We start from the raw sequence: 54,952 nt of genomic DNA on the forward strand, positions 1-54,952 counted from the left end.
CCCGGCTTCCGCCTAGTTCCTACCACAAGCCCCATCCAAGGACTCGCAGGAAAGAGGGTGCACTAGTGACCGAGCTGCCTGACCTGACCGCCGTCGAGCTCGTCGCGCAGTACCGCGCGAAGACGCTCTCGCCGGTCGAGGTGACCGAAGCCGTTCTCGCGCGCATCGAAGCGCGAGAGCCTGAGCTGCACGCGTTGTACGCGTACGACCCTTCAGGCGCTCGCGACGAAGCGAAGGCGTCCGAAGCACGCTGGGCGTCCGGTGAACCGCTGGGCCCGATCGACGGCGTCCCGCTGACGCTCAAGGAGAACATCGCGACCCGCGGCACGCCGGTGCCGCTGGGCACGGCGGCGACCGCGCTGGTCCCGGCCGCCGAGGACGCCCCGGCGGCCGCGCGGGTCCGGGAATCCGGCGCCGTCCTGCTGGCCAAGACGACCATGCCGGACTACGGGATGCTGACGTCCGGCTTGTCGAGCTTCCACACCACGGCCCGCAACCCGTGGCAGCTCTCGGCCACCCCCGGCGGCTCCAGCGCGGGCGCCGGGGCCGCGGCCGCCGCGGGGTACGGCCCGCTGCACGTCGGGACCGACATCGGCGGCTCGATCCGGCTGCCCGCGGGCTGGTGCGGCCTGACCGGGCTGAAGCCGAGCTTCGGCCGGGTGCCGGTCGACCCGCCGTTCCTCGGCCGCGTCGCCGGCCCGATGACCCGCACGGTCGCCGACACGGCGTTGCTGATGAGCGTGCTCTCGCGCCCCGACCCGCGTGACCACCTGTGCCTGCCGCCGTCGGAGCTCGACTGGTCCGCGCCGGCTTTCCCGGTGGGCGGCCTGCGCGTCGGCCTGCAGCTCGAGTCCGGCCCCGGGCTCCCGGTGGACCCGGCGATCCGCGACGCCGTCACCGCGGCGGCCCGGGCCTTCGAAGCCGCGGGCGCCGTCGTCGAGCCGGTCGAGCCGTTCCTCACCCGCGAAATGCTCGACGGCCTCGACGTCTTCTGGCGCACGCGGGCCTGGTCGGACCTGGTGGCCCTGCCGCCGGACCGCCGCGCGAAGGTCCTGCCGTACATCGCCGAGTGGGCGGCGGGCGGTGCGGAGGTGTCCGGAGTGGACGTCTACCGCGGCTTCGCCCAGATCGACGTGATGAGCGTGGCGGCCCTGCGGGCGACCTCGGCGTTCGACGTCGTGCTGTCTCCGGTCTGCCCGGTCGCGGCGCCGCCGGCGGAGTGGGCGTCGCCGACGAACGACCCGGCCCGGCCGTTCGAGCACATCGCGTTCACCGTGCCGTACAACATGTCCGGCCAGCCCGCGGTCTCGCTGAACTGCGGTTACACCGACGACGGCCGGCCGATCGGCCTTCAGATCGCCGGCCGCCGCTTCGACGACCCCGGCGTCCTCCGCGCCGCGGCGGCGTACGAAGGGCTCCGGCCGCCGCAGCGGCCCTGGCCGGTGGGGTAGGGAAGAAGTTCCGGACCTTCGGCGAAGTGGGGGTGAAGCTGTCGCCGACGGGAAGGAACCCCATGACAGAGGCAGCCCCATGACGGCGGCCCCGGTGCTGGACAGCGAGCACTTCACGGAAGTGCACGACCGCTATTTCGCGGACATCCACCGGTACGTCGCCGGGCGCCTCGGTGCCCAGGTCGCGGAGGACGTCGCCGCCGAGACGTTCCTCGTCGCCTTCGACCGCCGGAAGTCGTTCGACGCCGCCCGAGGTGACCTGCGGGCCTGGCTGTTCGGCATCGCGACGAACCTGGTCTCGCGGCACCGCCGCAAAGAGGCCCGTCACTACCGCGCGCTGTCGCGGCTCGACCCGCGCGAGGCCGCCGAAGGGCACGAAAGCCGCGTTGTCGCTTCGGTGACGGTTGCGCGGCTGGGAAAGGCGTTGGCCCGGCTCTCCGCCGGGGAACGCGATGTCCTGCTGCTCGTCGCGCTCGGCGACCTCGGCTACGCCGAAGTGGCCGAAGCACTCGGCATCTCCTCAGGCACGGTCGGCTCCCGCCTGACGCGCGCCCGCAAGAAGCTCGCCCCCGTTCTCGCCCAGGAGGCTTTCGATGAATGACCTGCAGACCCTGCGAGCCGCGCTGGCGCCCCGCGAAGTTCCCCAGGACGTCGTGGACCGGAGCCGGCACCGGCTGCAGAACCGGATGCTCACCGGCCCCCGCCGCCGGGTGCGTCCGCTGGCGCTCGGCGCCGGTTTCGTGGCGACGGCGGCCGCGGCCGCCGTCGTGGTGGTGACCCTGCCCGGCGCCCCGGCGCCCACTCCGGTGCCCGCTCCGCAGCCCCAGGCCGTGGCCCCGGTCGTCACCGGCACGCAGGTCCTGCTGGCGGCGGCCACCGTGGCCGAGCACTCCCCGGACGGCACCGGGAAGTACTGGCACATCAAGACCACCTCGGACAAGCAGACCTACGAGGACTGGTACACCGCCGACGGCCACCTGTTCTTCCGCGGAGCGAAATCCGGCGGCAAGGTCATGGCGCTGGGGCGGTACTCGTTGCGGCTGGCGGCCACCGAGGTGACCTTCGAGCAGCTCCGGACCCTGCCCACCGACCCGGCGGCCCTGCGGGACTGGCTCGTGAACGCGATCGCGCACAGCGGCGCCCGGACGAGCGCCGGCCCCTTCACCGCGGAGGACCGGGAACGGGAGCTGCTGCTGTCGATGGTTTCGCTGGTGTCGACCTTGCCCGCGTCGCCGGCCGTGCGAGCGGCGGCCTTCCGCTCGATCGCGGCGTACCCCGGCGTCCAGGACCTCGGCCCCGTCCCGGGCGGCCACGGGTTCCGGCTGCCCGGCGAGTACCGCCTGGTCGTCGACCCCTCGACCGGCCGCATCAACCGCACGTCGATGTACGTGACCGCGGACGGCGCCATCTCCCAGTTCGCCGACCCGCAGGGTGCCGAGGTCAGTTCCGAGTGGACGGACTCGCTGCCGGGGTGAACCGCACCGGTGGCCGGGCGATCCGCCCGGCCACCGGGGTTCAGTTCTTGACGGCCTCGGCCAGTGCCAGCACCCGCCGCGCGTTGTCGACGTGCAGGTTCTCGATCATCCGGCCGTCCACGGTCACGACCCCGCGGCCTTCCTTCTGCGCTTCCTCGAAGGCCTCGATGATCCGCCGCGACTTGTCGACCTCCGCTTCGGACGGTGCGAAGATCCGGTTGCACGGCTCCACCTGCGCCGGGTGGATCAGCGTCTTGCCGTCGAAGCCGTACTGACGGCCCTGCTCGCACTCGGCCTCGAAGCCCTCGAGGTCCTTCACGTCGTTGTAGACGCCGTCGAGGATCACCTTGCCGGTCGCCCGGGCGGCCAGCAGGCACAGCGAGAGCCCGCCCAGCAACGGCCCGCGGCCCGGGACGAACTCCGCGTGCAGCTCCTTGGCCAGGTCGTTCGTGCCCATCACCAGCACGGTCAGCCGCTCCGACGCCGCCGCGATCTCCTCCGCGTGCAGCATCGCGACCGGCGTCTCGACCATCGCCCAGATCTTCGTGTGGTCCGGCGCCCCGCCGAGCTCCAGCGCGCGCTCGATGTTGTGCACCTCGGCGGCGGAGTTCACCTTCGGCACGACCACCGCGGCCGGCCCGGCCGAGGCGGCCGCGCGCAGGTCGGCGTCGTGCCACTCGGTGTCGAGGCCGTTGACCCGGATGGTCACTTCGCGCTCGCCGTAGTTGCCCACCGCCGCGCACACGCGTTCCCGCGCGGCTTCCTTGGCGTCCGGCGCGACGGCGTCCTCGAGGTCGAGGATCAGCGCGTCCGCGGGGATCGTCTTGGCCTTCTCCAGCGCGCGTTCGTTCGCGCCGGGCATGTAGAGAACAGAGCGTCTCGGCTTCAGCTCGGTCATCCGAGGGCCTCCTTGGTGGCGGCGTCGTAGGCGGCCGCGAGTTCGGGGTCGTCCGCCGCGAGGGCGTCGGCCAGTTCGGCGACCACGCGGCACTGCTTCACCGACGCGTCGTCCTGCATCTTCCCGTCGATCATCACCGCGCCCGTGCCGTCACCCATCTCGGCGATCACCCGGCGCGCCCAGGCCACATCGGACGGCGACGGCGAGAACACCTTCTTCGCGATGTCGATCTGCACCGGGTGCAGGCTCCACGCGCCGACGCAGCCGAGCAGGAACGCGTTGCGGAACTGGTCCTCGCACGCGACGACGTCGCGGATGTCCCCGAACGGCCCGTAGTACGGCAGGATCCCGTGCATCGCGCAGGCGTCGACCATCCGCGCCACCGTGTAGTGCCACAGGTCCTGCTGGTAGGTCGTCCGGCCTTCGGTCAAGTCGTCGCCGGTCGGGTCGGTGCGCACCAGGTAGCCGGGGTGCCCGCCGCCGACGCGGGTGGTCTTCATGCGACGACTCGCGGCCAGGTCGGCCGGGCCGAGCGAGATGCCCTGCATGCGGGGGCTCGCGCCGGCGATCTCCTCCACGTTGGCCACGCCGCTCGCCGTCTCGAGGATGGCGTGCACCAGCAGCGGCTTCGTCAGCCCGGCGCGCGCCTCGAGCTGGGCCAGCAGCCGGTCGACGTAGTGGATGTCCTGCGCGCCCTCGACCTTCGGCACCATGATGACGTCGAGCTTGTCGCCGATCTCGGTGACCAGCGTGACCAGGTCGTCGAGCACCCACGGCGAGTCCAGGCTGTTGACCCGCGTCCACAGCTGTGTCTTCCCGAAGTCGTTAGCCTTGGCGATCGCGACCAGGCCGGCGCGTGCGGCCTCCTTGCGGTCGGCGCGGACAGCGTCCTCGAGGTTCCCGAGCAGGACGTCGACCTTCTTCGCGATGTCCGGCACCTTCGCCGCCATCTTCTCGTTGCCCGGGTCGAAGAAGTGGATCATCCGGGACGGCGTCACCGGGATCTCCCGCACGGGCGCGGGTGCGCCCAGGGCGAGCGGGGCGAAGAAGTCCTTCGGGGAGCGCATCGGTCCTCCACGGCGGGGGCTAAGTGACTGGTGGGTAACTTTAGTCCCGCGCGCCCGGAACCGCTGCGGTCCAAGTCACCGCCATGTGGGTGACGGCGGACATCCGCAGCTCAGGGGCCCGCGTCCACTGTGGATTTGCCGCGGTTGCGCCGAACGGCCCAGCCTGACCGGGTTTGGCCGATCCTGCCCCGGGTAATCGCCCGTAGCCGGACCGTAATGCCACTCACCCCCGCGATCACTCGGTTGGCCGCACCGTTCGACCGAAGTCCGATGACCGCCTACCGACCGGTCATCGACCGCTGGGCGCCGCCGATCGCAGCCACTCGCACTACCCGGCGACGCCGCGCCGCCGCGCTGTTAGACAAGTGAGGTGCCGGTTTCCCCCGGTCACGAAGCGGTGCAGGTTAGAAGGAGGCGGACTCGTGGCGGCTACACCTCAGAACACCGAGCGCTCGACGGTCGCCGGTGGCGCGAAGCGCAGCCGGTCGATGCCGAGCCGCGTGGTGCCGCCGATCGAGCTCCCCGCGAGCGTCGACGAGCTCGCCCGCGCTGCCGCCGCCCAGCTGGGCTGGAACGGCGTCGTCCTCCCCGAGACCACGATCCTCGGCCGCAAGGTCTGCGTGGTCGCCAAGCTCCGCACCGACGTGCACGCCGAACGCATCGCGATGGGTGCCGGCCCGGTGGCCGACCGCGCCACCGTCGACACCTGGACCTGGCCGGAGCTGGCCGGAACCGCCCCCGCCCCGGCCGCCGAGATCGTCGGCGTCCTGGCCGTCGCGCGCCACTGGCGCACCGCGATGGCCTCCGCGGTTCCGTTCGCCCGCTACGGCGAGGCCGCGATGGTCCTCCCGTCCCCGGTCGTGCTGACCGAGGACTACGTCGGCAACTGCCTGCCGCGCGCCCGCGCGTACGGCCTCGCCGTCGTGACCGCCGACCCGAACGCGGTCGTCGACCTCGACCTCGAGGGCCGCACCGAGCGCGTCGTGCTGGCCGAGGACCCGGTCTCCCGCCTGGTCAACGAGCTGGTCTACGACCACCTGCTCCGCACCGCAGAGGCGCCCGCTTCGCACTAGGCTCGGCTCCATGCGAGTCGTCATTGCTGGTGGACACGGTCAGATCGCGCTGCGGCTCGAGCGGCTGCTCGCCGCGCGAGGTGACGAAGCGATCGGCATCATCCGGAACCCGGCCCACGCGGCGGACCTCGAGGCCGCCGGCGCCCAAGGCGTCGTACTGGACCTCGAGAACTCCGATGTGGACGCCGTCGCCGAAGTCCTGAAGGGAGCCGACGCCGCGGTGTTCTCCGCCGGCGCCGGCCCGGGCAGCGGCACCGCCCGCAAGGACACTGTGGACCGTGGTGCGGCGGCGTTGTTCGCCGAAGCGGCCGAGCGCGCGGGCGTCCGGCGGCACATCCAGGTGGGCTCGATCGGGGCCGACAACCCGGACAACCCCGCCGTCACCGAGGAATTCCGGCACTACCTGCGTGCCAAGCGCGCGGCGGAAGACGACCTCAAGGCCCGTGACCTCGACTGGACGATCCTCCGGCTGGGCCAGTTGACCAACGACCCCGGCACTGGCCTGGTCCTGCTGGCCGAGAACACCGGACGCGGCCCGATCCCGCGCGACGACGTCGCCGCGGTGCTCGTCGCCCTGCTCGGGGCGCCCGCTTCGGTGCACCGCACCCTGACGCTGATCTCGGGCGAGACCCCCATCGACGAGGCGATTTCGGCACTGTGATCACCCAGGCATCAAGAGAAATCGCCGTCTTCAGCGGCAGCGCTCACCCCGAGCTGGCCGAAGAGATCTGCAAACACCTGGGCGTGCCGTTGCGGCCGGTCGAGATCCAGCGGTTCGCCAACGACTGCCTCGAAGTGCAGCTGCAGGCGAACTGCCGCGAGCGGGACGTCTTCATCATCCAGCCGCTGGTGAAGCCGGTGCAGGAGCACCTCGTCGAGCTGCTGCTGATGCTCGACGCGGCCCGCGGCGCCTCGGCGTCCCGCATCACCGCCGTGATGCCGCACTATTCGTACGCGCGCTCGGACAAGAAGGACGCGCCGCGCATTTCCATCGGCGGCCGGCTGGTCGCCGACCTGCTGGTGACCGCGGGAGCGAGCCGCGTGCTCGCGATGACCCTGCACTCACCGCAGGTCCACGGCTTCTTCAGCGTCCCGGTGGATCACCTGCACGCGCTGCAGGAGCTGGCCAAGCACTTCCGCCAGTACGACCTTTCGCGCACCACTGTCGTCTCGCCCGACCTGGGCAACGCGAAGGAGGCGTCGCACTTCGCGCGGCTTCTCGGCGTCCAGGTCGCCGCTGGGGCGAAGGAACGCTTCCCCGACGACCGCGTCCAGATCACTTCGGTGATCGGCGAGGTCACCGGCCGGGACGTGATCGTGCTCGACGACGAGATCGCCAAGGGCAGCACGGTGCTCGAACTGCTGGACAAGCTGGCCGAGCTGGAGCCCCGCTCGATCCGCGTCGCCTGCACGCACGGGCTGTTCGCGGCAAAGGCCATCGAGCGCATCGGCAGCCGGCCGGAGGTGCTGGAGATCGTCTGCACCAACACCGTCCCGGTGCCGGAGGAAGAACGCACCGAGAAGCTGAAGATCCTCTCGATCGCGCCGGCGATGGCCGAAGCGATCCGCCGAATCCACAACGGCGAATCGGTGTCGGCTCTGTTTTAGGCGGGGCCCAGCACCCGGTCCAGATAGGTGTTGGTGAAGACGCCGTTCGGGTCGGTTTCCTTGCGCACGCGCAGGAAGTCGTCGAAGTGCGGGTAGCGCGTCCGGAGGACGCCGGCGTCGAGGTCGTGCATCTTGCCCCAGTGCGGGCGGCCGCCGACCGCGCCGGCGATCTTCTCGAACGCGCTGAAGTACTCGCGGTAAGGCATGCCGGCGAACTGGTGGATGGCGATGTAGGCGGAGTCGCGGCCCTGCGCGGTCGACAGCCAGATGTCGTCGGCGGCGGCGACCCGGACCTCGACCGGGAACATCACCGGGTCCTTCAGCGTCGGCACCACGGCGCGTAGTTCGGCGAGCACGTCGAGCGCTGATTCACGTGGAACAGCGTATTCCGTTTCGGTGAAACGGACGTTGCGCGCGGTGACGAAGACGCGGTGCGAGAGGTCGCTGTAGTCGCGCGCGCTCAGGACGTTGGAGGCGAAGCTGCCGAGCGACGGCACGAGCTTCGGCATCAGCCGCCCGGTCCGGCACAGCCCGCCGAACGCGACGTTCTCCATGATCCGGTAGTCGACGAACTCGCGGACCTTGCCGAGCGGCTGCGGCGTCTCGGTCCGGTTGTTGCGCTTGACCAGGGCGTTCTTGCCGTAGGGGAACCAGTAGAACTCGAAGTGCTCGTTTTCGTCGGCGAAGTCGTGGAAGCCCTCGAGGACCTGCTCCAGGGGCTCCGGCCGTTCCTGCGCGCGCAGCACGAACGACGGTTCGCACGCGAGCGTCACCGTGGTGATCACGCCGAGCGCGCCGAGCCCGACGCGGGCGGCGGCGAAGAGGTCGGGCCTTTCCCCGGCCGAGCAGGTGACGACCGAGCCGTCCGCGAGGACGAGTTCGAGCGCGACGATCTGGGTGGCGAGGCCGCCGATCTTCGCGCCGGTGCCGTGGGTGCCGGTGGAAATCGCGCCGGCGATGGTCTGCGCGTCGATGTCACCGAGGTTGGTCATGGCCAGCCCGAGCGTGTCGAGGGCGGCGTTGAGCTCCCGGAGCGTGGTGCCGGAGCGGACGGTGACGTGCCCGGTCGCCAGGTCGACCCGGTCGATGCCGGTCCATTGGCGCAGGTCGAGCGCATCGGAGTCGGCGGCGGCGATGGCGGTGAAGGAGTGCCCGCTGCCCCAGGGGCGCACGGTGCGGCCGGCCGCGGCGATGCTCGCGACCGTCGCCGCGATCTCCGCCGTGTTGCGCGGCTGGTGAACGTGTTGCGGCGAGGCGGAAACCGTGCCCGCCCAGTTGGTCCACCGGGTCATGCGCGTGCACCCTTCATCCAGGAGTGCCCGAAACAGTAAGTGAATAGTATTCGCGTTTCAAGGCTTGTTGTCGTACTTTAGACCTCGTGACCAGTGCGACGGTGTACGACTTGGCGACCAAGGACCTCGATGCGCCCTTGGCCGTGGTCGACTTGGCGGCGTTCGACGCGAACGCGGCCGACCTCCGCCGCCGCGCGGCCGGCAAGCCGATCCGCGTCGTCAGCAAGTCGGTCCGCTGCCGCGCGCTGCTGGAGCGGGCGCTGACGATGCCGGGTTTCGAGGGCCTGATGTGCTACTCGCTGGCGGAAGCGGTCTGGCACATCGAGCAGGGCACGACCGATGACATCGTCGTCGCGTACCCGACGGCGGACCACGAAGCCCTTCGCCGCCTGGCCGCGTCCGAGCGCGCCCGCGCGGCGATCGCGATCATGGTGGATTCCCCCGAGCACCTGGACCTGGTGGACGCGGCCCTCGGCCACGGCCACCCGGAGATCCGGGTGTGCCTGGAACTGGACGCGTCCTGGCGCCCGTTCCCGGGCATCCACGTCGGCACGCGGCGTTCGCCGGTGTTCACCCCGAAGCAGGCCTCGACGTTCGCCCGCCAGATCGCCGCCCGCCCGGGCTTCCGCCTGGTGGGAATGATGGCGTACGAAGGCCAGATCGCCGGTCTCGGCGACGCGGCCGGCCACCGCCTGAACCGGGCAGTGGTGGGCTGGATGCAACGCCGGTCGGCGGCCGAGCTGGCCCGCCGACGCGGCGAAGCGGTCCGAGCGGTCCAGGCGGTGACGCCCCTGGAGTTCGTCAACGGAGGCGGCACGGGCAGCCTCGAGTCGACGGGCGCCGACGCGGTGGTCACGGAAATAGCGGCGGGCTCGGGCTTGATCGGCCCCACCCTCTTCGACGGTTACACCCGCTTCAAGCCCCGCCCGGCAGCGCTGTTCGCGCTGCCAGTGGTCCGCCGCCCCACGCGCAAAATTGCGACGCTCTTCTCGGGCGGCTACATCGCTTCGGGCCCGACAGGCCCTTCCCGCCAGCCGAAGCCGTATTTGCCGAAGGGCTTGAAGTTCCTCGGCTTCGAGGGAGCGGGCGAGGTCCAGACACCGGTGACGGGCCGAGCCGCCCGAACGTTGAACCTGGGCGACCGGGTCTGGCTGCGCCACGCCAAGGCGGGCGAGCTGGCCGAGCGGTTCACGCACTACCACCTGGTACTCGGCGACCGGGTGGAACGAACGGTCCCGACGTACCGGGGAGAAAACCAGAACTTCGGCTGACGGCGGCCTATCGGACGGGCAGCTGACGACCGACCGCCGTCCAACCCCGCCAGGCGACCGACCAGTTTGTGAGGGCCGTCCCCGCCCTCACAAACTCCCCCACCCTCCCGGGGGGCGTGCCCAAGTCCAGTCTATCGGCCCCCACCGACAACCCACCCCGAAACCGCCACGTTGTCCACAGCTGTGCATACCTGTGGACAACTTCTGTGGACAGCTACGACCGCTCCCCGAACCGGGCCGCCAAGTACCCCTTCACCACGTACTTGGCCTCGGCGACGATCTTCTCGTCCCCGCTGGGCTCCTTCCGGAACGCCAGCTTCAGCAGCGCATCCGCCACCTCGTTCGCGATCCCGATCGCGAACCGCAGGTCCTCCACCGGCCGGTCCACCTGGGTGGAAACCACCTCGGTCAGCGAATCCACGAGCACCGCGTTGTTGTCGCGCGTCTCGTCGAGCAGCTGGCGGTCGATGATGTCGCCGAAGTGGACCTTCGAAAAGCCCGGGACCGTCCGGTGCATCTCGAGGTAGATGTCGAGGATCGAGTCCACGACGTCCCACCAGTGCTCCGGCCCCAGCTGCTTCAGCCGCTCGTTCACCGCGCCCACGAAACGTTCCAGATTCCGCGCGGTGAGCGCTTGGACGACCGCGCGTTTGTCCGGGAAGAACTGGTACAGCGAACCGACCGCCACCCCCGCTCGCTTGGCGATCAACGTCGTCGTCAGCGCGTCGTAGCCGAGCTCGTCGATCAACGCCGCGCTCGCGTCGAGCATCTGCTCGACCCGTTTGGCGCTTCGCTGCTGGACCGGCTGGCGGCGTAAGGGGGTGGCTTCTGCCGGCACCTTCGCGGCCTGGATGTCGGACACGGCACTCCTCCTCGTCTGATCTGGGACTTTATCGTGCCGACGGGCTTCCCCACGGACGAGTGAAGACCTAGTATATGAGAACTTTTCATGTTCACCCTTGTGGGTGCCCTGACGAAGGGGTCAGCAGCCGGTGCAGAACCCGATCTTCCCGCCCGACTTCCTCTGGGGTGTTTCGACATCGGCGTTCCAGATCGAAGGTGCCACCAGCGAAGGTGGGCGTGGACCGTCCATCTGGGACACGTTCACCGCGACCGAGGGCAAGATCGCCCGCGGTGAACAAGCCAACGTAGCCGCCGACCACTACCACCGCTACCCCGAAGACATCGCGCTGATGGCGGAACTCGGCGTCGGCGCCTACCGGATGTCCATCGCCTGGCCCCGCATCCAGCCCGACGGCAAGGGCGCACCCAACCCCGAAGGCCTCGGCTTCTACGACAAGCTCATCGACGCCGTCTGCGAGGCGGGCATCGCTCCCGCCGTCACGCTCTACCACTGGGACACCCCCCAAACCATCGAAGACGAGGGCGGCTGGCTCTCGCGGGCGACCGCTGAGCGCTTCGCCGAGTACGCCCAAATCCTCGGAGACCGCTTCGCCGATCGGGTGAAGCTGTGGATTCCGCTCAACGAACCGATGGTCATGTCCATCTTCGGGTACGGCATCGGGGAGTACGCGCCCGGCAAGGTGCTGCTGCTCGACGCCATCCCGACCGCGCACCACCAGAACCTCGCGCACGGGCTCGCCGTCCAAGCCCTCCGCGCGGCCGGCGCCACGAACATCGGCACGGCCAACAACCACTCGCCCATCTGGCCCGCGGACGACGACGCCCAAGACGCCGCTGAATACCTCGACGCGCTGCTCAACCGGCTCTACGCCGACCCGATGCTGCTCGGCAGCTACCCCGAGCAGCTCCACCCGCACCTCCCCGCCGGGTTCGCCGACGACCTGCCCACCATCGCGCAGCCCCTCGACTTCTACGGCGTCAACTACTACGAGCCGCAGGGGGTCGCGATGCCCGGGCCGGGCAACCCGCTGCCCTTCGAGCTGCGCGACATCGAGGGCTACCCGATGACGACCAACGACTCGCCGATCGTCCCGCACGCCCTGCGCGAGCTGCTGCTGGACTTCCACCACCGCTACCAGGACAAGCTCCCCCCGATCCAGATCACCGAAAACGGCTGCAGCTTCGCCGACGAAGTCGCCGAAGACGGTGGTGTGCACGACCCCGAACGCATCGACTTCCTGCACAGTCACCTCGTCGCGCTGCGCGAGGCGATGGATGCCGGTGTCGACGTCCGTGGCTACTTCTGCTGGTCCCTGATGGACAATTTCGAGTGGTCCAAGGGTTACGCGCCGCGCTTCGGCCTGGTGCACGTCGACTACGAGAGCCTGCGGCGGACGCCGAAGGACTCGTTCCACTGGTACCGGAAGCTGGTGCGGAATGAGTAGTGTGACGACCGCGGCCACCGGCGTGCCGGAAGCGCTCGCCGAGCCCGTCGTGCGGGTGCGGCCCGGCTGGATGAGCCTGCTGTTCTTCGCGAACATCGCGCTCTGGCTGGGCGTGTACGCGCCGATCCAGGTGCTGCTGCCTAAGCAGGCCGAACTGCTCGACCAAGTGAGCAAAGAGAGCGTTCTCGGGTTGGTGATGGGCTTCGGCGCGGCGGTCGCGCTGGTGGCCAACCCCACGATCGGGCTGCTGTCCGACCGCACCTGCTCCCGGTTCGGCCGGCGGCACCCGTGGACCGTCGGCGGTGCGCTCGTCGCCGCCGTCGGGCTGGTGGTGCTGGCGTTCGCGCCGACGGTCGCGGTGATGATCATCGGCTGGTGCCTGGTGCAGGGCGGCCTCAACGGCATGCTCGCCGCGCTCATGGCCGCCCTGCCGGATCGGGTTCCGGTGCAGCAGTTGGCCGTGGTCGGCGGCCTGGTCGGCATCGCGCAAATGCTCGGCACCGTCCTGGGCGCGGTCGTGGTGGTCGTCGTGCTCGGCATCGCCGGCCTGCCGCTGGCCTACTCGGTCTGCGCGGGGATCGTGGTGATCGGTGCGGCGCTCTTCGTCCTCTGGACGCCGGACGCGCGGTTGCCGGTCGAGTTCCGGCCGCCGTGGGTGCTGCGCCAGGTGCTCCGCGACTTCTGGGTTTCGCCCCGGAAGTACCCCGACTTCGCGTGGGCGTGGAGCTGCCACTTCATGATCAACCTCGGCAACGCGTTCGGGACGCTGTACCTCCTGTTCTTCCTGCAGGACGCGGTGCACTACGCGGACCCGGAAAACGGCCTGCTGATCATGATGGGCCTGTACGGCGTCGCGCTCGTCGGCGGCGCCGTGCTCGCGGGGTACTTCTCCGACAAGTCCGGTCGGCGTAAGCCGTACGTCCTGGTGGCCTCCGGAGTGATGGCGCTGGCCGCTTTGCTGCTGGTGCTTTGGCAGAGCTGGCCGGTGGCGCTCGCCGCGTCGCCACTGCTCGGCGTCGGTTTCGGGGCGTACATGGCGGTCGCGCTGGCGATGCTGACGCAGGTGCTCCCCGCCGCGCAGAACCGCGCCAAGGACTTCGGGATCATCAACATCGCGAACTCGCTGCCGCAGGTGGTCGCCCCGCTGCTGACGCCCCTGCTGCTGGCCCACGTCGGCGGCTACCCCGGGCTGTTCGCGGCCTCCGCGGTCGCGACGCTCCTGGCCTCGGTGCTCGTCTTGCGCGTGAAGGCGGTCCGCTAAGCCCAACCGAAACAGTGAAGGCCGCACTCGGGGAGTGCGGCCTTCACTGTTTCAGGGTGTGGAACCGCGGGCCGGTGCCGGTCGGGGGAGGGGAGTGCAACGGCACCGGCCCGCGGAATTCGGGGGCCGCTCGGAGGCGGGGTGACAGCAGGACCAGACCCATGGTCCAACGCCGTCTTCGATGATCAATCTAGCGGGGGATTACTGGCTGGGCTAGGCCTAACGCGTATTTTTTTCGATTAATCGCGGTGGGGACCGGGTGGTGGCCGAGGACCGGTTCGCGCTGCTCGGGGGTGCGGGCGAAACAGTCCTCGGCCGAAGGCGAGTGCCGACGCGGGTCCGATGGGGCGATCGGCCGGCCGTGGCTCGCCTGTCAGGGGGTCAGGCCGTGACCGCTCGGCGCGGGTTCACCAGCGCGTGGCGACCGGTGGTCTCGGCCGAGGTGGGCGGTGCGGGGTGCGCCGTGACCGGGTTTTTGCGGCGGCCCTGGAGCCGGTTGTCGGCCGACTGCTGCTGCGGGGCCAGGCCGCCGGCTACCAAGTGTTCGTGCGCGACCTGCCAGACCGAGCACGGCGCCTTGCAGCGGTGCCACCGGGTCGAGCAGGTCGGGCAGTCGCCGCGCTCGTCGGGCTCGTGCATCTTCAGCATCGCGCGCCACGCCTCGGTCAACCGGGGCAGTTCGGAGCGCGCGACCGAGACGAGCGACTGGGCGTCGGCGCGGTTCGCCAGGTCGGTCAGCATGTCGAGGCGCTCCCAGACCGCATTGCGGAGGACCTGCCCGAGTACCTGATCCATGTCAGCTCACCGTTACCTTTCCGCCATCTTGGCGGCTTCGTTGAGCGCGGCGCGCAGCTGTCCGAGCTGGCCGGACGTCAACCGCGCGGTCTCACCGGGAGGCGAGACCAGTACCACCTGGTTGTCCTCGACGAACACCGTCACCGCTCGCTCGCGGCTGATGAGGTCGCCGCACTGCACCCGCCACACGAGCTGACCGCCCTCGTAGTGGCGGACGCTCGCGGTGCGGGGGTCGACCGCGGCGGCGGGGGTGACGGGGCGGACGGCGGAGACGGGAGGGACCGTCGCCGGCCGCACGGCGCGGGTGGCCGTGCCGGCATGTCCCCCTGCGAACGAGTCCACGAACTCCACGCCCTTCTCCGCTCTGTCGAAAGTCTCCGAAGATGCCTTCTGCAACATCGCACTTGCGCAACGCTGCGGTTTTCGTAGCTCTCCGTGATCGCTACCGGTGTGCGGCCGGTGACGGAGATCTGACAACTACAGTGAGGTGAAACCGGGTGCGATAGAAGGTGGAACCGGCGTCATAGCGGTGACTGGGCTCGGTTCCACGGTAAGCGGTCAACGGACTTCGCCCGGACCGATCAGGGCACCAGTTCGGCTGTTCACACGGTTCACCAGGTTTGCCTACGCTGTTTTACAGACGCCCGACCGGACAGTGGAGGGGGCGCGATGGACGCCAGTAACGGTGGCAGTGCCGAAGCCCGGCAGAGCCACGCAGTTCCCGCTGACGCGTGGGAGCAGCCGGAGATGAGAACGGCTCTCGCGTCTCGCGAGATCAGCGCCGTGTACCGGCTCCTGCGCAAGCACGGTGTCTCGCAGCGCCAGATCGCCGCGATGACCGGCCAATCCCAGTCCGAGGTGTCGGAGATCCTCAAGGGTCGCCAGGTCATGGCCTACGACGTGCTCACGCGGATCGCCGACGGCCTGGGCGTCCCCCGTGGGTACATGGGCCTCGCCTACGACGAGGCCACGGCGATACGCGTCGTCGGCTCCGCCGACGGCCAGCAGGCTGAGGAGGACGAGTCCGTGAAGCGACGGAGGTTCCTCGCGCACGCTGCCCAGGTCACGATGGGCGCGGCAGTGTTCGGTCCCGAATCGGGCACCTGGGCGGCCGGGCCGGCCAGGACACCGGCGCCGGGGCGCATCGGCATGACCGACGTCCGCCAGGTCGAAGCCGCAACGCGGGCGCTGCGGGCGCTCGACTACCAGTACGGCGGCGGGTTCTGCCGCGACGCCGTCGTGGCCCAGCTGTCCTGGGGCCAGCAGATGCTCGAGGCGCACGGCACCGACCTGGTGAAGAACCGGCTGTACGTGGCGCTCGCCGACCTCCACTCGCTGGCCGGCTGGACCTCCTTCGACACCGGCCTGATGGACTCCGCCCGCGGCCACTTCGCGAACGCGCTGGACCTGGCCAAGCAGGGCGAGAACCACCCGCTCGTGGCCAACGTGCTCTACCGGATGGGCCGCGTCTACCTGCACCAGGACGCCCCGAACGACGCGCTGAAGCTGTTCCAGCTGGGCCAGATCGCCGCCCAGGAAAGCGGTTCCGAGCTGGCCGTCTCCGTGCTCTGCGCGAACGAGGCCTGGGCCTACGCGATGATGGGCAACGAAGAGCAGGCGGTGAAGCTGCTCGGCCGGAGCAAGGACGAGTTCGAGCGCGCCAACCTGGCCGAAGCCGAGTCGTGGGTCAAGTTCTTCACCGAGACCGACGTCTACGCCATGGTCGGCACCGTCCACACGGTCCTCGCGCAGAAGAACGCCGAGCACACCAAGTACGCGATCCCGGCGCTGACCAAGGCCGTCGAGACCTACGACGACGAGATGGCCCGCTCCAAGACGTTCATGCTGAGCGCGCTCGCCACCAACCACCTGCTGGACGGCGACCTCGACCACGGCGCCAAGGTCGGCGGCAAGGCCATCGACTGCGCCGAGGGCATCAAGTCCGAGCGGGTCAAGGACCGGATGCGGCCCCTGCAGGAAGAGGCCGAGCGCCGCCGCAACAACGCCGACGCCCGTGACCTCGCCGACCGGCTCCACGCTTTCTACGCCGCATAACGCCGAAGGCGCCGGCGCGGTTTTGGACGGCCGGTTCACCTCCGGGAAGCTGCGTGGCGTGCTGGCCGAGACCTGCGCGCTGCTGGACCTCGACCCGGCGGGTGCGCGGTTGCTGCGGTTCACCAACAACGCGGTGTACGCGCTGGTCACGGCCCCGTTCGTGGTCCGGATCGTCGGCTCGACGCAGCTGCGGCACCGGGTCGGCACGGTCGTCCGCGTGGCCCGGCACTTCGAAGACCACGGTGTCCCCGCGATCCGGCTGCTCGCCGACGTCGAACAGCCCTTGGAGGTCGGCGGGCACCTGGTGACCGTGTGGCACCAGGTTCCGAGCATCGGCCGCGCCGCGACGTCCGTCGACCTGGCCCGGCTGCTGCGCCAGGTGCACGCCCTGCCCCCGCCGCCCGGCCTCGCCGAGTGGGCGCCGTTCGCCGCGGTGCGGGCCCGGGTGTCCGACGCCGAAGAGCTCGGCGACGCCGACCGGGAGTTCCTGCTCGACCGCTGCGCCGAGCTCGAAGCCGAGCTCGCCGAGCTGGAGTTTCCGCTGCCCAGGGGGCTGGTCCACGGCGACGCGTACCCCGGCAACGTCATCCCCGGTCCGGACGGCCCGGTGCTCTGCGACTTCGATTCCTCGTGCGTCGGGCCGCCGGAATGGGACCTGACGCCGCTGGCGGTCGGCCGCGAGCGGTTCGGCGACCCGCCGGTGCGCTACCGGACGTTCGCCGCGGCGTACGGCTTCGACGTGACGTCCTGGCCCGGCTTCACCGTCCTCCGGGGCATCCGCGAGCTGAAGCTGACGACCAGCGTGCTGCCGATCCTGCGCAGCCGGCCGCAGGTCCGGCCGGAGCTGTACCGGCGCCTGGACGACTTCCGCAACGCGCGGACCGACACGCGGTGGACGCGTTACCGATGACCCTCATCTGTCACTTGGTGTGATCGAGGCCACAGTCTGCACGTGCATTCGACGACGGCAAATGACCGTTCGTCGCATCCAAAAGGCGGCCCGCTCTGGGTAGAAAGTTCTGCCCGACCGGTCAACCCCAATGGGTCACCGGTCATCCCAATGCGCAAGTTGCAGCTACTCGCCGTGACGTCACACCGGCTCCTACCTGCAGTTACAAGGTCAGGAAGCGACGACCGGCGCCCGCGTCAGCACGACGGCGAACCCGAAGGCGAGTCCCATCACGGTCAGCTCGAGCGTCCCCCACGCGGCGAGCGCCGTGCGGTCGTGGCGGACGATCCGGGGCATCAGGCGCCAGCGGACGTGGGCCCCGAGCACCGCGATGACGCCGGTGCACACCAGCTTGAGGACGAGCAGCCGCCCGTACGGCGTCGTGAAGATCGCGGCCCAGAACCCGATGGTCGGGTTGAGCGAGATCTCGACCAGGCCGTTGAACAGCCCGGTGGCGGCGGAGATGACCAGGCAGAGCGTCGCGAGCTTCGAGAACCGGGGCAGCGCGTGCGCCAGCAGCGTCCGGTTCGCCACCAGGAGCACGGTCATCGCGCCGAGGCCGCCGGTCCAGGCGACGGCGCTCATCACGTGCAGCTCCATCGAGATCATCGTGTAGTCGTGGTAGCTCCAGTTCGACGCGTGCCCGGTGACCGGCAGCGGCAGCAGCGCGAACAGGCCGAGCCCGACGCGGACCTCGGCGGGCACCTTCTCCCCGAAGCGCAGGGCCAGCGCGCCGATCCCGGCGTGGACGAGCGCGAGCACGGCGACGATGACGAGCGCCTTCCCGGCGCCGACGTCGGCGATGTACCGGCCGAGGTCCGACGGCGAGAGCGTCGACGAACCCGGCTTGTACTCCGCGGTCTGCAGGATCAGCGCGACGACCGCGGCCGTGGCCCAGACGAGCGCGGCCGCGACGCCGGCCGGGCGGGCCAGCCGCATGATCGGCTCGGTGAGCTTCGGCCGGTCGTAGCCGACGAGGACGGAGAGCAGCGCGAGGCCGATCGTGGTGACCGCGGCGAGGTCGAGCAGGACCCGGACGACCGGGATGCCGGCCGAGACCACCGCGCTGGGCTCCACCACACCGGGAACCGGGGCGGTGGACATGAGCGCGACGCCGATCAGGGCGCCGAGCAGGGCCGCCGTCACGACGCAGAGCAGCGTCGAACAGCGGACCTTCGTGGTGGCCTCGGCCTGGGTCATCAGTTCTTCTCTTCCACCGACCGGCCGGACCGCAGGGCCACGGTCAGCCCGATCGCCAGCAGCACGACCGCGCCGGCGATCCAGACCCAGATCGGCACCCCGGTCGACGACGACTGCGGCGCCGCCGACGAGGAGCCGCCCGGCGACCTCGCCGCGTCGACGGTCGCCGGGGTGCCGGTGCCGGCGGTCGTCAGGGTGAAGGTGAGCTCACCGGTCACCGGGTGGCCGTCCGCGGACAGCACCCGGTAGCCGACGGTGTACTTCCCGGCCGGCCCGAGCGGCCGCAGGGGCGCGGTGACGACGTTGTTCACCACGCCGATCGGCCCCTCGGCCCACTGGCCGCCGCCGGGTCCGGTCACCGCGATCTGGTTGACGTCGGCGCCCTGCACGTACTGGTCGAAGGTCAGGCTGATCTTCGCCGGGCCGGCGGCGACGGACGAGCCGTTCGCCGGGTCCGAGGAGATCAGCACGTTGTGCGCCAGCGCCGGGGTGGCCGTGCCGAGCACGGCCACCCCGGTCAACGCCAGCGCGACGAGCGCCTTCCGCATCTAGCTGTTGCCTCCCGACTTGACCGTGGCCTTGCGGGCCCGGATGGTCGCACCGGCTCCGACGCCGAGGCCGATGGCGCCGACGAGCAGGCCGGCCCCGCCGAGCCAGCGGGCCGTGTTGTCCGACGTCGCCGCCGCGGCCTCAGTGTGCTCCCCGGTCGTGGCCGCCGTGCCCGGGGCCATCGCGGCGTGGTCGCCGTCGCCCGCGGCCTTGGCGGCCAGCTTGACGGCCGGCGCCGGGTGCTCCGGCTCCTCGCCGTTCGCCGGGGTCGGCTGGTTCCAGTCGACGACCTTGCCGTCGCTGTAGGTCTGGTGCGCCGGGAACTCCACTTCGTCCACATTGGTCGGCAGCGGGCCGAAGGAGACCGAGAACTCCTGGTAGTCGGTGGCCTTGAGTTCGCTGCCCGGCTGCGCGGTCCAGGTGACCGCGGTGACGGCCTCGGTGATCTGGGTGCCGTTGTCCTTGGTGATCGGCGCGGGCAGCTTCGACTTCGTCACCTCGGCGGTCCAGCCGGGGAGCGGCTTGGTCCGCACCGAGCCGATGCCGTAGTCCGCCTTGAATTCGACGGCGACCTTCGTGGTGGTGAGGGGGTCCTTCTCCTCACTCGGCACGCGGAAGACGATCGCCGCGTAGCCGCCCTTGGTGGGCTGCGGGCCGTAGACGTTGGCGGTGACGTGCGCGGACGCGACGCCGGTGCCGAGGAGACCGGCGACACCGACGGTGGCGGCGAGGAAACCGGCGCGCTTGAAGACGTGCTGGGACATGGGTTCACTCCTGATGAACTCAAGAACGGGGACGGCTCGGTTCGGGGACCGGCCGGTGTGGGGGATGAGCTGGGGTTCAGGAGTGGACGGGCGGGCCGCGCCGCCCGCGGATCCGGCGCAGGTCGACGCCGACGAGGTGGTCCGGACCGGCCGTGCGGGCCGGGACGAGCGCGGGCGCCGCGGACGGCACCGGCAGCGGGGTCAGCAGCCGCGGCAGGATCGCGCGCAGCACGGCCAGCACCGTGAGGAGCATCGTGTCCGCGCGGGCGAGCAGCAGGGCGGTGAGCACGGTCGCGATCGCGTGCGCGAAGACCATGCCGGGCCCGGTGGTGCCGGGCGTCGCGGCCATGTCGTGCTCGTGGTGCTCGGCGAGCGTGGTGAGCAACAGGTGCATCACCAGCTGGGCGGCACCCAGCAGGACGACCGTGGCGACCGGCCCGCGTGCCTTGCGGGCGAGGGCGGCCGCGGTCCAGCCGAACAGGCCGGTGAGCAGGACGGTCATCGCCGGATCCGGCAGGCCGCCGTCGGCGAGCCGGTGCGCGGTGACGGAAAGTGCCCCGGCACTCACGGCGAGCAACACGCCACGGGTAGCACTGAGCACGGCGGGACGCCGTGCCGGATCGCTCATGAGGAGCAGCCTAAGGGACCTGCTTCGCTGTGAGCGTGTGATCCCGTGAAGTGAGCACACATCGAGTTCACGTCCCGGATTGCGCTCCGGTTCAGGTGATTTGTTGCCGATCTCCGGCCGGTAGGCCACGGTGGGCCGATGACCGGGGTTTGGACCGGTCGTGCCGTGGGTACTGAGCCGTCGGTCAGGAACTAGCCCATTCGGGTGAAGGCCGGCGCGAAGGGCGGGAGAGCGGACACGGATGAACCTCTTCGACTACATCTCCGACCGGGCGAGCAAGCTGTGGCTTGAGGCCTATTTGCACACGAGCATGGTGGTGCAGTGCACCATCCTCGCCGCGGTCCTCGGCGTGCTGATCGGGGTCGCGGTGTACCGCAGCCCGATCGGTTCGGCGGTGGCCACGGCGCTGGCGAGCACGATCCTGACGGTCCCGTCGTTCGCCCTCCTGGGCCTGCTGATCCCGCTTTCGGGGCTCGGTCCGACGACGGCGGTGATCGCGCTGGTGCTCTACGGCCTGCTGCCGATCGTCCGGAACACCATCGTCGGGCTCGACGGCGTCGACCCGGCGGTCACCGACGCCGCCCGCGGCATCGGGATGAGCCGCTTCGGCGTGCTCACCCGGGTCGAGCTGCGGCTGGCCTGGCCGGCGATCCTCACCGGCATGCGGGTGGCCACGCAGATGCTGATGGGCATCGCCGTGATCGCCGCCTACGCGAAGGGGCCCGGCTTCGGCGCCGAGGTCTTCTCCGGGCTCACGAACGCGGGGAGCACCAACTCCCTGAACCAAGCCGTCACCGGCGCGGTCGGGGTCGTCATCCTCGCCCTGCTCCTCGACGGCATCTACGTCCTGATCAAGCGCTTCACCATTTCTAGGGGTGTCCGTGGCTGAGAACGAGGAAGTCTCCGGCGTCGAGATCGAGCTGGAGCACGTGACCAAGCGGTACCCCGGCACGCGCGAAGCGGCGGTCGACGACTTCTCCATGGTCGTGCCCGCCGGCAAGATCGTGGTTTTCGTCGGCCCGTCCGGCTGCGGCAAGACCACGACCATGCGGATGATCAACCGGCTGATCGAGCCGACGTCCGGCCGGATCACCATCGGCGGCGAAGACGCGCTGAAGCTCGACGTCGACACCCTGCGCCGCCGGATCGGCTACGCGATCCAGCAGGCCGGGCTGTTCCCGCACTTCACCGTCGCGCAGAACATCGGCGTGGTGCCCGGCCTGCTCGGCTGGGACAAGAAGAAGGTCGGTGACCGGGTCGAGGAGATGATGGACCTGGTCGGGCTGGACCCGGCCGACTTCCGCGACCGCTTCCCGCGCCAGCTGTCGGGCGGTCAGCAGCAGCGCGTCGGCGTGGCGCGGGCGCTGGCCGCGGACCCGCCGGTGCTGCTGATGGACGAGCCGTTCGGCGCGGTCGACCCGATCACCCGCGGCAACCTGCAGGACGAACTGCTGCGGCTGCAGAGCGAGCTGCAGAAGACGATCGTGTTCGTCACGCACGACTTCGACGAAGCCGTGAAGCTGGGCGACAAGATCGCGGTGCTCGGCAACCAGTCGACGATCCTGCAGTACGACACGCCCGAAGCGATCCTGGCGAACCCGGCGGACGACACGGTCGCGGGCTTCGTGGGCGCGGGCGCGTCGCTGAAGCAGCTGACCCTGCTGCGCGTCCGGGACGTCGAACTCCAGCAGGACGCGCTCACCGTGACCGTCGACGAGTCGCCCGCCTCGGTGCGGGAGAAGCTCGACAAGTCGCGCCGGCACTTCGCGCTCGTGCTGGACGCGCGCCGCCGTCCGACGCGGTGGGTGCACGCGCGCGAGCTCACTTCGGCGACTTCGCTGGCCAACCTCGGCAAGCCACTGCGCGACCTCGTCAGCTTGCAGTCGACGCTGCAGGACGCGCTCGAGGCGATGCTCGCCGAGGGCGGGTCGGTGCCGGTCACCGGCGCGCGCGGCGAGTACGCGGGCACCATCCAGCTGGACACCGTGATCGCGACGATCCAGCAGCTGCGCGAGGAGCACACGAACGACGAAGAGGTGCCGGCATGACGGCCGTCGTCGACACCGGTTTCAGCACCGAGTCCGGCTCGAAACGCGCGGAACGCGTCCGGCTGTTCGCCCAGCCGGTCGTGGTGCTGGTGATCGTCGCGGTGACGCTGGTTTCGGTGTTCTCCAGCGGCCTGAACGCGACGGAGAAGGAGACGCTCAACGCGCCCACCTTGTTCACGGCGCTGTGGGACCACCTGCTGATGACGCTCGTGGTGACCGCCATCGTCGTCCTGGTCGCCGTCCCGCTGGGCGTGATCGTGACGAGGCCGTGGGCGCGCTTCCTGGCCCCGGTCTTCCTGGCGATCGCGAACATCGGCCAGGCCGCGCCCGCGCTGGGCGTGCTGGTGCTGTGGTTCATCGTCACCGGCGCGACCGGCGGGATCTGGGTGGCGGCGCTGCCGCTGGCGTTCTACTCGCTGCTGCCGGTGCTGCGGAACACGATGGTCGGCATCCAGCAGGTCGACCCGGCGCTGATCGACGCGGGCCGCGGCATCGGGATGTCGGCGACGGCGGTGCTCTGGCGGGTCGAGCTCCCGCTGGCCGTCCCGCTGATCCTGGCCGGCCTGCGCACCTCGCTGGTCTTGGCGGTCGGCACGGCGACGTTCGGCATGTTCGTCAACGCCGGCGGCTTCGGGCTGCTCATCGACACCGGCTACAAGCTGAACCTGACGTCGGTGCTGGTCACCGGCTCGGTGCTGGCGGTCGCGCTGGCGCTGCTGGTCGACTGGGTGGGCGCGGTCGCCGAACAGTTCTTCGGACCGAAGGGGCTGCGATGAAACTCCGGAGGCTGTTCGCCGTGGCCCTGCTGGGGGTGACGCTGTCGTCCTGCGGGCTGACGATCAACCAGGCTGTCCCGTACGACATCAAGCCGGGCTCGATCCAGCCGATCCCGTCGCTGCAGGGGCTGAAGGTGACGGTGGGGTCGAAGGACTTCACCGAGAACATCATCCTGGCGTACATGGCCGAGATGGCCCTGACGGCGGCCGGCGCCGACGTCGTCGACCTGTCCGACATCAAGGGGTCGAACTCCTCGCGCCAGGCGCTGCTGTCGGGTCAGACGGACATCACGTGGGAGTACACGGGCACCGGCTGGATCAACTACCAGGGCAACGAGCTCCCGGTCCCGGGCGGCGAGAAGGCCCAGTACGAGGCGACGGCCAAGGCGGACGAGGAGAAGTTCGGCGTCACCTGGCTGAACTACTCGCCGCTGAACGACCAGTACGCCTTCGCCGTGACGGAGGAGTACGGCGCGAAGAACAACCTGAAGACGACGTCCGACCTGGCGGCCTTCATCAAGCAGAAGCCGGACCAGGCGGTGTTCTGCCTGGAGACGGAGTTCACCAGCCGCCAGGACGGTTTCCCGGCGGCGGTCAAGGCGTACGGCTTCCAGAAGCCGACGGTGAAGAACTTCGGCATCGGCACGATCTATTCGGCGGTGGCGAGCGGAACCTGCCCGGTGGGCGAGGTCTTCACCACGGACGGCCGCATTTCGGGGTTGAACCTGCGGGTGCTGGAGGACGACAAGAAAGCGTTCCCCCAGTACAACGCGGTGGCGACGCTGCGCACGGAGTGGCTGAAGCAGCACCCGGAGGTCCGCGGCCCGCTGGAGAAGATCAGCGCGGCGATCGACAACGAGCAGATGGTGGAGCTCTGCAAGCAGGTCGACGTCGACGGCAAGGACACGGGCAAGGTGGCCCACGACTGGATGGTCAAGAAGGGCTTCGTGAAGTAGCCCGTCGTGAGTGGTAAGGAGGGTTCTAACCCTCCTTACCACTCACGACCGGTGGCCGTCAGAGGCCGAGGCGGTGCAGCAGCTGCCCTTCCAGCCGTTCCAGCTCGCCGGCCACCGCGCGGTGCACCGACTTGCGTCGCGCCGCCGGCATCCGCTCCGCCGCGCGCACCGAAGCCGACAGCTGCTCCAGCGTCCCGAGCGCTCCTTGGGCGAACTCCTGGTCCGCCTTCGACGCCTTCTCCGACTTCCGCAGGTCCTGGCAGCCCTCGGCCACCCCCGCGATCCGGGCGTGCAGGGCCGCGCCGCGGCCGGTGTACTCGCCCAGCCGGTCGATCGAGACCCCCAGCTTGCGGGCCTGGTAGCGGTCGTACGCCTCGCGGGCCGCGCCCGCCGCGCGCACCGCCAGCGGCGCCACCACCGGGAGCACCGCCGGGCTGAGCACCTTCGCCACCGCGACCGCGTTCTTCGCCCTCTTTGGGGTGAACCTGGCTTCACCCTCGACCTTGGCCTTGCGCGCCATGGCACCTCCTGCGACGTGTCGAGGTCGAACTTACTGGTCGCCCGGGTGGCGGGCATGTCGGCTCGGCCGTGGGAATCTAGAGTGATCTCCATGAACACCGAGGTGGTACTCGACGCGGGCGCGGTCAGCCGCTGCCGTCGCCGCGTGCACCTCGAGCACGACCCCGCCATGCGCGAGGTACCGCTTTCCCCGCCCGACCCCACCGCGCAGCAGCGGATCGACGACGCCACCGCGCACCGCGAGGACATCGTCGCCCGGCTGATGGCCGCCAACGACGACCACTGGGTGAAGATCGGCCGCGACCTCCCCGCCCACGAGCGCGTCGAGCAGACGCTGCAGGCCTTCGCCGACGGGGCGCGCTACATCTGGGGTGCGCTGCTGCCGGTCGACGCGGCCGGGCACCGGCGTGGTGGCATCGACCTGCTCGTCCGCACCGGCCACGGCTACGTCCCGGTGCTCGTCGTGCGCCACCGCATCACCGACCGCGGCGCCGGCGCGATCGTCACCGGGCTGACCGACCTCGACCCGGCCCACCGCGCGGCCGACGAGGGCCGCAAGGTCCGGTCGCAGCCGCGTGACCAGCTCCGGCTCGTGCACATCCGCCGCATGCTGCAGACGCTCGGGCGGGCCGACGAGAGCCTCGCGCTCGGTGGCGTCATCGGCCTCGACGCCGACGTCGTCGTCTGGCACGACCTCACCGCGGGCACCTGGCCCGGCGGGCGCACCGCGCTCACCGAGTACCAGGCCCGGTTCGCCGATCGGCTCGCCATCGCCACCGCCGCCGCGAACGGCGAGGAGCCCCTCGCCGAGCCGTCGCGCGTGCTGGAGTGCCGGCGCTGCCCGTGGTGGCCGACGTGCGAGGTCGTGCTCACCGACACCCGCGACGTCAGCCTCGTCGTCCGGGGCGAGGACGCGGTCGAGCTGCGCCGCGCCGGCGTGTCCACTGTGGACCAGCTGGCCGCGCTCGACCCGGCGGGCGAGCCGCTCGCGGTGAACTGGACCGGCGTCACCTTCCCGGACGCCGTCGTGCTCGCCCGGGCCTGGCTGGCGGACCTGACGCTGGTGCGCCGCGTCGGCCGGGTCGAGGTACCGCGCGCCGACGTCGAGGTCGACGTCGACATGGAAAGCTTCGGCGACGCCGGCGCGTACCTCTGGGGCTGCCTGCTCAGCGGCGCCGACATCGGCGTCCCGCCGGGCTACCGCGCCTTCGCGACGTGGGACCCGCTGCCCACCGACGACGAGGCCCGCTCCTTCGCCGAGTTCTGGGCCTGGCTCACCGACATCCGCGAGCGCACCGAAGCGGCGGGGCTGACCTTCCGCGCCTACTGCTACAACGCGCTCGCCGAGAACCGCTGGCTCTTCGGCTCCGTCGAGCGCTTCGGCGACCACCCCGGCGTGCCTGCGAAGAAGGACATCCAGTCCTTTGTGGATTCCGAGCAGTGGGTGGACCTCTTCCGCAGCGTCACCGACCAGTTCCTGTGCTCCCACGGCAAGGGCCTGAAGGTGATCGCCCCGGTGGCCGGCTTCTCCTGGCGTGACCCGGAGGCGGGCGGCGAGGCCTCGATGCGATGGTACCGCGACGCCGTCGGCATGGACGGCGAGAAGCCGGACGACGACCAGCGCGAACGGCTCCTGCGCTACAACGAGGACGACGTCCTCGCGACCCGGGCCCTGCGCGAGTGGATCGACGCGCGGGCGCAGGACGAGGTCCCGTACATGTTCGACCTCTGAGTAGTTCACCGGCTAAGACACTTGCCTACTGGCGTGTTCTGCGTAATACTCGTCTGCGAGTACTCGTAGACGAGGAGTTGTGATGAAACGGCGGAAGGTCGCCAACGTCCTGGGGCTGGCCGTCCTTTCCGTCGTGCAGGAACGCCCCATGCACCCGTATGAGATGGCGGCCGTGCTCAAGCAGCGCGGCAAGGACGCCGACATGCCGATCAAGTGGGGCTCGCTCTACACGGTTGTCGCGAACCTGGAGAAACACCGCTTCATCGAGGCCGTCGAGAGCGTGAAGGACGGTGGGCGGCCCGAACGGACCGTCTACCGCATCACGCCGGCCGGGCGCGAGGAGTTCGAGGACTGGGTCCGCGAGCTCGTCGGCACGGTCGACCGGGAACCGCCGCGGTTCAAGGCCGGGCTGTCGATGATCGGCGTCCTGGGTCCGGACCAGGCGATCAGCCGGCTGCGGGAGCGGCTGGAGCAGCTCGGCGAACGCGCGGAGGCGCACCGCGCGGCGCTCGAGCAGCTGCGGCCGCTGATGCCGCGGCTGTTCCTGGTGGAGGTCGAATACGACCTCGCGATGACGGAAGCCGAGGCGCGCTGGGTGCGCGGCTTCCTCGAAGAACTGACCACCGGCGCCCTGCCGGGCCTCGACGCCTGGCGGCGCTACCACGAAACCGGCGAATTCCCGGACGACCTGGGGGAGTTCGTGGAGAGGTAGGAACCGATGGAAACGACCCGCAAGCACAGAGTGCCCGAGATGGAGGGCTTCCAGGCCCGCTGGTACGCCAAGAACCGGGGCACCGAGGCCCAGCTGGCGCAGTACCGGCGGCAGGCGGCCGAGGTCACCGCGGGGCTGGCCGACGGCGCCGAGATCCTGGAAGTGGCGCCCGGACCCGGCTTCTTCGCCGTCGAGCTGGCCAAGCGCGGCTACCGCGTCACCGGGCTCGACATCAGCCACACCATGGTCGAGATCGCGCGGGAAAACCGGGCGGGGCTCGACATCGACTTCCGGCAAGGCGACATCACGCAGGCGCCCTTCGCGGCCGAGTCGTTCGACTTCGTGATCTGCCAGGCCGCGTTCAAGAACTTCCGCAAGCCGGTGACGGCGCTGAACGAGATGCACCGGGTGCTGCGCCCGGGCGGGTTCGCGGTGATCCACGACCTCAACCACGAGGCCACCGCCGCGGACATCGATCGCGAGGTCGCCGGGATGAACGTCGGCGTGGTCGCCGGCTTCACCGTCCGGAAGACGCTCGGGTGGCTGCGGCGCCGCGCGTTCACCGCCGCGCAGTTCGAGACGCTGGCCGCGGAAAGCGCGTTCGGCGGCTGCTCGGTCACCACCGACGGCGTCGGCCTGGAAGTCCGGCTGACCCGCTGAGCCTTGCTCCTATCGGCTGACCCGGGTACTTGCGCGCCGGGCCGCGAACTCCTGGACACGTAGGGCTTCACCGACGTGTCCGGGGGGACGTCGTGCCGCAGTTGCGGATCCACTTCACCGATGCCGACCTCGCGCGGACCCGGCTGAGGCCGGAGCTCGACCTCCTGTGGGAGGTCGTCGGCAGCGCGCAGGCCCTGCAGCACGGTGGCGGCGGGCTGCCGCTGAACCGCTGGCGTCGCCGGGTGCGCGGGTGCGTGCGCGAGGCGGGGGCCGTCCGGCTCGCGGTGCACACGGTGACGACGGTGGCGCCGCACGCGGCCTACTTCCCGGACTTCCTCACGCCCGCCGAGGAAGTCCGGGACATCGGCGAAGGCGCCGAGGCGGTTCTATCGGCTCCGCGGCGGCAGGTCCGCGAAGAGATCGGCCGGCTCCGGCCGTCCGGAGCGCCGGCCGCGCGGTGGCTGGGCGAACTCGCCCGCGGGAAGACCGCCGCGGCGCAGCACCTGTGCCGGGCGTTGCACCTGTACTGCGGAGCCCTGCTCGAACCGGACCTCCCGATGATCGGCGACGGGCTCCGCATCGCGTGCGCCGGCGGCATCCAGCGGTACCTGCGCGAAGGGCCCGAAGGCCTGCTGCGCTGGCTCGGCCCGGCCGCGCGCTGGCGGCCGCCGGTGCTCGTCGTCGTCGACTACCCGGTCGATCGCGACCTGCGTCTCGACGGCCGGGGCCTGCTGCTCATCCCCAGCTACTTCGGGGTGCACCACCCGGTGGCGCTGGCCGACCCCCGGCTGCGCCCGGTCCTGGTGTTTCCGATCGAAGCCGGGGCGCGGCTGCTGGCCGGGTGGCACGGCGGCGGTGACCACCTGAGTGCGCTGCTCGGGCCCACCCGGGCCACGATCCTGCGCTCGGTCGTCACCGGCGGCACCACCACCCGGCTGGCCCGGCAGGCCGGCGTCGCCCCGGCCACGGTCAGCCACCACACCGGCGTCCTGCGCGACGCGGGGCTCATCACGACCGACCGGCACGAGAACCTCGCGACCCACCACATCACCTCGCTCGGGCTGGCCGTGCTGACCTCCGGGGGCACCTAGCCGCCGGGAGTGTTTCGAGCGAGTTCGAAGGAGGCCTTCCGGTGCCCCACGCGGTGCCAGAGTCGTCGCCGGATCTCCTGATCCGGAAAGACGATCCGAGTGGAGGGTGAGATGAAGTTGCCGAAGTGGGGGGCTCTCGGTGCGACGGCGATCGGCGTTTCGGGGCTGATCGCGCTGGGGGCGCCGGCGGCGGGGGCCGCGAACGCCACGGACGTCGCGACACCGGCCCAGGGCGCGCAGCTGCGGGCGCTTCCCTGTGAGAACTGGACGGTCCAGATCCCCGAGGGGCACGCGTCGGGGACCTGGTGCAACAACTACACGACCGTGAGCGGGAGGGTGACCGACGACAAGGCCGACGGCCGGTGCCCGTACGTCCGCTCGCACTGGAGCAACGGCGGGGTCAGCGACAGCGCCTCGATCGGCCCGAAGGGCGCGTCCCGGACGTTCACCCTGAACGCGCCGTCGGGGACGACCTCGACGCAGGTCAGCATCCATTACGTCCTGTGCTGACCCGCTGACCACCCGAGGGCGGCACTTCCCGGGGAAAGTGCCGCCCCCGGCGTCAGCGTGGGGCCATCCGCAGCGAGCCGTCCATCCGGAAGACCTCGCCGTTCAGGTAGTCGTGGTCGATGAGCGACAGCGCGAGCTGCGCGTACTCGTCCGGCCGCGCGAGCCGCTTCGGGAACGGGATGCCGGCGGCGAGCGACGCGCGGAACTCGTCGCTGACCGTGGCGAGCATCGGCGTGTCGACGATGCCCGGCGCGATGGTCAGCACGCGGATGCCGTGCGAGGCCAGGTCGCGGGCCGCCGGGAGCGTCATGCCGACGACGCCGCCCTTGGACGACGCGTAGGCGACCTGCCCGATCTGGCCGTCGAACGCGGCGATGGAGGCGGTGTTGATGATGACGCCGCGGGCGTCGTCCTCGAGGGGCTCGGTCTTGGCGATCGCCTCGGACGCGACGGTCAGCACGTTGAAGGTGCCGACGAGGTTGATCTGGATGACCTTCGCGTACAGCGCGAGGTCGTGGCGGCCCTTCTTGGACAGGATCCGCGCGGACGGCCCGATGCCGGCGCAGTTCACCACGGTCCGCAGCGGCACGCCGGAGCCGGCCGCGGTCGCGACGGCGGCCTCGACCTGCTCGACGTCGGTGACGTCGGCCTCGACGTAGGTGATGCCGTCGACCTGCTCGGCCTTCTCGATCGAAGCGGCCAGGTCCAGCGCGAACACCCGCGCACCCTTGGCCGCGAGGGCCTTCGCCGTGGCCCCGCCGAGGCCGGACGCGCCCCCGGTGACGAGCGCCGCGGTGTCGGTGATCTGCATCTGTGCCGTTCCCTTCGTGGTCCGATTCGCGGACTCAGGTTAACGCTCGTTCGCCGGTGACATTCGGGGCTCCGCCCCGAGCCGGGGGCTCCGCCACCCGGACCCCCGAAAACAGGTGGAGGTTCGTGTCTTCGCTCACCGCTCTCGGGGGCGACCGTTCCCGTTAGCGTCGTGGTCAACTCCGGGTGTCACCTTCAGCAGCATGACGCCAGCTCGGATCGTGGTGGTAGGAACCGGATACGTCGGCTTGACCACGGGGGCCTGCCTGGCCAGCCTGGGTCATTTCGTCACGTGCGTGGACGTCGACCGCGCGAAGGTCTCGCGGCTGGCCGCGGGCCGCGTCGACATCCTCGAACCCGGGCTCGCCGACCTGGTGCACCGCGGGATCGCCGCCGGGCGCCTCCAGTTCGTCGTCGGCGCGCGGGACGCGGTCCGCCACGCGCAGGCGGTGTTCCTCTGCGTGCCGACGCCGATGGAGGCCGGGGGCTCCGCCGACCTGCGCGCGGTCGAGGCGGTGACGGCCGAGATCGGGGACGTCCTGCCCGCCGGCTGCGCGCTCGTCACGAAGTCGACCGTGCCGGTCGGGACGTCGAAGCGGATCCAGGCGCTGGTCGGCCGGACCGACGTGCCGGTGGTGTCGAACCCCGAGTTCCTCCGCGAAGGCACCGCGGTCGCCGACTTCCTGGGCCCGGACCGGATCGTCGTCGGCGCGGACGACCTCGCCGCCGCGCGCTGGGTCGGCGAGCTGTACGCCGAGCTGGACGCGCCGGTCGTCGTCGCCGACGCGGCGAGCGCGGAGCTGGTGAAGTACGCCGCGAACTGCTACCTCGCGCTGAAGCTCTCCTACGTCAACTCCATCGCGGAGCTGTGCGAACGGCTCGGCGCGGACATCGACCTCGTCACCGAGGGCATGGGGTACGACCGGCGCATCGGGCGGACGTTCCTCAAGCCCGGCCCCGGCTGGGGCGGCTCCTGCCTGCCGAAGGACACCAGCGCGCTGGTCAAGGTGGCCGAGTCCGTGAACTACGACTTCACCATGCTGACCTCCGCCATCGACGAGAACCTGGCCCAGCGCGACCGGATCGTCGCGAAGATCGCCGGCGCGGTCGGCGGGACGCTCGCCGGCGCCCGGATCGGCGTACTCGGCCTGGCGTTCAAGGCGGGCACCAACGACCTGCGCGACTCACCCGCGCTCGCCGTCTCGTCGGTGCTGTGCGCGCTGGGCGCCGAGCTGATCGCCTACGACCCGGCCATCGACGGCGAGATCGCCGGGATGACCGTCGTCGACGACGCCTACCAGGTCGCCAAGGACGCGGACGCCGTCGTCGTGCTGACCGAGTGGGCCGAGTTCAAGCACCTCGACTGGGCGGCGATGGCCGAGCTGATGGAGGGCATCGACGTCGTCGACACGCGCAACCTGCTCGACCCGCGGGTGATCGTCGACGCGGGGCTGTCCTGGCAGGGTGTCGGCCGGCCGCGGGCGGCGGCGCGAATCAAGGTTTCTTGAGAACGGGATCTTGGTTAGGCTGGCCGCACGGCATCGCGTGTCGGTCACCGGCTGGGTGAGGCATGGAGGTGGCGGGAGTGCCCCGGAGGCATTTCAACCGTGTCAGTATCCGTTTCCGTTGAATTGAACCACTTGATCGTCCCGTCCCGGAACAACCGGGAATCCGCCGAATTCCTGGCGAACCTGCTCGGCCTCGAAGCCGGGGAGGAATGGGGCCCGTTCATCCCCGTCGAGACGCGCAACGGCGTCCGGCTAGACTTCGCGAGCGTCCCCGAAGAGGACCTGCGCCTGCAGCACTACTGCTTCTTGATCCCCGAGGACGACTTCGACGCCGTCTTCGCGCGGCTCGTCGAAACCGGCGTGACCTACCACGCCGACCCGATGGGGAAGCAGGTCGGCGAAATCAACCACAACCACGGCGGGCGTGGCGTCTATTTCCTCGATCCCGGCGGCAACGGGATGGAAATCATCACGCAGCCGTACGAGCCGGAACGGCGTCGCCCGGCAACCTGGTAAAAGTTCCTTAGCAATGCGTACTATCGGGGCATGTTCACGACGAGGCCGGAGCTGACCGGCACCTTCGGGATGGTGGCATCGACGCACTGGCTGGCTTCGGCCACCGGGACGGCGGTGCTGGAGGACGGCGGCAACGCCTTCGACGCGGCGGTCGCCGCCGGCTTCGTCCTCCAGGTCGCCGAGCCGCACCTGTGCGGCCCGGCCGGCCAGGTGCCCGGCCTCTTCGTGACGGCGGACGACCCGACCCCGCGGGCACTGGCCGGCCAAGGCCCGTCGCCCGCGGGGGCCACCGCTTCGCACTTCGAGTCGCTGGGGCTGGACCTGATCCCGGGCAGCGGCCTGCTCCCGGCGACCGTCCCGGGTGCGTGGGACGGCTGGCTCATGCTGCTTCGCGACTACGGCACGAAGTCGCTTCGCGAGGTGCTCAAGTACGCGATCGGTTACGCGCGCAACGGCGTCCCGCTGGTGTCGCGGGTCAGCGACACGATCAGCGCCGTGTCTCGCCTGTTCACCGAGCACTGGCCGACGTCCGCCGCGCTCTGGATGCCGGACGGCAAGCCCGCCACCGGCCTGCACCGGAACCCGGCGCTGGCCGACACGTGGGAGCGGCTGCTGCGCGAGGCGGAGTCCGTCCCGGGGCGGGAGGCGCAGCTCGACGTGGGACGTCGTGCCTGGTCACAGGGCTTCGTCGCGGAGGCGATCGAGTCCTTCAGCCGCACGGCCTTCCGCGACGATTCGGGCCGCGACCACGCGGGCTTGCTGACGGGCGAGGACCTGGCGTCCTGGTCGGCGTCATACGAAGACCCGGCCTTCGTGGACGTCGGTGACTGGCGCCTGGTCAAGATGGGCGGCTGGACGCAGGGACCGGCGCTGCTGCAACAGGCCCTGCTCCTGCACGGCTTCCGCGACGAGCTGTCCTATGTGGACGGAATTCCGTCGGAGCGCACGGTGCACCTGGCGACCGAAGCGGCGAAGCTGGCCTTCGCCGACCGCGAGGCCTGGTACGGCGACACCGACGTCCCCCTGGACGTGCTGCTTTCCCCTGCTTACAACGAAGCCCGGCGCGCGCTGATCACCGACGCGGCGTCCCCCGAGCTTCGCCCCGGAGACGCTCGCGGCCCGGCACGTCTCCCGGCGATCCTGGACTCCCTGCAGGGCGTGCAGTCGGAGGGCGGCGCCACGGGCGAGCCGACGGTCGGTCCCCAGGGCCAGACGCGTGGCGACACGGTCCACCTCGACGTCGTCGACGCGGCGGGCAACCTGGTCTCGCTGACGCCGTCCGGCGGCTGGCTGCAGTCGAGCCCGACGATCCCCGATCTGGGCTTCTGCCTGGATTCCCGTGGCCAGATGTTCTGGCTGGAGCAGGGCCTGCCCAATTCGCTGGCCCCCCGCAAGCGGCCGCGCATCACGCTGTCGCCGTCCCTGGCCCTGCGCGACGGAGTTCCGACGCTGGCTTTCGGCACTCCCGGCGGCGACCAGCAGGACCAGTGGCAGCTGTGCTTCTGGCTGGCCCACGTCTACGGCGGGCTCAACCTGCAGGAGTCGATCGACTCGCCGGCGTGGCACACGACGGCGTTCCCGAGCTCGTTCTACCCGCGCTCGTGGAACCCCCGCGAGCTGGTGGTGGAGTCGCGGCTGGGTTCGTCCACTTTGGACGCCCTGCGCGAGCGCGGTCACGCCGTGATCGACGCCGGCGACTGGGCCCTGGGCCGCCTGTCCGCGGTTTCCCGCTCCGAGGGGTTGTTGCGAGCGGCGGCGAACGCACGCGGGATGCAGGGGTACGCGGCCGGCCGCTAAAGCGTCAGCGAACTCCAGCCCCCGCCCTCGGCGAGCAAGGTACGCACGCCGAGGGCGTGCTCGGCAAACCCGGCGAGATCGCCGTGCAGCAGCGCAAGCCGTTCCCCGTCGAGCGGCGTGGTGTCGCCCGCCCACAGTTCCCGGATCCACCCGGCGGCCGGATGCAGCGACCACACGAGCCCGGCCACCTCCGCCTCGGCCGACCCACCCGCGGCCAGGTACTCGGCGAGGACGTCGTCGCAGGCCTGAAGCAGTTCCCGAAGACCCCGCACGGCTTCGTCGGGACTGCCATCCCAGTCCGGCCGGGGCCACACCGGCGAGCCGAGCTCGAGCCACAACCGCCAACCCGCGGTCAGCTCATCCTGGTCACGCGGCACCCATTGCCCGGCCATGCTTCCGAGTGTGCGCCCGAAAGCCCGGCCGGGCGGATGGGATTCCTCACTTCCCGGGCCGGCCCCGAACGGCCGAGTTGTCCACAACGCCTCCGCTTATCCACAGATTCGCGGCATCACCCTTTTGTGCAGCCCACTCCCGATACGCTGGACCAGGGACGCCCCCCGGAGAGGGTGGGGGCTTGAGAGGTGACCCAGACAGGCCGCCACAGCCGGGGGAAGGGGCGCTACCGGCCGGGCTGCTCCCACAGCCAGAACTCGATGCCCTGGTTGTCGGTGCAGTCGGCGGTGTTCCCGTACGGGTGGTGCTCGACCTCCCCGGCCTGCCCGCCCTGTTCCCGCACCCGCGCCATCGCCGACTCGAGGTCGTCGACCGCGTACATCAGCTTCCAGCCCACCTGACGGTCCCCGGCCCACAACCCGCCCTCGAGACCCGGCCCCGAGAAGCCCCACGAGTCCGTCGTCGAGCCCGGCGTGAACTGCCAGCCCAGCACCGCGCCGTAGAAGGCCTTCGCCGGCGAAGCCTCCGGGACCTGGAACGTGAAGTACATGGCCTCGCCGTGGCGGGCCGGGCGAGGGCCCGCGGCCGGGGTCGCCGCCTGCGAGACCAGCCAGCGCTGGCCGTACGGGTCGCGGAACGAGCCGCCCCTCCCGTACGGTGAATCGCTCACCGCGCGGATCAGCGTCGCGCCCAGCTCCAGGGCGCGAGCCACCGAACCGTCCACGTCCGTGACCTCGACCCGCACCGACGCGCCCCCTTCGCGCGGGGCCACGTGGCCGATCTCCGGGTACTCCTCGGCGAGCATCAGCACGGCGTCGCCGATGGCCAGTTCCGCGTGCCCGATGCGGCCGTCGTCCATCAGGATCGGCTCGCCGCGGCGGACGGCGCCGAACACCTCGACGTAGAAGTCGAGTGCCGCGCGGGCGTCGGAAACGGCGAGGTAGGGCGTCAGCGAACGCAGGGCGGCGTGGCCGGCCGGCGCTTCCGAAGTGGTCGTCATATCGGCTCCGTTCAAGATCGCGCGACGCAGGTCGTCGCGTAGTTCGGCGGCGAAGTCCGGGTCGGGGGCGACCCGCTCGGAGGGCCGGCGAAGCGCGTCGAAAGGCTCAGGCATCGCGACCCTCCTTCTCCTCGTAAGCGCGCCGGAACGCGGCACGGGCCCGGACGAGCAACGCCTCGGTGGCGTGCACGCTGCGCCCCAGGTGGCCGGCGACCTCGGGGACGCCGAGGCCGTCGACGTAACGCAGGGTCAGCGCCACCCGGTGGTGCGACCCCAGCGACTCGAGCACCTGTCTCGCGCGCAGGGCGTCGAGCCGCTCGTCCCACGGGTCCTCGACGTCCGGCTCGCTGTCGTGCACGAGCCGCAGTCCGCGTTCCTCACGCTCTTTGCGCCGCCAGTGGTCGGCGAGCTTGTGCCGGGCGACGCCGATCAGCCACCCGGTGCTCACTGGAGGTGCGTACTCCTTGCGACAGGCGGCGACCGCCCCGAGGAACGTCTCGGACGTCAGCTCCTCGGCGAGCGTGCGGTCGCCACACCGGGACAGCAGGTACCCGTAGACCTCCGGCAGGGCCGTCTCGTACAGCCCGAGCAGCGCGAAGGCCGGGTCCGGTCGTACCCGAGGTTCCGTCACACCTTCATAGTCGTCCGGCAGCCGGTTTTTCCGACGGGTGAATCCCGGATTTCTAGACCCGCGGGTCCGGCAGCCGCCGCCCGGTGATCGCGACGATCGCCGCCAGCACCGCCACCAGGCCGATCACCAGCGCGAACGCGTCCCGGCTGCCGAGCGAACCCGAGAGCGCCGCGTACAGGCTCCCCAGCGTCGCGACGCCGAGCGCCAGCGACGTCTGCTGATTGGTCGTCATCACGCCGGAGCCGACGCCGGCCAGGTCGGTCGGTACGTGGGACAGCACGATCCGGAACAGCGTCGTCATCGCCAGTGCGTTCCCGACGCCGATCGCCACCATCGACGGCGCCAGGTCGAGGATCGTCACGTGCGGCCACGTCGACAGCGTCGTGCAGAGCAGCGCCACCATGCCCACCGCCGTGATCGCGCCCCCGAGCGGGACGACCTTCTGGCCGTAGCGGGCCACCAGGCGGCTGCTCAGCATCGACACCGTGAAGTACGCGACCGCCAGCGGCGTCAGCGCGAGGCCCGCGCCGAGCGGCCCGAAGTGCAGGCCCTCCTGCAGGGTCATCGCGTAGACGAACATGAACGAGCCGAACGCGCCGAAGAAGGGGATCGCCACCATCAGCCCGCGCCGGACGCTCGGCAGGCGCAGCACCGACGGCGGCAGCAGCGGCGTGCCGCCGGTCCGCTCGAGGCGCCGTTCGACGTGGACCAGGGCCGCGGCGGAAAACGGGAACACGGCCAGCAGCGCGATCGTCCACGCCGGCCACCCCAGCGCCCGGCCTTCCATCAGCGGGACCAGCAGCGACAGCAGCGTGACCCCCAGGAGCAGCGTGCCGAGGCGGTCGACGCCCAGCGGGTTGTGCGCGCGGCTCTCGGGCAGGCGGCGGGCCAGCAGGAGCACCACCAGGCCGATGGGCACGTTCACCAGGAAGATCGGCCGCCAGCCGGTGCCGAACAGGTCCGCCGCCACCAGGCCACCGCCGAGGAGCTGGCCGACCACCGTCGAGAGGCCGCCGGTCGCGCCGAACAGCCCCAGGGCGCGTGAACGCTCTTCGCCGGACGTCGTCGCCTGGATGATCGAGAGCACCTGCGGCAGCAGAAGCGCCGACGCCGCCCCCTGCGCGGCGCGGGCCACCACCAGCGTGCCCGCCGTCGGGGCGAGTCCGCAGGCCAGGGACGTCAAGGTGAACAGCCAAAGGCCCCAGAAGAACAGCCGCCGCCTGCCGAACGAGTCGCCGAGGCGACCGCCGACCACCAGCAGCACCGCGTACGCGATGCCGTAGGCGGCGACCACCAGTTCGAGGGTGGCGGTGGACGCGTGGAGGTCGGCGTCGATGGTCGGCAGCGCGACGTTGACGATGAAGAAGTCGATGATCGGCAGTGCCGCCCCCAGCAGCACCGTGACCAGGCCGGCGGGGGTCAGTCCCGGCCGGGCGGGGGCGCCGGTGGGATCCGGCGCAAGGGAGGTCGTGGTCATGAGTACTACGATCGACCCGTTCTTAAACTGGTACCAGTTGGTGTTTATCCGGGTACCGCTACTACCTGGTACCAGTTTCGGAGGCGTGGCATCCTGGCACCATGACCACCGCCGTCGAATCCGAACTCCGCCGCCAGGAGCTGGCGAGGTTCCTGCGGAGCCGGCGTGAACGGATCACGCCCGAGCAGGTCGGCCTCCCGATCATGGGGCGCCGCCGGACGCCGGGGCTGCGCCGCGAAGAGGTCGCGCAGCTCGCCGGCGTGGGGGTCACCTGGTACACGTGGCTCGAGCAGGGCCGCGACATCAACGCGTCCGAGCAGGTCCTGCAAGCGATCGCCCGCACGCTGCGGCTCGACCCGCACGAGCACACCCACCTCTTCCGGCTGGCCGGTGCGCCCGAACCGGAGAACGACAAGGACTGCCAGGTCATCACTCCGGCGATGGAGCTGATGCTGAAGAAGCTCGAGCCGTACCCGGTCGCGGTCCGCAACGCCCGCTGCGACCTGCTGGCCTACAACCGCGGCTACTCCTGGCTGATGGGCGACGTCGACGCCATCCCGTTCGGCGACCGGAACACCCTGGTCCAGTGCCTGCTCAACCCCGAGTGGCGCAAGCGGATGCTCGACTGGGAGGCGAACATCCCGCGCGTGATCGCGTCCTTCCGCGCGGCGATGGCCGACCACGTCGCGGAGCCGGCGTGGAAGCAGCTGGTGAAGCGGCTCAAGGCCGAATCGCCGCTGTTCGCCGAGCTGTGGCCGCACCACGACGTCAACTCGGAGCCGATCCGCACCAAGCGGTACCTGCACCCGGACGTCGGGCTGCTCCAGTTCAACTTCACCTACCTCCACTACGGCCGCCGGTCCGAGATCACCGTGTCGACCTACACCCCGGCCGACGAGGAAACGGCGGCGAAGCTGCCGTTGCTGTTCGACTGACGGCGTACGTCCGCAGTGCGCTTCGAGACGGACGCGCAGCCTGGCCGCGGCCGGTAGTTTCGCGGCATGAGAAGGCCTCCGTGGGCAGGACGCGTGGCGCGCGCCGTCGTCGTCGGGGTCTTCGTGATCGGGGCGACCAGTGCGTTGTCGCGGTGGCAGCCCGGGGCGTCGTCGCTGACGCCGATCGGTTTCGCGTGGCTCGCCGCGACCGTCCTGACGCTGCTGCTCGTCCACCGCTTCCCGCTGACGCTCTTCCTGGTCGCGTCCGCGTCCGCGTTCGGCTACTACACCTCCGGCCTGCCCGGCGGCCCGGTCATCGTGGTCCCGACCATCGCGTTGTTCGTGCTGACCCGGCAGCGCGGACCCCTCACCGCGGGCATCACCGGTGCCTCGGCGCTCGCCGCCGCCTACGTCGTGCACGTCATCACGACCAGGTCTTTCGCGCTGGAAACCGGGGCCGCGTTCCTCGTCGTCTGGCTGACCGCCGTGATCGGGGTCGGCACCGCCGTCCGGTACCAGCTCGACGCGCTCGCCGCCCGCCGCGGCCAGGCCGACGAGCACCGCCACCGGCTCGCCGAGCAGGAACGGCTGCGCATCGCCCGCGAGGTGCACGACGTCGTCGCGCACAGCCTGGCGATGATCAACGTCCAGGCCGGGGTCGCCGCGCACGTCGCCGACCGGCGGCCCGAGCAGGCGAAAGAGGCGCTGCTGAACATCAAGGCGGCGAGCGCGTCCGCGCTGAAGGACCTGCGCGCCACCCTGACCGTGCTGCGGTCCGGGGAGGACAAGGCGCCCGCCCCGAGTCTCGCCCAGGCCGGCGAGCTGCTGGACCACGCCCGCGACGCCGGGCTCACGGTCGACGTCCACGGCGAACCCGGCGACCTCCCGGCCCCGGTCGACGCCGCCGCCTACCGGATCCTGCAGGAATCGCTGACCAACGTCGTCCGGCACGCCGACCAGCCGGGACACGTCGACGTCCGGTTCGAACGCCGGGCCGGGGCCCTCACGATGAAGGTGCGCGACGACGGCCGCGGCACCGCGCAGCCGGCGCCGGGCCACGGTCTGCGCGGGATGGGCGAACGCGCCGCGGCGCTCGGCGGCCGGTGCACCGCCGGGCCGGTCGACGGCGGCTTCGAAGTGTGCGTCGAGCTACCGATCGAGGGGGAAGCATGATCCGCGTCCTGCTGGCCGATGACCAGGTCCTGGTCCGCGCCGGGTTCCGCGTGCTGCTGGAGACCGAAGACGGCTTCGAGGTCGTCGGCGAGGCGGGTGACGGCGAGCAAGCGGTTTCCGGAGCGATCGAGCACCACCCCGACATCGTCGTGATGGACGTCCGGATGCCCGGCGTCGACGGTCTCGAAGCCACCCGCCGGATCACCGCGAACCCGGACCTCGCCGCGACGAAGGTGCTGGTGCTGACCACCTTCGACGTCGACGAGTACGTCTACGAGGCGCTGCGCGCGGGCGCCAGCGGGTTCCTGCTGAAGGACACCGAGCCGGTCGAGTTGCTGCGCGCGCTGCGGGTCGTCGCGAGCGGCGAAGCGCTGCTGGCGCCGACGGTCACGCGCCGGCTGATCCAGGAGTTCGTCGGCCGCCCCGAAAACCGGCGCATCGACACCAGCGCCGTCCGGGAGATCACCGACCGCGAGCGCGAGGTGCTCGGCCTGGTCGCGGGCGGGATGTCGAACGACGAAATCGCCGCGCACCTGGTGATCTCGACGGCGACGGCGCGCACCCACGTCAGCCGCATCATGACGAAGATCGGCGCGCGCGACCGCGCCCAGCTGGTGGTGCTGGCCTACGAGTCCGGGCTCGTCACACCGCGCCGTCCCGCCTGACCCGGCGCACCACGCGGACCGCCCGCACCAGGAACACCACGGCGAGGACGCCGACCAGGCAAATCCAGATCACGGCGCCTCCTCTCCCGGCCGATGCTCTGCTCAGAAGGCGGCCGGGAGGGGGACGGTGTTCACCGACACGGCCGACGTCACACTTCCGGGGGACCGGAACCCGATGCCGAGTACGCCCGGATGACCCTCCACAAAGGCCACGTTCTCCGCTACGTTGCGGATCAACCACAAACCGCAACCTCGCAGGTCGGCCCTCCGTGCCAGACTGTTGCCCCGAACGCCGGATGGGGGTCGAAGATGAGCTGGCAGGATGATCTGCGCCGACTCGACGCGGACCTGGCGGCCGGACGGATCGAGCCTTCGGTGCACCGCAAGCAGCGTGACGAGCTGCTGGCCGCCGCCTCGGGCTCGACGGTGCCCTCGCCCGTGCCTTCACCGCTCCGCCGGCCGGGCAATCGGTCCTGGCAGAGCGCCAACCCGGCGTACGACCGGCCGGCCGGACCGACGCCGGCCCCGATCGTGCCGCCACAGGCCGCCGCTGCGCGGCCGCCGACTCCCCAGGACCGGCCGTGGATGCGCAGCGCGCCGTCGGCGGCCAAGCCGGGCGGCATCCCCGGCATCCCCGAACTGCCCGACCACATGACCACCGCGCCGAGCCCGGCCGACATCGTGCCGACGCGCTACCTGCGCGTCGACGGCCCGAACCAGCAGCACGCGACGCCCAGCCGCTTCCCGCCGGTCGTCGGCGGGGCCGGGCCGGCGGAGCCGCCGGTCCCGGAGCCGGAAGGGGCCGGGCGGCACCGGTGGCAGACCGGCCCGGCCGGTGAAGAGGAGCCGAGCCGGGGCGTCCCGGCCTGGTTGTTCATCACCCTCGCCGTGGTGCTGGTGGCCGGCCTCGTCGCCGGCGGCATCTATTGGTTCGGCAAGAAGGACGCCGAGCCTTCGAACGTGGCCTCGCCGCCGCCGGCAGCGTCGTCGAGCGCGCCGCCGCAGACGAACGGTGTCGTCGACCCGTCGCTGACGCTCGAGCAGCGCCTGCCCGCCCTGCCCGGCAAGGCGAACCCCGCCGATTCGACGATGTCGATCGACAAGGCGCTGGAAGCCAAGGTGATCACCGCGGCCGACGCGAAGCAGATCCGGGCCAACAACGGCAAGGAAGTCGTCTTCCGCGCGTCGTCCGATCCCGCGAAGCCCCGCGACGGCAACTTGCTGATGGCGATCCCGACGCTGTCGGTCTACGACGCCAAGCACCTGGTGACGGGCCTGCGGCAGAACCTCTCCGGCGCACGGCTGGCGGCGACCCGGCTCGGCCCGACCGAAGACGACCTCATGTACACCCAGCGCGGGACCGATGGCTGGGTCGGGATCCTCTGGTACGCCTCCAGCGCGGTGGTCGTCGGCATCGGCGTGTCCCAGTCGGGCACCGCCGACTCGGCTCCGCTGCGGTCCCGGCTCGAGGCGATCCGCAACACCGTGACGACCGTCTTGCCCCCCGGCTGAGCGGATGCCCGCGAAGGCCGGGTGACAAGCCGACCCGAGGGGTGGTCGAACCACCTCGAAGTGCACAATGTGCATGTCGTTGAACAGGCGAAGTGTGTCGGCCGGCCGTGGCCGGCCGATCGGACCGGAATAAGGGGGCTCCTGGTGTCCTGGCAGGAGGAGCTGCGACGGCTGGACGAGGAGCTCGCGGCTGGTCAGCTGTCCGCCGACGAATATCGGGCACGCCGTGACCAGGTGCTTTCCTCGGCCGTTGGAGTGCAGGACCAGCAACCGCAGCCGCCGGCGCCGTCGAGCGCCGACGAGACCCAGGTGATCGCCCCGGTCAGCCCGCCGGGCGGCACACCACAGCCGAACCCCGGTGACGCCGAACGCACGCAAGCCGTTGCCTGGCAGGCGCAGCAGCCACGGCCGGGTGACCCCGCCGCGACCGCCTACGTGCCGCCCGTGCCGGCGCAGCCGTTTTCGCCGCCCGGCGGGTTCGCGCCGCCGCCGCAGGGTACCGACGACAACCCCGAGCGCACGCAGGTCGTCCGCAACACCGGCGAGTACCAGCCGAACTACCAGCAGGGTTATTCGCAGCAGCCGCCCGCCCAGCCGGGCTGGAACCAGGTGCCGCACGGGTCCGCCGCGCCGCCGTGGGGCACCGACGACAGCGGGCCGGCGCACAACCCGAACGACCTGAGCTGGATGCGCCAGGGTCCGGAGTCCTACTTCGAGACCAAGAGCGGGTCCGGCAAGAAGAAGGTCATCAGCATCGTCGCGGCGGTGCTGGTCGTGCTGCTCGCCGGGTTCGCCATCTGGTGGTTCGGGCTCCGCAGCGACTCGACGCCGGTCGCCGGCCAGACGGGCACCCCGACGACGACCGCGCCGAGCACCACCCCGCCGCCGCCGAGCGTCGCGCCCACCCGGGTCCCGCCGATGCCCGGCAAGGCGAGCGACAAGAACGGCACGATGAGCGTCGACGAAGCCGTGCAGAAGGAGTTCCTGAACCCGGCCGAGGCGAGCTCGATCAAGGTGGCCGGCGCCGCGTACGTCAGCTGCCAGGCGTCCACCAACAACCCGTTCGACTACACGGTCCTGCTGGTGAACACCAAGAGCGTCGCGGACGCCGAGCGGCTGGCGCAGACGCTGCAGCGGCCGGGTTCCGGCACCGGGCTCCAGCCCGTCGGCGACCGCGCCGGGCTCCCGCAGTCGGTCGGGGTGTTCAAGGCGGTCCTGCCGGACCACACGACCTACCGGGCCGTGTACGTCTCGGGAGTCGCGGTGATCCGGGTGGACGTCAACCAGGCTCCGGCCACCGACACCGCCGTGACCAAGGAGTTCCAAGGCGTCATGAAGGCGATGCTGGAGAACGTTCCGAACTCGTGACCGGTGCGCAGGTGACCACGCCGCTCCGGGCCGGTGCCGAGCCGGACGAGTACGGCTGCCGGGTGTTGTCCACCGGCGTCTCGGACTACTCCGACGGGGCCGAAGATCTGGTCACCGCCCTGCTGGAGAACGCGCAGGACCGCGGTTCGCTCAGTGACGAGCTGACGCTGGCCGCGCGGACCTGGCCGGAGCGCTACCACCTCGACCACGGCCGCGCGAACGTGTTGCGGGCGCTGGACTTGCCGTCCGGCGCCGCGGTGCTGGAGATCGGCTGCGGCACCGGCGCGGTGACCAGCTACCTGGCGGAACGGTGCCGGCTCGTGGACGCCGTCGAACCGGTGCCGAGCCGGGCCCGCGGGGCGCGCGCCCGGACCCGGGACTTCGGCGACGTCGAAGTCTTCGTCGGCGGGATCGACGACGTCCCGGCCGTCGAGGCGTACGACGTCGTGGTGGTCATCGGCGTGCTCGAATACGTCGGCGCGGGCAGCAACGACGACGACCGCTACACGGATTTCCTGCGTGCGGCGCACGCGCGGCTCCGGCCGGGCGGGACGCTGGTGCTCGCGATCGAGAACCAGTTCGGCGTCAAGTACCTCTGCGGAGCCCCCGAGGACCACACCGGACTGCCGTGGGACGGCGTGGCCGGTTATCCGGCGGGCGGCGTGGCCCGGACGTTCTCCCGCGCCCGGCTCACCGGCCTCGTCGAGCGATCCGGGTTCACCGGGACCACCGTGCTCGGCGCCTTCCCGGACTACAAGCTGACGCGGGCTCTGCTCACCGACGAACTCTTCGCCACCCATCCGCGGCTCGCCAAGCAGCTGCCCGGTTTTCCCAGTCCCGACTGGGCGGGCACCGGGGCACGCGTCGCGGACGAGGAGCGCGTCTGGGCCGAGCTCGTCGACGCCGGACTGGCCGCGCAGCACGGCAATTCCTTCCTCGTGCTGGCCGGCAAGGACGCGGAACCGCGGGTCTGGCCGCGCGAAACGCCGGCCGCGTTCTTCAGCACCGACCGGGCCGCGGACTTCTGCACCCGGTCGGTCGTCGAGCGCGGCGGCGGCACGCTGAGGGTGCGCCGGACGCCGCTGGCCGACCGGCCCGGCTCGGCGCACGGCGTCCGGGTCGTGTCCACAGTGGACGAAGTGATCGACGCCCCGACCGTGCTCGACGTCGTGCGCGCGGAACCCGGCCGGCTGACGGACCTGCTCGGCCGGTGGCGCGAATCCGTGCTCGCCCGGGCCGGCGAGCTGGGCCCGCGGCTGTGGGACCTGACCCCGCAGAACCTGCTCGTGACGGAATCGGGGCTCGTCCCGATCGACCTCGAATGGTCGGTCGACGGCTGCTCGGCGGAGGACGTCCTCGCCCGCGGGATCCTCATCACCGCCGACGAACTGGCTCGGTCCGGGCACGCCGAGGGGCCGACCGTGGGCGACGTCGTGCGCGACCTCTGCGAGCGGCTCGGCCTGGCCGAAGCGGTCGTGCTCGGTGTCGTGCCGGCGGAGGCGCGGTTCCAGGCCGTCCGGCAGGCGGGCCGGTGCGACCCGGAGTACCTGGCCGCGCGGACCGAAGAACTGACGCGGGCCTGGACGGTCCGGCTCGCCGAACCGTCCGGCCGCTGACGCTCAGGCGCGCATCGAATCCGGCAGCATCCGCCGCATCGCGCGGCGCGTCGGCTCCTCGAAGAAGCGGTGCAGGACGTGGGCGATGAGGATCGTCAGCGCGAGGAAGCCCAGCACGATCAGCCGGTACTCCCAGCTGGTCGGCACGTCCGTGAGCTTCAGCTTGATCTGGATGACGTGCCGCATCACGTCGATCACCAGCCAGTGCACCAGGTACAGCGCGAACGAGACCTTGCCGCCCCAGACGAGCAGCCTGGTCCGCAGCAGCCACGCCATCGGCTCGCGGTTGCCGATCGCCAGCCCGCCGATGAGCAGCAGGAACAGCGGTACCACGACCACCGTCTCGGCCGAGCCCCACATGATGTGGCCGTTGATCCGCCAGTCGAGGCCCATGTTGAAGCGGCGGAACGAGTCGAAGTGGTGCACCAGGAAGATGATGGCGACGATCACCACGAACACGACCGTCGGCCGCAGGAACCACGGCAGCCGCGCGGAGCGGCCGTACCGCAGCACGATCAACGCGGTGAACGCGCCGCCGAAGAACTCCGTGAGCACGCGCAGCGGGATCATCCCCGGCACCAGCGCGTTGTGGAACAGCAGCAGGTCGCTGCCGTCCTCCATGGTGACGCCGATCGCGACGATCGGGACCACCGACACCAGCGCGCACAGCACGAGCGAGCGGACGCGCACGGTCTTCAGCATCTTGGCCAGCACGGCGACCGCGACGCTGAACACCAGGTACGCCAGCCATTCCGCGCTCAGCGACCAGTCGATCGGGTTCCACTGGTCCGGCTCGATGAACCAGCCCTGGATCAGCAGGACGTGCTCGAGGAACCGGGCCGGGCTGGCGGCCGCCTGGAGGCTCGCGTCGTTGTTCACCTGCAGCGAGTAGGCGCGGTAAAGCGCCCAGCCGAGCAGCACGAGGAGCATCACCGGCCAGATCCGGCTCAGCCGCAGCCAGAGGAAACCGAGCGCCTTGCGCGGCGTCCACGGTTCGCTCATCCGGTCGAGGTGGGTGTAGGTCATGATGAAGCCGCTGAGCACGAAGAACAGGTCCACGCCGAGGTAACCGGTGTCGAACAGCGGGGCCAGCCGGCCCAGGAACGGGAACGACGAGACCAGTTCGGGGCGGAAGTGGAACGCCAGCACCCACAGCGCCGCCAGTGCGCGCACCCCGGTCAGCTGCGGGATGAACGCCGGAAGCGGACCCTGCTCCGGGTCGGCCTTCGTGGCGGCCTGCGCCGGTTCGGCACGCCGCTCGCCGGTGATCACCGGCAGCACGTCCGTGGTCTCGGTTGCGTCCATTTCCTACCGTTTCGCTTTCGTCGCGGCCCAGGCGCGCTGGGGATCGAGGTCGACCGGCCGGGCCGGCGGATCGGGCACCACCCGGGACAGCAGGACCTGCTGCACGAGCACCGTGCGGGCGTTCCGGGCGGCGGCTTCCCGCCAGAGGCCGTGGTGTTCGAGTCCCTCCAGCCACGGGTCGTCCGGCCAGCCACCCAGCCGGTCGAGCACGGTCCGCCGCACCAGGTACCCGCTGCCCAGGTAGGGCAGCCGCGCCAGCCGCCGCGCTTCCGGGGGAAGCGCCCCGACCAGGCCGGCCACCGGGTCCGCGACCGGGCAGTGGGCCAGGTCCGCGTCCCCGCGCACCGCGGCCAGCAAGCGGGCCACGAAGTGCGGTGAGCATCGCATGCCCGCGTCCAGGACCAGCACCAGGTCGGCTCGCGAGCCCGCCAGCAGCCGGTTGTACGCGTAACCCGCGCCGCGGGCGATCGGGTGGTGGAGCAGGTCGTAGGGCTTCGGCCCGGCGGGTTCCGCGGTGCCGTCCTGGCACACGAGAACCCGGGACGGCACCGCGGTTCCGCGGGCCAGGTCGTCGACCAGCGCCATGACACCGGGGTCGCCCGCGCGTCGCACGATCAGCACGTCGAGGTCGTCGACGCGGTTCCCGGCGCTCGGCGCGAGCGGCAGCGCGGCCGGCGTGCTGAGCACGCCGTCGGTGCGCCGGGCGGCTTCCGTGCGTTCGACGATGAGCCGCGCCGCGAGCTGCCGGTCCGGCCCGGGTTCGGCGCCGAGCGACGCTTCGCCGCGGAACCGGGGGTCCCAGCTCGGGGTGTCGACGGCCAGCGGCGTCTCGGACGGCGGCCGCACCACCGGTGCCGTTCGCGGCGGCCGGTCCGAGCGGGCCGGTGCCGGGTGCCGTTCCGCCAGGTCCGCCGCCAGTTCGAGCAGCCGCCGGGCCGACGGGCCCATGTCCAGCTCTTCGCGGACGAAGCGGTAGGCCTCGGCGCGGATCGACCGCTCCAGGCCGCGTTCGTGCAGCAGCGCCGCGGTGGCCGCGCCGACCACCGTCTCCCTGGCGACCACCAGGTGCTGTCCCGCGGTGAACGGCGCCAGGTCGCGGCTCGGCTCGGTGACCGCGACGCAGCCGTTGCACGCCGCTTCCAGCACGCGCACCCACTCCAGCGCGCGCGACGCTTCCCGGTGCAGGTTCAGCAGCACGCGGCTGCGCGCGAGGTGTTCGTGCTTCGCGCGGCTCATCAGGAAGTCCGGCCGCGGCTTGACCATCGGTTCGTGCGGCGGGGTCAGCAGCCGCACTTCGAGGCCGTCCAGATCGCGCGCGGCACGGGCCAGCAGGGCCGAGCGGCGCTGTTCGGCGGTACCCAGGTAGGTGACGTCGATGTCGCGCGGGCTGTCCGGGTCGCCGCCCCACCGGTCCCACAGCGGGGTGTAGCCGAGCTGGAACCGCCGGACGTCGTGCCCGCGGCGCACGAGCTCGTCCGTCGAGTCGGCGTTGATGTCCACGGCCCCGCCGAACTGCGGCAGCAGGCCGGCGCTGGTGTCGAAGGTGCGCGTCCCGGGGTGTTCGACGCAGAACGCGATCGTCCGCCGCAGCTGGTCCGGCCGCGGGCGCTGGTGCTCGGGCAGCACCACCAGGTACTCGTGCGGGACGACGACGAACACCGTGTCGTCGTCCTCTTCGGGCAGCGGCCCGAGGTGGGTTTCGGCCCGGCCGCCCACCGAGCGCACGGCGTCGGCGACGACCTCGAGGAGCTCCTCCATGAACGAGCTGCCGCCCGGCGCGGACGCCAGCACGAGTCGGGGGTCGGCCACCGTCAGAGGGTCTTCCGGCGCACGGTGCGCAGCGGCGCGGTCACCCGCCAGCTGAGCGTGTGGCGGTGCGCTTCGAGCTCCTGCGTGAGCTCGGCGACCCGGCGGCGCAGCTGCTCGGCTTCCCGCTCGTCGTGGTGGACGACCTCGGGCAGGTCGGCGCCGTGCAGGGCGAGCTCGGCCTGCAGCAGGTCCATCCGGAGCTGGTCGCGCTCGGTCCGGGTCCGCTCCAGCTCCTGCCGGGCGAGGTCGCGGTCGCGGCGCAGGGCGTCCAGCTCGACGCGCGCCTCCGAACTTTCGTCGACCTGACGGCGGAGGTCGTCGTTGGTGCGGGCTTCTTCGGCGAGCCGTTCCTGCACGCGGAGGGATTCGCGCAGGTCCGCGTCGGCGCCCCGGAGCCTGCCGAGCAGGCGCTCGCGCTCGGCCATCAGCACCGAGCGCTCCGCGCGCAGCTGCAGCAGCTCGGCGCGCACGGACGCGGGAACGGCGTACTCGATCGGTTCGTCGGCGGCCGGGGTGATCGGGCCTTCTTCGGAGCTCATGCGCACCCCTCGCTGACGCTCGGTGCGGCCTGAGCGGCCAGCGCAGTGTCGAATGATTCGCTCGCAAGCTCGCTCATGCGTGCCGTTCCTCGGTACCGGTGCCTCGGGCGAGGCCGTTCAGGATGGTGGAGAACTCTTGACCGTAGTGCGCGGAGTCCAGGAAGGAACCGACGCCGGCCAGCGCGCGCTCGGCGATCCGCTCGCGGGCCGCGGGCGGCGTGTCCAGCGCCCGCAACAGCCCCACGGTGAGCGCGTTGAGGTCGTTGGGCAGGAAGAGCCAGCCGCTCTCGCCGTCGCTGACGATCTCCCGGGTGCCGAACACGTCGGCGGCGACGACCGGCACCCGGAACGCCATGGCCTCGAGGATCGAGCGCGGCAGCGACTCGATGTCGGAGCTGTTGACGAACAGGTCCGCCGCGCGCAGCCACGGCAGCGGATCGCGGACGATCGGCACCAGGCTGACCGAGCCGCCCAGCCCGGCCGCCTCGACGTAGTCCGTCAGCGCGTCGCAGTACGGCGATTCGTGGGTACCGACGATCACCAGGTGCGCGTCCGGGTGGGTGGTCCGGACCTGCTCGAACGCCAGCAGCAGCGGGGCGTGCCCCTTGCGCGGTTCGCTCACGCCGATGTTGACCAGGACGGTCGCCCGCTCCGGCAGCCCGAGCTCCCGCCGGACCTCTTCCTTCGTCGTGTACAGCGCCTGCTTGGCCGGGGCGAGGTCGATGCCGTACCGGACGGTGATGCAGCGGCGCGGCCGCGACCACGGCAGGAACATCTCGCGCGTGGCGTCGGCGACGAAGAGCAGCGCGTCGGCGTCCGACAGGCAGTGTTCCCAGCGTGCGCGGACCAGCGGGTCGAGCGCGTCCATGCCCCAGTTCAGGTACGCGAAGTCCTCGAGGCTGAAGCTCTCGTGGATGACCCACGCGACGGGCAGGCCCGCCCGCATCGCCGCGTCGACCCCGGCGAACATCCCGAGCGTGTTGACCAGGACGACGCCCGCCCCGGACGCGGTGGCCAGCATGGCCAGCTCGCCGACGTACGCGGTGTAGGTGACCGCGTCCTGGACGCGGTGGTGACCGGTGACGTGCACCGTGACGCCCAGCTCTTCCAGCTCGGTGCGCAGGGGACCGTCTTCCGGCGAAACCAGCGTGATCTTGTGCTCGTGCGGGCCCGCCAGGTGGCGCAGCAGTTCGCTGAGCCAGAACTGGCCACCGCCGACGCGCAGGCTGTGGGTCACGACCAGGACGTGGTCGGTGTCGACCGCCGCCTTGACCCGGCCGAGGAGCTCTTCGGTGAACGCCGTCGAGCGCTCGACGGCCTCGGCGTCGCGCCGGCTGACGGGCCGCCTGCGCAGCGTCGCGTACCGGGTGGGTGAGGTCCATTCACGGCCGTCGCGGGTCCACGCACGCACCCGGTAGGCCACCTTGCGGCTTTCGCCGGGGGCCTGGGGCAGGGCGATGCGGGCTTCGTAGCCGCTCAACCCGGCCTGCCGGATCTGCCCGGGCAGGGCGCTGGTGACGTCCGGCCGGGGCAGCATCAGCCGCGCCCGCTGCGGTGCGGCGCCTTCGACGTCGACTTCCACGTGGCTGGGCAGCTTGCCGTCGAGCAGCAGCCAGCCCGAGACGACCATGAGGTCGCCGGCGATCTCGGCGTCGGCGGCCGGGAAGTCGATCTCGCCGAGCGGCGCGGGCTCGCGGTAGCTGCTCTCCGGCCAGACGGTCGTGTGGCTCAGTTCGGTGCCGTCGGGCGCGGTGACCGTCGTTTCCGCGCCGACCGGCTGGTCGCACTCGGCCTCCGCCCGCCACGTCCAGACCGGCCAGTCCGCGGGGACGCCCGGCACCGCGTCGGTGCCACGCTCCCAGTGCACCGTGGCGACCCGGCCGCCGATCCGGACGGTGCTGCCGTCCGGGCCGGCCGGAGAGACCAGCCAGCCGCCGACCGAGATCCGGTCGGCGGTCACCGAGGCACCGGCGGCGTCCACGCCGGCGAGCCACGGCAGCTCCCGCTCGATCATCTTGTTCCTTCGTCCGTGCGCGGTGCCGCGCTCATCGCCGGGGGTGGTTCGCGAGCTGTTCGCTCAGCGTCTTGACCACGGCGGGGGCCAGGATAGGGCTTTGCCCGCCGATGAGGTTGCGTTCGGCGATTTCGATCACCACGACGTCGCTGTCGACGAGCTTCGCCGCGGCCGCCGACGCGTCTTGCTGGACGTAGTCGGAGTGCATGATCGTCAGGTCCGTGAACGCGGCCGCGAGGTACATGTTGGCGAAGCCGGTGAACGAGTCGCCGATCATCGCGACCTTGTCGGAGACGGTCCCGGTGGCCGGCCGGCCGTGCAACTCGATCGGGCTCGTGTTCGGCTGGCCGAAGAACGTGCGGGTCCGGTCCGCGCCGCCGTCCGGGGCCAGCGACTCCAGCACGGCGGGCTCGCTGCCGGTGCGGCCGATCAGCGGCGGCAGGTCGGTCTGCTTGTCGAACGTCTCCTTGGGCGCGGTCCGCCAGGTCCTCGTCACCCCGGGCCGGAGGTTCTCGGCCAGCGCCCGGACCATGGTCAGCCCGCCGTGGAACTGCCAGTGGGTGTCCTGCTTGAAGTAGATCGGGGCACCTTGGCGCCGCGACTCGGCGAGCAAGGGCTGCCGCAGGTCCAGGTAGCCGACCTCGGTGTCCAGCCGCTGCCACATCGTCCGGGCGGCGACCGGGGCGCAGTCCTTGCCGGCGTACTGGTCGGGCAGGAACTGGGGGAAGATGTCCGACTTGTCCGGCGGGACGATCAGCACGAGCCGCCGTCCCGACGCTTCGACGGCCTGACGGAGACCGATCAGCTCGCCGATCACGTCGGCGGACGGGATGATCGGGTTGCACTTGGCGTACATGTCGTTGCCCAGGTACAGCCAGCCGTCCCGGCCTTCGACCACCGGCGGGTAGTTGCTGTTCGTCTGGCCCTGCACCGGGCCGGTCTCCGGCCGGGCGGGCGGCTGGTTCGCGACCGGGCCGACGCCGGGCTGGGTGCCCTGCGAGCCGAGTGACGGCGGTTCCCCGAACACGGACCGGCTGATCGCGTCCTCGGCCTGCACGGCGGCCTGGCGGCCGGGCAGCCAGTCGGTGGCCCACGCGCTGAGCCCGCTGAAGAACCCCCAGCCGTCCGACAGGCTCGGGAAGTCGTGGAGCTGGTGGTTTTCGAACGCCGCCGGCCTGCCGAACACGCCGAGCGACACCATCGGGGCCAGGAAGAAGACGAGCGCGCAGATCAGGGCCGTCTGCTGACGGCCGTGGCGCGGCCGGTACATCGAGTGGTCCTTCGGCAGCCATGCCTCGTGGACGCTCAGCGGCCGGACCCGCTTATCCGGCTTTCCGCCTTCCAAGTGCACCGACACGCCTCAACCATAGTCCGGGCCGAGCGGGCGCCGGGTCCCCGCCCGCCGTCACCCGTCAGGACCCCGAAAACTGTCGTACATATGTTCTAAAATGGGCGTTGTCCAGGGGAGATGCCGCCCGCGTCCGCGGGTGGCGTGATGGAGGAAGGCAGGGCCATGGCCTACATCACCCTGTCCACGTTCGTGGGCTACAGCGCGAGTTCCGGGCCGTCGCGGTCGTCGTTCGTCCGGCGGCAGCGCCGCCAGTACGAAGATCCGGCGCGGGCGGCGTTCAACTACTACCGGCGGGCGGCCAACGCGGTGCGCTCCGGCCGGGCGGCGAACCAGGACGAGGTCGCGTTGCGCGCGCTCGTCAACGCCGCCGACGAGCGGACGAAACCGCACTACGCGGCGATCGCCGAGGGCTGGCTGCGGTACCTCGGCCGCAAGTCGCCGAGGCTGGTCGAAGTGGGTCGCGGCCGGTGCCGCATCGGCGAGCTCGAGATCGGCGTCAGCCCGCAGATGGGGCTGCGCAAGAGCGACGGGCGCCGGTACGCGACCTGGCTCTACTTCAAGGAGGAGCCGTTGGCGAAGGCGTCGGCGCAGCTCGCGCTGTGGGTGCTGGAGGAGGCGATGCCCGACATCCTGCCCGGCGGCGAGGCGCTGGTGATCGACGTCCGCCGGGGGAAGGAGTACCAGCTCTCCGCCCGGGACCGGGCCCGGCTGCAGCCCTGGGCCCGCAGCGAGGCCTCGGCGTTCCTCACCCTGTGGGACGCGGCCTGAGCAGCACCCCGGCCACCAGGTCCGGCCGGGTGACGAAGGGGTGGTGCGCCACCGGCAGTTCGACGACGTCGGTGGCGCGCGCCGCCTGGGCCCGCTGGGTCTCGGGCAGCGTCGCGCGGTCCTCGCCGCAGACGACGTAGGTCGACGGGACTTCCCGCCACGCCGCCCGGGTCGCCGGCTGGCCGAACACCGCCTCGTTCTGGCGGGTGAGGCGGCCGGCGGCCGCGGCGTACGTGCGGTCGTCGAAGTCCTGGGCGAACCGCGGCCGCACCAGCTCCTCCCGGACGCTCGCGGTGCCGTCTCCGTGGCTGACGTGCACCGGTTCGCCGGTCCCGAAGTCCGCGAGCGCCTCGCCGACGTCCGGCAGGAACGACGTCACGTAGACGAGCCGGTGGATCGCGGGGTGGTCGCCGAGTGTGGTGATCACCATGCCGCCGTAGGAGTGCCCGACGAGCAGCGCGGGCTCGCCGGAGGCGTCGAGCAGGGCGCGGACGGCTTCCGCGTCGGCGTGCAGGTCGCCGCGCGGCTCGCTCTCGCAGCTGGGCAGCACCGCCGCTGAGCTGCGCAGACCGTGCCGGGCGAGCACCTCGGCCGTCGGTTGCCACCACCACGCGCCGTCGCGGACGAACGCGCCGTGGACGAAGACGATCCGCATGGTGACAACTTGGCAGAACCCACCCGGATGAGTGACACAGTTCGCGGCGGGCGGACGGGGACTGGACAAACCGGAGGCCGAACACGAAGCTTTCGCGTGTTCTTCCGCGCCTGGCCGACTCGAGGTCTCAAACCGTGAATGCTGCTTGGGAAGCCGTCTCCCGCGTCGTCGACGAGCCGGCCTGGTACTGGGTGTACGACAAGCTGGCGTTCTGGCCGAGCACCTACGCGCACGCCTGGCCGGGGTTCCGGGAGCCGGTGCCGTCGCGGACGTGGGACCTTTCGCCCGGGAACCTGGACCGCGCTTCGGCGGAGTTCCGCCTCGGCCCGTACGCGGTCGAGGAGCACCAGGTCGCGACGATCGCGCTGGCCGCGTTCCGGGAGGTCTGCGGCCCGGACGACTGGATGTGGGCGCTGCACTGGCAGCACCAGTCCTACCGCGTCCGCCCGCACCTGATGTCCGGGAGCGCCCGGTGGCCGGTGCCGGTGTTCCCGCGTGCGGACTACCACTTGTTCCTGGCGGCGGACTTCTCCTACGGCACGCTCGGGCACCCGTGGGAGCGGACGTTGTGCGTGTTCGGCGAGAAGCTGGTGCCAGCGTTCGAGCGGCTGGGCGAAGGCGTGCTGTCGAACGTGCTGCGCCGTGACGGGAAGCCGGCTGAGACAACCGGGGCTTCGCCCCGGGCCGGGGGCTCCGCCACCCGGACCCCCGCAGAGCCGTCCCAGCTGGCCCGCTGAGCCGCCGGCCGGTCTCTTGCTACCGTTCTGCGGGTGTTCGAATATCACGGCTGGGTGACCATCCAGGCGACCGCGAGCGGCGATGACGACGCGGCGCTCCTGGAGCGCCTGGTCGACCGCGTGCACCGCGCGATCCGCGACGCGGGCGACTTCGATCTGGTCGACCTCCGCTGGAGCGCGGGGATGCCCATGCTCCACTTCGGCGGTTTCGACAAGCACGGCGGCCCGATAGCTCCCGAGCTCCTCGACTTGTTCACCCGCACGGGCGAATTGGCACCGGGCTCGTACGGCCTGCTGCACACGTGGGACGACCAGGACACGGAGAACGACAACAACTTCCGCGTCTACCGAATGGCCCGAGGCCAGGTAACCGAGCGCGAAGACGCCCACCTGACCCCGGTGGCCCCCACAATCCTCGACACCTACGAACTCTGACCCAGCCCCCCGACGCCCCACAAACCCAGCCAAAACCGGGTCCCAAGGCCTGATTCGGCCAAAGCCGGGGCACACCCCAAAAGTCCGGCCAGAGCAGGGCGGGGAACCCTCCAAAAGTCTGACGAAGGCACCGTGGGGGGTCCGGGGGGCTCGGCCCCCCGGGTGAAATGGCGAAGGGGTCATATCGGCGCTTTCCGCCGACATGACCCCTTCAACCCCGAGCGGATGACGGGATTCGAACCCGCGACCCTCACCTTGGCAAGGTGATGCGCTACCAGCTGCGCTACAT

The 54,952-nt window shown here is 71.2% G+C and carries 54 protein-coding genes; 32 read left to right on the forward strand and 22 right to left on the reverse strand.

Annotated features, from left to right (window positions below; genetic code table 11):
• The first annotated feature begins 65 nt into the window (after window positions 1–65).
• The 3 genes from C2L58_RS36275 (at window position 66) to C2L58_RS36285 (ending at window position 2,926) form a co-directional block, all read left to right on the forward strand.
• Window positions 66–1,451, forward strand: a complete 1,386-nt coding sequence (locus tag C2L58_RS36275) for an amidase (RefSeq protein WP_103342161.1) — start codon at window positions 66–68, stop codon at window positions 1,449–1,451.
• Window positions 1,452–1,530: 79 nt separating this feature from the next.
• Window positions 1,531–2,052: an RNA polymerase sigma factor gene (locus C2L58_RS36280; protein ID WP_103342162.1), complete on the forward strand. Its 522-nt coding sequence runs from the start codon at window positions 1,531–1,533 to the stop codon at window positions 2,050–2,052.
• The gene (locus tag C2L58_RS36285; protein WP_103342163.1) at window positions 2,045–2,926 is read left to right on the forward strand and encodes a CU044_5270 family protein; all 882 of its coding nucleotides are present in this window, start codon (window positions 2,045–2,047) and stop codon (window positions 2,924–2,926) included. The genes C2L58_RS36280 and C2L58_RS36285 overlap by 8 nt, the downstream gene beginning before the upstream one ends.
• 40 nt (window positions 2,927–2,966) lie before the next feature.
• On the opposite strand, the gene C2L58_RS36290 is transcribed toward C2L58_RS36285, so the two are convergent.
• Window positions 2,967–3,824, reverse strand: coding sequence for an HpcH/HpaI aldolase/citrate lyase family protein (locus tag C2L58_RS36290; RefSeq protein ID WP_103342164.1), 858 nt, complete (start codon window positions 3,822–3,824; stop codon window positions 2,967–2,969).
• On the reverse strand, window positions 3,821–4,891 hold the full coding sequence (locus C2L58_RS36295; protein WP_086841768.1) for an HpcH/HpaI aldolase/citrate lyase family protein: 1,071 nt from the start codon (window positions 4,889–4,891) through the stop codon (window positions 3,821–3,823). Before C2L58_RS36295 ends, C2L58_RS36290 begins: the two co-directional genes overlap by 4 nt.
• Window positions 4,892–5,313: 422 nt before the next feature.
• Here C2L58_RS36295 and C2L58_RS36300 point away from each other — a divergent pair, with 422 nt between their 5' ends.
• The 3 genes from C2L58_RS36300 to C2L58_RS36310 are packed head-to-tail and all read left to right on the forward strand — an operon-like array spanning window position 5,314 to window position 7,572.
• Window positions 5,314–5,964 carry a hypothetical protein gene (locus C2L58_RS36300; RefSeq protein WP_103342165.1) on the forward strand — a complete coding sequence of 217 codons (651 nt, stop codon included), beginning with the start codon at window positions 5,314–5,316 and terminating at the stop codon, window positions 5,962–5,964.
• A 10-nt stretch (window positions 5,965–5,974) separates the two neighbouring features.
• Complete coding sequence (locus C2L58_RS36305; RefSeq protein WP_103342166.1) at window positions 5,975–6,625, forward strand: SDR family oxidoreductase; 651 nt, start codon at window positions 5,975–5,977, stop codon at window positions 6,623–6,625.
• Window positions 6,622–7,572, forward strand: coding sequence for a ribose-phosphate diphosphokinase (locus C2L58_RS36310; RefSeq protein WP_103342167.1), 951 nt, complete (start codon window positions 6,622–6,624; stop codon window positions 7,570–7,572). Before C2L58_RS36305 ends, C2L58_RS36310 begins: the two co-directional genes overlap by 4 nt.
• On the opposite strand, the gene C2L58_RS36315 is transcribed toward C2L58_RS36310, so the two are convergent.
• On the reverse strand, window positions 7,569–8,864 hold the full coding sequence (locus tag C2L58_RS36315; protein WP_103342168.1) for a D-arabinono-1,4-lactone oxidase: 1,296 nt from the start codon (window positions 8,862–8,864) through the stop codon (window positions 7,569–7,571). The genes C2L58_RS36310 and C2L58_RS36315 overlap by 4 nt on opposite strands.
• An 86-nt stretch (window positions 8,865–8,950) precedes the next feature.
• Between C2L58_RS36315 and C2L58_RS36320 the strand changes: the two genes are divergently transcribed.
• Complete coding sequence (locus C2L58_RS36320; RefSeq protein ID WP_103342169.1) at window positions 8,951–10,135, forward strand: amino acid deaminase/aldolase; 1,185 nt, start codon at window positions 8,951–8,953, stop codon at window positions 10,133–10,135.
• A 214-nt stretch (window positions 10,136–10,349) separates the two neighbouring features.
• On the opposite strand, the gene C2L58_RS36325 is transcribed toward C2L58_RS36320, so the two are convergent.
• Window positions 10,350–10,997, reverse strand: coding sequence for a TetR/AcrR family transcriptional regulator (locus C2L58_RS36325; RefSeq protein ID WP_103342170.1), 648 nt, complete (start codon window positions 10,995–10,997; stop codon window positions 10,350–10,352).
• Between the two features lie 130 nt (window positions 10,998–11,127).
• Here C2L58_RS36325 and C2L58_RS36330 point away from each other — a divergent pair, with 130 nt between their 5' ends.
• Both C2L58_RS36330 and C2L58_RS36335 read left to right on the forward strand, forming a co-directional pair.
• Entirely contained in the window at window positions 11,128–12,444 is a 1,317-nt protein-coding gene (locus C2L58_RS36330; RefSeq protein WP_103342171.1) for a GH1 family beta-glucosidase, read from the forward strand.
• A complete protein-coding gene (locus C2L58_RS36335) occupies window positions 12,437–13,705 on the forward strand; it encodes an MFS transporter (RefSeq protein ID WP_103342172.1) in 1,269 nt (422 codons plus the stop codon). The genes C2L58_RS36330 and C2L58_RS36335 overlap by 8 nt, the downstream gene beginning before the upstream one ends.
• 381 nt (window positions 13,706–14,086) lie before the next feature.
• Here the strand turns inward: C2L58_RS36335 and C2L58_RS36340 are convergent, their stop codons facing one another.
• The gene (locus C2L58_RS36340; RefSeq protein ID WP_103342173.1) at window positions 14,087–14,500 is read right to left on the reverse strand and encodes a hypothetical protein; all 414 of its coding nucleotides are present in this window, start codon (window positions 14,498–14,500) and stop codon (window positions 14,087–14,089) included.
• 12 nt (window positions 14,501–14,512) lie between these two features.
• A complete protein-coding gene (locus C2L58_RS36345; protein WP_103342174.1) occupies window positions 14,513–14,851 on the reverse strand; it encodes a hypothetical protein in 339 nt (112 codons plus the stop codon).
• Window positions 14,852–15,169: 318 nt separating this feature from the next.
• Here C2L58_RS36345 and C2L58_RS36350 point away from each other — a divergent pair, with 318 nt between their 5' ends.
• Window positions 15,170–16,555: a helix-turn-helix transcriptional regulator gene (locus C2L58_RS36350; protein ID WP_103342175.1), complete on the forward strand. Its 1,386-nt coding sequence runs from the start codon at window positions 15,170–15,172 to the stop codon at window positions 16,553–16,555.
• A gap of 22 nt (window positions 16,556–16,577) precedes the next feature.
• Entirely contained in the window at window positions 16,578–17,465 is an 888-nt protein-coding gene (locus C2L58_RS36355) for a phosphotransferase enzyme family protein (protein WP_103342176.1), read from the forward strand.
• Window positions 17,466–17,675: 210 nt separating this feature from the next.
• Here C2L58_RS36355 and C2L58_RS36360 read toward each other — a convergent pair whose 3' ends face one another.
• The 4 genes from C2L58_RS36360 to C2L58_RS36375 all read right to left on the reverse strand — a co-directional run bounded on the left by C2L58_RS36360 (window position 17,676) and on the right by C2L58_RS36375 (window position 20,594).
• On the reverse strand, window positions 17,676–18,704 hold the full coding sequence (locus C2L58_RS36360) for a copper resistance D family protein (RefSeq protein ID WP_103342177.1): 1,029 nt from the start codon (window positions 18,702–18,704) through the stop codon (window positions 17,676–17,678).
• Window positions 18,704–19,252: a copper resistance CopC family protein gene (locus tag C2L58_RS36365; protein ID WP_199191623.1), complete on the reverse strand. Its 549-nt coding sequence runs from the start codon at window positions 19,250–19,252 to the stop codon at window positions 18,704–18,706. The genes C2L58_RS36360 and C2L58_RS36365 overlap by 1 nt, the downstream gene beginning before the upstream one ends.
• Window positions 19,253–20,017, reverse strand: a complete 765-nt coding sequence (locus C2L58_RS36370) for a YcnI family copper-binding membrane protein (protein ID WP_103342178.1) — start codon at window positions 20,015–20,017, stop codon at window positions 19,253–19,255.
• A 76-nt stretch (window positions 20,018–20,093) separates the two neighbouring features.
• On the reverse strand, window positions 20,094–20,594 hold the full coding sequence (locus C2L58_RS36375; RefSeq protein ID WP_103342211.1) for a hypothetical protein: 501 nt from the start codon (window positions 20,592–20,594) through the stop codon (window positions 20,094–20,096).
• Window positions 20,595–20,886: 292 nt separating this feature from the next.
• On the opposite strand from C2L58_RS36375, the gene C2L58_RS36380 reads away from it, so the two are divergent.
• The 4 genes from C2L58_RS36380 to C2L58_RS36395 are packed head-to-tail and all read left to right on the forward strand — an operon-like array spanning window position 20,887 to window position 24,425.
• Window positions 20,887–21,534, forward strand: coding sequence for an ABC transporter permease (locus tag C2L58_RS36380; protein ID WP_103342179.1), 648 nt, complete (start codon window positions 20,887–20,889; stop codon window positions 21,532–21,534).
• Window positions 21,527–22,693: an ABC transporter ATP-binding protein gene (locus C2L58_RS36385; protein WP_103342212.1), complete on the forward strand. Its 1,167-nt coding sequence runs from the start codon at window positions 21,527–21,529 to the stop codon at window positions 22,691–22,693. Before C2L58_RS36380 ends, C2L58_RS36385 begins: the two co-directional genes overlap by 8 nt.
• Window positions 22,690–23,469, forward strand: a complete 780-nt coding sequence (locus C2L58_RS36390) for an ABC transporter permease (RefSeq protein WP_103342180.1) — start codon at window positions 22,690–22,692, stop codon at window positions 23,467–23,469. The genes C2L58_RS36385 and C2L58_RS36390 overlap by 4 nt, the downstream gene beginning before the upstream one ends.
• Window positions 23,466–24,425 carry a glycine betaine ABC transporter substrate-binding protein gene (locus C2L58_RS36395; protein ID WP_103342181.1) on the forward strand — a complete coding sequence of 320 codons (960 nt, stop codon included), beginning with the start codon at window positions 23,466–23,468 and terminating at the stop codon, window positions 24,423–24,425. Before C2L58_RS36390 ends, C2L58_RS36395 begins: the two co-directional genes overlap by 4 nt.
• A gap of 58 nt (window positions 24,426–24,483) precedes the next feature.
• Here C2L58_RS36395 and C2L58_RS36400 read toward each other — a convergent pair whose 3' ends face one another.
• Window positions 24,484–24,945, reverse strand: a complete 462-nt coding sequence (locus tag C2L58_RS36400) for a DUF6474 family protein (RefSeq protein ID WP_103342182.1) — start codon at window positions 24,943–24,945, stop codon at window positions 24,484–24,486.
• 90 nt (window positions 24,946–25,035) lie between these two features.
• On the opposite strand from C2L58_RS36400, the gene C2L58_RS36405 reads away from it, so the two are divergent.
• From C2L58_RS36405 to C2L58_RS36425, 5 genes are all read left to right on the forward strand, one after another.
• Window positions 25,036–26,676 carry a TM0106 family RecB-like putative nuclease gene (locus tag C2L58_RS36405; RefSeq protein WP_199191624.1) on the forward strand — a complete coding sequence of 547 codons (1,641 nt, stop codon included), beginning with the start codon at window positions 25,036–25,038 and terminating at the stop codon, window positions 26,674–26,676.
• A gap of 82 nt (window positions 26,677–26,758) precedes the next feature.
• Window positions 26,759–27,388, forward strand: a complete 630-nt coding sequence (locus tag C2L58_RS36410) for a PadR family transcriptional regulator (protein WP_199191625.1) — start codon at window positions 26,759–26,761, stop codon at window positions 27,386–27,388.
• 6 nt (window positions 27,389–27,394) lie between these two features.
• Window positions 27,395–28,048, forward strand: a complete 654-nt coding sequence (locus C2L58_RS36415) for a class I SAM-dependent methyltransferase (protein WP_103342185.1) — start codon at window positions 27,395–27,397, stop codon at window positions 28,046–28,048.
• A gap of 92 nt (window positions 28,049–28,140) precedes the next feature.
• Complete coding sequence (locus C2L58_RS36420) at window positions 28,141–29,139, forward strand: ArsR/SmtB family transcription factor (protein ID WP_103342186.1); 999 nt, start codon at window positions 28,141–28,143, stop codon at window positions 29,137–29,139.
• 111 nt (window positions 29,140–29,250) lie between these two features.
• Window positions 29,251–29,649, forward strand: coding sequence for a hypothetical protein (locus C2L58_RS36425; RefSeq protein WP_103342187.1), 399 nt, complete (start codon window positions 29,251–29,253; stop codon window positions 29,647–29,649).
• Window positions 29,650–29,701: 52 nt separating this feature from the next.
• Here the strand turns inward: C2L58_RS36425 and C2L58_RS36430 are convergent, their stop codons facing one another.
• The gene (locus tag C2L58_RS36430) at window positions 29,702–30,460 is read right to left on the reverse strand and encodes an SDR family NAD(P)-dependent oxidoreductase (protein ID WP_103342188.1); all 759 of its coding nucleotides are present in this window, start codon (window positions 30,458–30,460) and stop codon (window positions 29,702–29,704) included.
• A 202-nt stretch (window positions 30,461–30,662) separates the two neighbouring features.
• Here C2L58_RS36430 and C2L58_RS36435 point away from each other — a divergent pair, with 202 nt between their 5' ends.
• The 3 genes from C2L58_RS36435 (at window position 30,663) to C2L58_RS36445 (ending at window position 34,280) form a co-directional block, all read left to right on the forward strand.
• A complete protein-coding gene (locus C2L58_RS36435) occupies window positions 30,663–31,967 on the forward strand; it encodes a UDP-glucose dehydrogenase family protein (RefSeq protein WP_103342189.1) in 1,305 nt (434 codons plus the stop codon).
• 132 nt (window positions 31,968–32,099) lie between these two features.
• The gene (locus C2L58_RS36440; protein ID WP_233226141.1) at window positions 32,100–32,483 is read left to right on the forward strand and encodes a VOC family protein; all 384 of its coding nucleotides are present in this window, start codon (window positions 32,100–32,102) and stop codon (window positions 32,481–32,483) included.
• Between the two features lie 30 nt (window positions 32,484–32,513).
• The gene (locus C2L58_RS36445) at window positions 32,514–34,280 is read left to right on the forward strand and encodes a gamma-glutamyltransferase family protein (RefSeq protein ID WP_103342191.1); all 1,767 of its coding nucleotides are present in this window, start codon (window positions 32,514–32,516) and stop codon (window positions 34,278–34,280) included.
• On the opposite strand, the gene C2L58_RS36450 is transcribed toward C2L58_RS36445, so the two are convergent.
• The 4 genes from C2L58_RS36450 to C2L58_RS36465 form a co-directional block, all read right to left on the reverse strand.
• The gene (locus C2L58_RS36450) at window positions 34,277–34,672 is read right to left on the reverse strand and encodes a hypothetical protein (protein ID WP_103342192.1); all 396 of its coding nucleotides are present in this window, start codon (window positions 34,670–34,672) and stop codon (window positions 34,277–34,279) included. The genes C2L58_RS36445 and C2L58_RS36450 overlap by 4 nt on opposite strands.
• Before the next feature lie 227 nt (window positions 34,673–34,899).
• Complete coding sequence (locus tag C2L58_RS36455) at window positions 34,900–35,787, reverse strand: VOC family protein (protein WP_103342193.1); 888 nt, start codon at window positions 35,785–35,787, stop codon at window positions 34,900–34,902.
• Window positions 35,780–36,304, reverse strand: coding sequence for an RNA polymerase sigma factor (locus C2L58_RS36460; protein WP_103342194.1), 525 nt, complete (start codon window positions 36,302–36,304; stop codon window positions 35,780–35,782). Before C2L58_RS36460 ends, C2L58_RS36455 begins: the two co-directional genes overlap by 8 nt.
• Before the next feature lie 52 nt (window positions 36,305–36,356).
• On the reverse strand, window positions 36,357–37,781 hold the full coding sequence (locus tag C2L58_RS36465) for an MFS transporter (RefSeq protein WP_103342195.1): 1,425 nt from the start codon (window positions 37,779–37,781) through the stop codon (window positions 36,357–36,359).
• 101 nt (window positions 37,782–37,882) lie between these two features.
• On the opposite strand from C2L58_RS36465, the gene C2L58_RS36470 reads away from it, so the two are divergent.
• From C2L58_RS36470 to C2L58_RS36495, 6 genes are all read left to right on the forward strand, one after another.
• The gene (locus C2L58_RS36470; protein ID WP_103342196.1) at window positions 37,883–38,716 is read left to right on the forward strand and encodes a helix-turn-helix transcriptional regulator; all 834 of its coding nucleotides are present in this window, start codon (window positions 37,883–37,885) and stop codon (window positions 38,714–38,716) included.
• Between the two features lie 66 nt (window positions 38,717–38,782).
• Window positions 38,783–39,889: a sensor histidine kinase gene (locus tag C2L58_RS36475; protein ID WP_199191626.1), complete on the forward strand. Its 1,107-nt coding sequence runs from the start codon at window positions 38,783–38,785 to the stop codon at window positions 39,887–39,889.
• Complete coding sequence (locus tag C2L58_RS36480) at window positions 39,886–40,554, forward strand: response regulator (protein ID WP_103342198.1); 669 nt, start codon at window positions 39,886–39,888, stop codon at window positions 40,552–40,554. Before C2L58_RS36475 ends, C2L58_RS36480 begins: the two co-directional genes overlap by 4 nt.
• Window positions 40,555–40,863: 309 nt before the next feature.
• Entirely contained in the window at window positions 40,864–42,066 is a 1,203-nt protein-coding gene (locus C2L58_RS36485) for a hypothetical protein (protein ID WP_103342199.1), read from the forward strand.
• A 144-nt stretch (window positions 42,067–42,210) separates the two neighbouring features.
• Window positions 42,211–43,434, forward strand: a complete 1,224-nt coding sequence (locus C2L58_RS36490; protein WP_103342200.1) for a hypothetical protein — start codon at window positions 42,211–42,213, stop codon at window positions 43,432–43,434.
• An 11-nt stretch (window positions 43,435–43,445) separates the two neighbouring features.
• Window positions 43,446–45,050, forward strand: coding sequence for an SAM-dependent methyltransferase (locus C2L58_RS36495; RefSeq protein WP_158264223.1), 1,605 nt, complete (start codon window positions 43,446–43,448; stop codon window positions 45,048–45,050).
• A gap of 3 nt (window positions 45,051–45,053) precedes the next feature.
• Here the strand turns inward: C2L58_RS36495 and C2L58_RS36500 are convergent, their stop codons facing one another.
• The 5 genes from C2L58_RS36500 to C2L58_RS36520 all read right to left on the reverse strand — a co-directional run bounded on the left by C2L58_RS36500 (window position 45,054) and on the right by C2L58_RS36520 (window position 52,074).
• On the reverse strand, window positions 45,054–46,355 hold the full coding sequence (locus C2L58_RS36500; protein WP_103342202.1) for an acyltransferase family protein: 1,302 nt from the start codon (window positions 46,353–46,355) through the stop codon (window positions 45,054–45,056).
• A gap of 3 nt (window positions 46,356–46,358) precedes the next feature.
• The gene (locus tag C2L58_RS36505) at window positions 46,359–48,164 is read right to left on the reverse strand and encodes a glycosyltransferase family protein (protein WP_233226142.1); all 1,806 of its coding nucleotides are present in this window, start codon (window positions 48,162–48,164) and stop codon (window positions 46,359–46,361) included.
• A 2-nt stretch (window positions 48,165–48,166) separates the two neighbouring features.
• Window positions 48,167–48,703 carry a hypothetical protein gene (locus C2L58_RS36510; protein WP_103342203.1) on the reverse strand — a complete coding sequence of 179 codons (537 nt, stop codon included), beginning with the start codon at window positions 48,701–48,703 and terminating at the stop codon, window positions 48,167–48,169.
• Window positions 48,704–48,776: 73 nt separating this feature from the next.
• Window positions 48,777–50,717, reverse strand: a complete 1,941-nt coding sequence (locus C2L58_RS36515) for a glycosyltransferase family 4 protein (protein WP_103342204.1) — start codon at window positions 50,715–50,717, stop codon at window positions 48,777–48,779.
• 31 nt (window positions 50,718–50,748) lie between these two features.
• Window positions 50,749–52,074, reverse strand: a complete 1,326-nt coding sequence (locus C2L58_RS36520; RefSeq protein WP_103342205.1) for an alginate O-acetyltransferase AlgX-related protein — start codon at window positions 52,072–52,074, stop codon at window positions 50,749–50,751.
• A gap of 138 nt (window positions 52,075–52,212) precedes the next feature.
• On the opposite strand from C2L58_RS36520, the gene C2L58_RS36525 reads away from it, so the two are divergent.
• Window positions 52,213–52,836 carry a hypothetical protein gene (locus C2L58_RS36525; RefSeq protein ID WP_233226143.1) on the forward strand — a complete coding sequence of 208 codons (624 nt, stop codon included), beginning with the start codon at window positions 52,213–52,215 and terminating at the stop codon, window positions 52,834–52,836.
• On the opposite strand, the gene C2L58_RS36530 is transcribed toward C2L58_RS36525, so the two are convergent.
• On the reverse strand, window positions 52,814–53,491 hold the full coding sequence (locus C2L58_RS36530) for an alpha/beta fold hydrolase (protein WP_103342207.1): 678 nt from the start codon (window positions 53,489–53,491) through the stop codon (window positions 52,814–52,816). The two genes, C2L58_RS36525 and C2L58_RS36530, sit on opposite strands and share 23 nt — an antisense overlap.
• 134 nt (window positions 53,492–53,625) lie before the next feature.
• Between C2L58_RS36530 and C2L58_RS36535 the strand changes: the two genes are divergently transcribed.
• Entirely contained in the window at window positions 53,626–54,228 is a 603-nt protein-coding gene (locus tag C2L58_RS36535) for a DUF2716 domain-containing protein (RefSeq protein ID WP_103342208.1), read from the forward strand.
• Window positions 54,229–54,261: 33 nt separating this feature from the next.
• Window positions 54,262–54,663, forward strand: a complete 402-nt coding sequence (locus C2L58_RS36540; protein WP_103342209.1) for an immunity 7 family protein — start codon at window positions 54,262–54,264, stop codon at window positions 54,661–54,663.
• The last annotated feature ends 289 nt before the right edge of the window (window positions 54,664–54,952 follow it).

The sequence above is a fragment of the Amycolatopsis sp. CA-126428 genome (assembly GCF_002904335.1).
In the GTDB taxonomy this organism is placed as follows: Bacteria; Actinomycetota; Actinomycetes; order Mycobacteriales; family Pseudonocardiaceae; genus Amycolatopsis.

Excerpts from the sequence above, each read along its gene's own strand:
- C2L58_RS36280 (WP_103342162.1), top strand. The coding sequence starts at position 1,531 with ATGACGGCGGCCCCGGTGCTGGACAGCGAGCACTTCACGGAAGTGCAC.
- C2L58_RS36285 (WP_103342163.1), top strand. The coding sequence starts at position 2,045 with ATGAATGACCTGCAGACCCTGCGAGCCGCGCTGGCGCCCCGCGAAGTT.
- C2L58_RS36290 (WP_103342164.1), bottom strand. The coding sequence starts at position 3,824 with ATGACCGAGCTGAAGCCGAGACGCTCTGTTCTCTACATGCCCGGCGCG.
- C2L58_RS36295 (WP_086841768.1), bottom strand. The coding sequence starts at position 4,891 with ATGCGCTCCCCGAAGGACTTCTTCGCCCCGCTCGCCCTGGGCGCACCC.
- C2L58_RS36305 (WP_103342166.1), top strand. The coding sequence starts at position 5,975 with ATGCGAGTCGTCATTGCTGGTGGACACGGTCAGATCGCGCTGCGGCTC.
- C2L58_RS36315 (WP_103342168.1), bottom strand. The coding sequence starts at position 8,864 with ATGACCCGGTGGACCAACTGGGCGGGCACGGTTTCCGCCTCGCCGCAA.
- C2L58_RS36335 (WP_103342172.1), top strand. The coding sequence starts at position 12,437 with ATGAGTAGTGTGACGACCGCGGCCACCGGCGTGCCGGAAGCGCTCGCC.
- C2L58_RS36340 (WP_103342173.1), bottom strand. The coding sequence starts at position 14,500 with ATGGATCAGGTACTCGGGCAGGTCCTCCGCAATGCGGTCTGGGAGCGC.
- C2L58_RS36350 (WP_103342175.1), top strand. The coding sequence starts at position 15,170 with ATGGACGCCAGTAACGGTGGCAGTGCCGAAGCCCGGCAGAGCCACGCA.
- C2L58_RS36360 (WP_103342177.1), bottom strand. The coding sequence starts at position 18,704 with ATGACCCAGGCCGAGGCCACCACGAAGGTCCGCTGTTCGACGCTGCTC.
- C2L58_RS36365 (WP_199191623.1), bottom strand. The coding sequence starts at position 19,252 with ATGCGGAAGGCGCTCGTCGCGCTGGCGTTGACCGGGGTGGCCGTGCTC.
- C2L58_RS36370 (WP_103342178.1), bottom strand. The coding sequence starts at position 20,017 with ATGTCCCAGCACGTCTTCAAGCGCGCCGGTTTCCTCGCCGCCACCGTC.
- C2L58_RS36380 (WP_103342179.1), top strand. The coding sequence starts at position 20,887 with ATGAACCTCTTCGACTACATCTCCGACCGGGCGAGCAAGCTGTGGCTT.
- C2L58_RS36390 (WP_103342180.1), top strand. The coding sequence starts at position 22,690 with ATGACGGCCGTCGTCGACACCGGTTTCAGCACCGAGTCCGGCTCGAAA.
- C2L58_RS36395 (WP_103342181.1), top strand. The coding sequence starts at position 23,466 with ATGAAACTCCGGAGGCTGTTCGCCGTGGCCCTGCTGGGGGTGACGCTG.
- C2L58_RS36400 (WP_103342182.1), bottom strand. The coding sequence starts at position 24,945 with ATGGCGCGCAAGGCCAAGGTCGAGGGTGAAGCCAGGTTCACCCCAAAG.
- C2L58_RS36405 (WP_199191624.1), top strand. The coding sequence starts at position 25,036 with ATGAACACCGAGGTGGTACTCGACGCGGGCGCGGTCAGCCGCTGCCGT.
- C2L58_RS36410 (WP_199191625.1), top strand. The coding sequence starts at position 26,759 with ATGAAACGGCGGAAGGTCGCCAACGTCCTGGGGCTGGCCGTCCTTTCC.
- C2L58_RS36415 (WP_103342185.1), top strand. The coding sequence starts at position 27,395 with ATGGAAACGACCCGCAAGCACAGAGTGCCCGAGATGGAGGGCTTCCAG.
- C2L58_RS36425 (WP_103342187.1), top strand. The coding sequence starts at position 29,251 with ATGAAGTTGCCGAAGTGGGGGGCTCTCGGTGCGACGGCGATCGGCGTT.
- C2L58_RS36430 (WP_103342188.1), bottom strand. The coding sequence starts at position 30,460 with ATGCAGATCACCGACACCGCGGCGCTCGTCACCGGGGGCGCGTCCGGC.
- C2L58_RS36435 (WP_103342189.1), top strand. The coding sequence starts at position 30,663 with ATGACGCCAGCTCGGATCGTGGTGGTAGGAACCGGATACGTCGGCTTG.
- C2L58_RS36445 (WP_103342191.1), top strand. The coding sequence starts at position 32,514 with ATGTTCACGACGAGGCCGGAGCTGACCGGCACCTTCGGGATGGTGGCA.
- C2L58_RS36450 (WP_103342192.1), bottom strand. The coding sequence starts at position 34,672 with ATGGCCGGGCAATGGGTGCCGCGTGACCAGGATGAGCTGACCGCGGGT.
- C2L58_RS36455 (WP_103342193.1), bottom strand. The coding sequence starts at position 35,787 with ATGCCTGAGCCTTTCGACGCGCTTCGCCGGCCCTCCGAGCGGGTCGCC.
- C2L58_RS36465 (WP_103342195.1), bottom strand. The coding sequence starts at position 37,781 with ATGACCACGACCTCCCTTGCGCCGGATCCCACCGGCGCCCCCGCCCGG.
- C2L58_RS36470 (WP_103342196.1), top strand. The coding sequence starts at position 37,883 with ATGACCACCGCCGTCGAATCCGAACTCCGCCGCCAGGAGCTGGCGAGG.
- C2L58_RS36475 (WP_199191626.1), top strand. The coding sequence starts at position 38,783 with ATGAGAAGGCCTCCGTGGGCAGGACGCGTGGCGCGCGCCGTCGTCGTC.
- C2L58_RS36480 (WP_103342198.1), top strand. The coding sequence starts at position 39,886 with ATGATCCGCGTCCTGCTGGCCGATGACCAGGTCCTGGTCCGCGCCGGG.
- C2L58_RS36485 (WP_103342199.1), top strand. The coding sequence starts at position 40,864 with ATGAGCTGGCAGGATGATCTGCGCCGACTCGACGCGGACCTGGCGGCC.
- C2L58_RS36500 (WP_103342202.1), bottom strand. The coding sequence starts at position 46,355 with ATGGACGCAACCGAGACCACGGACGTGCTGCCGGTGATCACCGGCGAG.
- C2L58_RS36510 (WP_103342203.1), bottom strand. The coding sequence starts at position 48,703 with ATGAGCTCCGAAGAAGGCCCGATCACCCCGGCCGCCGACGAACCGATC.
- C2L58_RS36515 (WP_103342204.1), bottom strand. The coding sequence starts at position 50,717 with ATGATCGAGCGGGAGCTGCCGTGGCTCGCCGGCGTGGACGCCGCCGGT.
- C2L58_RS36525 (WP_233226143.1), top strand. The coding sequence starts at position 52,213 with ATGGAGGAAGGCAGGGCCATGGCCTACATCACCCTGTCCACGTTCGTG.
- C2L58_RS36530 (WP_103342207.1), bottom strand. The coding sequence starts at position 53,491 with ATGCGGATCGTCTTCGTCCACGGCGCGTTCGTCCGCGACGGCGCGTGG.